General features: G+C 61.7%; 49 protein-coding genes, 1 tRNA gene and 4 pseudogenes (1 of these 54 running past the window's edge). 28 read left to right on the forward strand and 26 right to left on the reverse strand.

Annotated elements, in window-relative coordinates:
• From ACYU81_RS13780 to ACYU81_RS13795, 4 genes are all read right to left on the reverse strand, one after another.
• Positions 1–917: ISNCY family transposase (locus ACYU81_RS13780; protein WP_460988204.1), on the reverse strand; the 917-nt coding region annotated here is incomplete at its 3' end.
• Between the two features lie 262 nt (positions 918–1,179).
• The gene (locus ACYU81_RS13785) at positions 1,180–2,598 is read right to left on the reverse strand and encodes an ISNCY family transposase (RefSeq protein ID WP_460985809.1); all 1,419 of its coding nucleotides are present in this window, start codon (positions 2,596–2,598) and stop codon (positions 1,180–1,182) included.
• A gap of 200 nt (positions 2,599–2,798) precedes the next feature.
• Complete coding sequence (gene rhaI / locus ACYU81_RS13790) at positions 2,799–4,091, reverse strand: L-rhamnose catabolism isomerase (protein ID WP_460988205.1); 1,293 nt, start codon at positions 4,089–4,091, stop codon at positions 2,799–2,801.
• 23 nt (positions 4,092–4,114) lie between these two features.
• A complete protein-coding gene (locus ACYU81_RS13795) occupies positions 4,115–6,226 on the reverse strand; it encodes a bifunctional rhamnulose-1-phosphate aldolase/short-chain dehydrogenase (RefSeq protein WP_460988206.1) in 2,112 nt (703 codons plus the stop codon).
• An 89-nt stretch (positions 6,227–6,315) separates the two neighbouring features.
• On the opposite strand from ACYU81_RS13795, the gene ACYU81_RS13800 reads away from it, so the two are divergent.
• The 4 genes from ACYU81_RS13800 to ACYU81_RS13815 are packed head-to-tail and all read left to right on the forward strand — an operon-like array spanning position 6,316 to position 10,949.
• Positions 6,316–7,734, forward strand: coding sequence for an FGGY-family carbohydrate kinase (locus tag ACYU81_RS13800; protein ID WP_460988207.1), 1,419 nt, complete (start codon positions 6,316–6,318; stop codon positions 7,732–7,734).
• Between the two features lie 12 nt (positions 7,735–7,746).
• Positions 7,747–8,901, forward strand: coding sequence for an FMN-dependent L-lactate dehydrogenase LldD (gene lldD / locus ACYU81_RS13805; RefSeq protein WP_460988208.1), 1,155 nt, complete (start codon positions 7,747–7,749; stop codon positions 8,899–8,901).
• Positions 8,898–10,142 (forward strand): MFS transporter, encoded by a 1,245-nt coding sequence (locus ACYU81_RS13810; RefSeq protein WP_449469258.1) that lies wholly within the window; start codon positions 8,898–8,900, stop codon positions 10,140–10,142. The genes lldD and ACYU81_RS13810 overlap by 4 nt, the downstream gene beginning before the upstream one ends.
• Before the next feature lie 18 nt (positions 10,143–10,160).
• Positions 10,161–10,949, forward strand: coding sequence for a DeoR/GlpR family DNA-binding transcription regulator (locus ACYU81_RS13815; protein WP_460988209.1), 789 nt, complete (start codon positions 10,161–10,163; stop codon positions 10,947–10,949).
• Between the two features lie 115 nt (positions 10,950–11,064).
• Here the strand turns inward: ACYU81_RS13815 and ACYU81_RS13820 are convergent, their stop codons facing one another.
• Together ACYU81_RS13820 and ACYU81_RS13825 are read right to left on the reverse strand one after the other, a co-directional pair.
• The gene (locus ACYU81_RS13820; RefSeq protein ID WP_449469254.1) at positions 11,065–11,355 is read right to left on the reverse strand and encodes a hypothetical protein; all 291 of its coding nucleotides are present in this window, start codon (positions 11,353–11,355) and stop codon (positions 11,065–11,067) included.
• An 86-nt stretch (positions 11,356–11,441) separates the two neighbouring features.
• Positions 11,442–12,767: an MFS transporter gene (locus tag ACYU81_RS13825; protein WP_460988210.1), complete on the reverse strand. Its 1,326-nt coding sequence runs from the start codon at positions 12,765–12,767 to the stop codon at positions 11,442–11,444.
• Positions 12,768–13,010: 243 nt separating this feature from the next.
• On the opposite strand from ACYU81_RS13825, the gene ACYU81_RS13830 reads away from it, so the two are divergent.
• Genes ACYU81_RS13830 through ACYU81_RS13840 form a run of 3 tightly spaced genes read left to right on the forward strand, consistent with a single transcriptional unit; the run spans position 13,011 to position 18,833 of the window.
• A complete protein-coding gene (locus ACYU81_RS13830; RefSeq protein ID WP_460988212.1) occupies positions 13,011–16,109 on the forward strand; it encodes a response regulator in 3,099 nt (1,032 codons plus the stop codon).
• Entirely contained in the window at positions 16,106–16,969 is an 864-nt protein-coding gene (locus tag ACYU81_RS13835; protein WP_449469249.1) for a CheR family methyltransferase, read from the forward strand. The genes ACYU81_RS13830 and ACYU81_RS13835 overlap by 4 nt, the downstream gene beginning before the upstream one ends.
• A complete protein-coding gene (locus ACYU81_RS13840) occupies positions 16,959–18,833 on the forward strand; it encodes a response regulator (protein WP_460988213.1) in 1,875 nt (624 codons plus the stop codon). The genes ACYU81_RS13835 and ACYU81_RS13840 overlap by 11 nt, the downstream gene beginning before the upstream one ends.
• On the opposite strand, the gene ACYU81_RS13845 is transcribed toward ACYU81_RS13840, so the two are convergent.
• On the reverse strand, positions 18,768–19,031 hold the full coding sequence (locus tag ACYU81_RS13845) for a hypothetical protein (RefSeq protein ID WP_460988214.1): 264 nt from the start codon (positions 19,029–19,031) through the stop codon (positions 18,768–18,770). The genes ACYU81_RS13840 and ACYU81_RS13845 overlap by 66 nt on opposite strands.
• A gap of 126 nt (positions 19,032–19,157) precedes the next feature.
• On the opposite strand from ACYU81_RS13845, the gene ACYU81_RS13850 reads away from it, so the two are divergent.
• Complete coding sequence (locus tag ACYU81_RS13850) at positions 19,158–19,985, forward strand: transglutaminase family protein (protein ID WP_460988215.1); 828 nt, start codon at positions 19,158–19,160, stop codon at positions 19,983–19,985.
• Between the two features lie 45 nt (positions 19,986–20,030).
• Here the strand turns inward: ACYU81_RS13850 and ACYU81_RS13855 are convergent, their stop codons facing one another.
• Both ACYU81_RS13855 and ACYU81_RS13860 read right to left on the reverse strand, forming a co-directional pair.
• Entirely contained in the window at positions 20,031–20,345 is a 315-nt protein-coding gene (locus ACYU81_RS13855) for a hypothetical protein (protein ID WP_460988216.1), read from the reverse strand.
• A 66-nt stretch (positions 20,346–20,411) separates the two neighbouring features.
• Positions 20,412–20,933, reverse strand: a complete 522-nt coding sequence (locus ACYU81_RS13860) for a MarR family winged helix-turn-helix transcriptional regulator (protein ID WP_449469244.1) — start codon at positions 20,931–20,933, stop codon at positions 20,412–20,414.
• Positions 20,934–21,054: 121 nt separating this feature from the next.
• Here ACYU81_RS13860 and ACYU81_RS13865 point away from each other — a divergent pair.
• A tRNA-Gln gene (locus tag ACYU81_RS13865) sits at positions 21,055–21,129 on the forward strand.
• A 204-nt stretch (positions 21,130–21,333) separates the two neighbouring features.
• Here ACYU81_RS13865 and ACYU81_RS13870 read toward each other — a convergent pair.
• Positions 21,334–22,236: a hypothetical protein gene (locus ACYU81_RS13870; RefSeq protein ID WP_460988217.1), complete on the reverse strand. Its 903-nt coding sequence runs from the start codon at positions 22,234–22,236 to the stop codon at positions 21,334–21,336.
• A 613-nt stretch (positions 22,237–22,849) separates the two neighbouring features.
• On the opposite strand from ACYU81_RS13870, the gene ACYU81_RS13875 reads away from it, so the two are divergent.
• A complete protein-coding gene (locus tag ACYU81_RS13875; RefSeq protein ID WP_460988218.1) occupies positions 22,850–23,203 on the forward strand; it encodes a hypothetical protein in 354 nt (117 codons plus the stop codon).
• 52 nt (positions 23,204–23,255) lie between these two features.
• On the opposite strand, the gene ACYU81_RS13880 is transcribed toward ACYU81_RS13875, so the two are convergent.
• Positions 23,256–23,699 (reverse strand): hypothetical protein, encoded by a 444-nt coding sequence (locus ACYU81_RS13880; RefSeq protein WP_460988219.1) that lies wholly within the window; start codon positions 23,697–23,699, stop codon positions 23,256–23,258.
• A gap of 326 nt (positions 23,700–24,025) precedes the next feature.
• Here ACYU81_RS13880 and ACYU81_RS13885 point away from each other — a divergent pair.
• From ACYU81_RS13885 to ACYU81_RS13895, 3 pseudogenes are all read left to right on the forward strand, one after another.
• A pseudogene (locus ACYU81_RS13885) lies at positions 24,026–24,930 on the forward strand (transposase); the annotation flags it as partial.
• 64 nt (positions 24,931–24,994) lie between these two features.
• A pseudogene (locus ACYU81_RS13890) lies at positions 24,995–26,129 on the forward strand (IS3 family transposase).
• 38 nt (positions 26,130–26,167) lie between these two features.
• Positions 26,168–26,629 (forward strand): annotated as a pseudogene (locus tag ACYU81_RS13895) (integrase core domain-containing protein); the annotation flags it as partial.
• A 408-nt stretch (positions 26,630–27,037) separates the two neighbouring features.
• On the opposite strand, the gene ACYU81_RS13900 reads toward ACYU81_RS13895, so the two are convergent.
• Positions 27,038–28,147 (reverse strand): radical SAM protein, encoded by a 1,110-nt coding sequence (locus ACYU81_RS13900; RefSeq protein WP_460988220.1) that lies wholly within the window; start codon positions 28,145–28,147, stop codon positions 27,038–27,040.
• Between the two features lie 78 nt (positions 28,148–28,225).
• Here ACYU81_RS13900 and ACYU81_RS13905 point away from each other — a divergent pair, with 78 nt between their 5' ends.
• The 3 genes and pseudogenes from ACYU81_RS13905 to ACYU81_RS13915 all read left to right on the forward strand — a co-directional run bounded on the left by ACYU81_RS13905 (position 28,226) and on the right by ACYU81_RS13915 (position 30,419).
• A complete protein-coding gene (locus tag ACYU81_RS13905) occupies positions 28,226–28,612 on the forward strand; it encodes a hypothetical protein (protein WP_460988221.1) in 387 nt (128 codons plus the stop codon).
• A gap of 100 nt (positions 28,613–28,712) precedes the next feature.
• A pseudogene (locus ACYU81_RS13910) lies at positions 28,713–29,343 on the forward strand (tyrosine-type recombinase/integrase).
• Between the two features lie 488 nt (positions 29,344–29,831).
• On the forward strand, positions 29,832–30,419 hold the full coding sequence (locus ACYU81_RS13915) for a TetR/AcrR family transcriptional regulator (protein ID WP_460988222.1): 588 nt from the start codon (positions 29,832–29,834) through the stop codon (positions 30,417–30,419).
• 105 nt (positions 30,420–30,524) lie between these two features.
• Here the strand turns inward: ACYU81_RS13915 and ACYU81_RS13920 are convergent, their stop codons facing one another.
• The 7 genes from ACYU81_RS13920 to ACYU81_RS13950 form a co-directional block, all read right to left on the reverse strand.
• Entirely contained in the window at positions 30,525–30,881 is a 357-nt protein-coding gene (locus tag ACYU81_RS13920; protein WP_460988223.1) for a c-type cytochrome, read from the reverse strand.
• Between the two features lie 11 nt (positions 30,882–30,892).
• Positions 30,893–33,058, reverse strand: a complete 2,166-nt coding sequence (locus ACYU81_RS13925) for an outer membrane protein assembly factor BamB family protein (protein WP_460988224.1) — start codon at positions 33,056–33,058, stop codon at positions 30,893–30,895.
• Positions 33,055–34,140: a sugar phosphate isomerase/epimerase family protein gene (locus tag ACYU81_RS13930; protein ID WP_460988225.1), complete on the reverse strand. Its 1,086-nt coding sequence runs from the start codon at positions 34,138–34,140 to the stop codon at positions 33,055–33,057. The genes ACYU81_RS13925 and ACYU81_RS13930 overlap by 4 nt, the downstream gene beginning before the upstream one ends.
• A complete protein-coding gene (locus ACYU81_RS13935; RefSeq protein ID WP_460988226.1) occupies positions 34,140–35,282 on the reverse strand; it encodes a Gfo/Idh/MocA family protein in 1,143 nt (380 codons plus the stop codon). Before ACYU81_RS13935 ends, ACYU81_RS13930 begins: the two co-directional genes overlap by 1 nt.
• 3 nt (positions 35,283–35,285) lie before the next feature.
• Positions 35,286–36,569: an MFS transporter gene (locus tag ACYU81_RS13940; RefSeq protein WP_460988227.1), complete on the reverse strand. Its 1,284-nt coding sequence runs from the start codon at positions 36,567–36,569 to the stop codon at positions 35,286–35,288.
• 266 nt (positions 36,570–36,835) lie between these two features.
• A complete protein-coding gene (locus ACYU81_RS13945) occupies positions 36,836–37,177 on the reverse strand; it encodes a ThuA domain-containing protein (protein ID WP_460989103.1) in 342 nt (113 codons plus the stop codon).
• Positions 37,178–37,366: 189 nt separating this feature from the next.
• Positions 37,367–37,570 (reverse strand): helix-turn-helix domain-containing protein, encoded by a 204-nt coding sequence (locus ACYU81_RS13950; RefSeq protein WP_449469228.1) that lies wholly within the window; start codon positions 37,568–37,570, stop codon positions 37,367–37,369.
• Between the two features lie 220 nt (positions 37,571–37,790).
• On the opposite strand from ACYU81_RS13950, the gene ACYU81_RS13955 reads away from it, so the two are divergent.
• A complete protein-coding gene (locus ACYU81_RS13955; protein ID WP_460988228.1) occupies positions 37,791–38,375 on the forward strand; it encodes a hypothetical protein in 585 nt (194 codons plus the stop codon).
• Here ACYU81_RS13955 and ACYU81_RS13960 read toward each other — a convergent pair.
• The 4 genes from ACYU81_RS13960 to ACYU81_RS13975 form a co-directional block, all read right to left on the reverse strand.
• Complete coding sequence (locus ACYU81_RS13960) at positions 38,314–39,033, reverse strand: FadR/GntR family transcriptional regulator (protein WP_460988229.1); 720 nt, start codon at positions 39,031–39,033, stop codon at positions 38,314–38,316. The genes ACYU81_RS13955 and ACYU81_RS13960 overlap by 62 nt on opposite strands.
• A gap of 158 nt (positions 39,034–39,191) precedes the next feature.
• Positions 39,192–40,169, reverse strand: a complete 978-nt coding sequence (gene araD1 / locus ACYU81_RS13965) for an AraD1 family protein (RefSeq protein WP_449469225.1) — start codon at positions 40,167–40,169, stop codon at positions 39,192–39,194.
• On the reverse strand, positions 40,166–41,734 hold the full coding sequence (locus ACYU81_RS13970) for an aldehyde dehydrogenase (NADP(+)) (RefSeq protein ID WP_460989104.1): 1,569 nt from the start codon (positions 41,732–41,734) through the stop codon (positions 40,166–40,168). Before ACYU81_RS13970 ends, araD1 begins: the two co-directional genes overlap by 4 nt.
• A 14-nt stretch (positions 41,735–41,748) precedes the next feature.
• A complete protein-coding gene (locus ACYU81_RS13975) occupies positions 41,749–41,934 on the reverse strand; it encodes a hypothetical protein (RefSeq protein WP_460988230.1) in 186 nt (61 codons plus the stop codon).
• Between the two features lie 253 nt (positions 41,935–42,187).
• On the opposite strand from ACYU81_RS13975, the gene ACYU81_RS13980 reads away from it, so the two are divergent.
• Both ACYU81_RS13980 and ACYU81_RS13985 read left to right on the forward strand, forming a co-directional pair.
• Positions 42,188–43,303, forward strand: a complete 1,116-nt coding sequence (locus tag ACYU81_RS13980) for a ThuA domain-containing protein (RefSeq protein ID WP_460988231.1) — start codon at positions 42,188–42,190, stop codon at positions 43,301–43,303.
• A 125-nt stretch (positions 43,304–43,428) separates the two neighbouring features.
• Positions 43,429–46,080, forward strand: a complete 2,652-nt coding sequence (locus ACYU81_RS13985) for a glycoside hydrolase family 2 TIM barrel-domain containing protein (RefSeq protein ID WP_460988232.1) — start codon at positions 43,429–43,431, stop codon at positions 46,078–46,080.
• A 729-nt stretch (positions 46,081–46,809) separates the two neighbouring features.
• Here the strand turns inward: ACYU81_RS13985 and ACYU81_RS13990 are convergent.
• Both ACYU81_RS13990 and ACYU81_RS13995 read right to left on the reverse strand, forming a co-directional pair.
• Positions 46,810–47,560 (reverse strand): IS5 family transposase gene (locus tag ACYU81_RS13990; RefSeq protein WP_460989105.1). Its coding sequence is split into 2 segments (ribosomal slippage): positions 46,810–47,242 and positions 47,241–47,560, totalling 753 coding nucleotides; the frame shifts between segments, so codons are not numbered across the junction.
• 48 nt (positions 47,561–47,608) lie between these two features.
• On the reverse strand, positions 47,609–48,223 hold the full coding sequence (locus tag ACYU81_RS13995) for a hypothetical protein (RefSeq protein WP_460988233.1): 615 nt from the start codon (positions 48,221–48,223) through the stop codon (positions 47,609–47,611).
• A 238-nt stretch (positions 48,224–48,461) separates the two neighbouring features.
• Between ACYU81_RS13995 and ACYU81_RS14000 the strand changes: the two genes are divergently transcribed.
• Positions 48,462–48,839 (forward strand): sensory rhodopsin transducer, encoded by a 378-nt coding sequence (locus ACYU81_RS14000; protein ID WP_460988234.1) that lies wholly within the window; start codon positions 48,462–48,464, stop codon positions 48,837–48,839.
• Here ACYU81_RS14000 and ACYU81_RS14005 read toward each other — a convergent pair whose 3' ends face one another.
• A complete protein-coding gene (locus ACYU81_RS14005; protein ID WP_460988235.1) occupies positions 48,840–49,328 on the reverse strand; it encodes a MarR family winged helix-turn-helix transcriptional regulator in 489 nt (162 codons plus the stop codon).
• A 280-nt stretch (positions 49,329–49,608) separates the two neighbouring features.
• Between ACYU81_RS14005 and ectA the strand changes: the two genes are divergently transcribed.
• The 8 genes in view from ectA to ACYU81_RS14045 are tightly spaced (at most 24 nt apart) and all read left to right on the forward strand, a layout consistent with a single transcriptional unit that may run on beyond the window.
• Positions 49,609–50,121 (forward strand): diaminobutyrate acetyltransferase, encoded by a 513-nt coding sequence (gene ectA / locus ACYU81_RS14010; RefSeq protein ID WP_460989106.1) that lies wholly within the window; start codon positions 49,609–49,611, stop codon positions 50,119–50,121.
• On the forward strand, positions 50,118–51,425 hold the full coding sequence (ectB, locus tag ACYU81_RS14015; protein WP_460988236.1) for a diaminobutyrate--2-oxoglutarate transaminase: 1,308 nt from the start codon (positions 50,118–50,120) through the stop codon (positions 51,423–51,425). The genes ectA and ectB overlap by 4 nt, the downstream gene beginning before the upstream one ends.
• Before the next feature lie 10 nt (positions 51,426–51,435).
• Complete coding sequence (locus tag ACYU81_RS14020) at positions 51,436–51,849, forward strand: ectoine synthase (protein WP_449469213.1); 414 nt, start codon at positions 51,436–51,438, stop codon at positions 51,847–51,849.
• Positions 51,850–51,873: 24 nt separating this feature from the next.
• The gene (gene thpD, locus ACYU81_RS14025; protein WP_460988238.1) at positions 51,874–52,794 is read left to right on the forward strand and encodes an ectoine hydroxylase; all 921 of its coding nucleotides are present in this window, start codon (positions 51,874–51,876) and stop codon (positions 52,792–52,794) included.
• Positions 52,791–54,230 (forward strand): aspartate kinase, encoded by a 1,440-nt coding sequence (locus ACYU81_RS14030; protein ID WP_460988239.1) that lies wholly within the window; start codon positions 52,791–52,793, stop codon positions 54,228–54,230. Before thpD ends, ACYU81_RS14030 begins: the two co-directional genes overlap by 4 nt.
• Before the next feature lie 21 nt (positions 54,231–54,251).
• Positions 54,252–55,490: an MFS transporter gene (locus ACYU81_RS14035; RefSeq protein WP_460988240.1), complete on the forward strand. Its 1,239-nt coding sequence runs from the start codon at positions 54,252–54,254 to the stop codon at positions 55,488–55,490.
• Complete coding sequence (locus ACYU81_RS14040) at positions 55,487–56,824, forward strand: MFS transporter (protein ID WP_460988241.1); 1,338 nt, start codon at positions 55,487–55,489, stop codon at positions 56,822–56,824. Before ACYU81_RS14035 ends, ACYU81_RS14040 begins: the two co-directional genes overlap by 4 nt.
• A protein-coding gene (locus ACYU81_RS14045; RefSeq protein WP_460988242.1) for a mechanosensitive ion channel family protein crosses the window boundary here: on the forward strand, positions 56,821–57,671 show its 5' portion. The gene runs 397 nt beyond the window's last position; 851 of the gene's 1,248 nt are visible here — the first part of the coding sequence; its start codon is at positions 56,821–56,823; the stop codon falls past the right edge of the window. Before ACYU81_RS14040 ends, ACYU81_RS14045 begins: the two co-directional genes overlap by 4 nt.

Genomic DNA, 57,671 nt, shown 5'->3' on the forward strand with positions numbered 1-57,671 from the left:
GGGCGGTGCAGATCGCGGGCATCGAAGGCAGGGCGGGCGAACCGTTCATTGTGCCTGGTCCTATAGCTGTCCAGGAAAGCGTTGGCACCGTCGATCGACGAGATGCCTTCCAGGCGCATCGCTTTGACCAGGCGATCCTGCAAGGTGGCGTTGGCACGCTCCACCCGGCCCTTGGCCTGCGGCGAATTGGCGCAGATGATCTCGATATTCAACGCATCCAGCGCCCGCCCGAAATGCGTCATGCCATCGCCGCGCGCCGCGCTGGCCTTGGCGTTTCGAAAAACACTGTGCTTGTCGGAATAGAAGGCCACCGGCTTGCCGTGCCGTTCGATATACGCGCGCGTCGCCTCCATATAGGCGAACGTGCTCTCGCTCTCGACCATCCTGAGGTGCATCAGTTCGCTCGTCGCGTCGTCGATATAGACGAGCAGGGTGCATTGCGGCCCGCGATCCTCGAACCACCAATGCTTCGAACCATCGATCTGGATCAGTTCACCCCGGCAATCCCGGCGGTAACGTGGCTGATATGGGCGAGGGCGCCGAGCCTGGCGATCCTTCCAGATGCCAGCCTCAATCATGATCTGCCGCAGCTTCTCCCGCGAAATGCGGACATCATGGCGTTCAGCCAGGTACTCAGCGGCCAGCGTGGGACCAAAATCATTATAACACGACCGAACCAACGCGACAATCTGATCGCGAATAGCATCGTCCAAACGCCGGTTACTCGGTCGACCGCGCCGGCGCGAAACGACCCCGGATGAGCCGTCCTCGAGATAACGTGTCAGAAGTCGATGCGCGTGGCGGCGACTGATACCCATAAGCCGCGCTGCTTCAGTGACCGTCATGCGGCCCGAAACCACATGCATCAGCGTCTCAACTCGCGAAAGCTCCTCGGTACTCATCTGCAACACCGCCATGTTCAATACCTCCGAACAGCCGGAGGGCACGGTAGCCCAAGTGAGACATCTCTACTTTGCGCGACTGTGACATTTGAACGTTGCTGCTACACGAAATGTTCCTGCCATGTAGAGAAGTCCCTATTTCCGCCATATAGAGATGTCACAGGTTGGGTAACAGCAGGGGCTGCGTGGAGCCATCGACACAGCGCAGCGCAGACCCTGCTGATGCGCTGACCTGGGGTTAGTAAACCATGGACCCGCTGCCCTGCAGTGGGCCCGGTCATGTCCTTTGCACGAAAGCGAGCGTGCCGCGTTCACGCAACGCCTCGTCACTGAGCCTGGGACCGCGCTTGAGCTTCGAGCCACCCAGTTTGCGGCGGTCGATCTTGGGCGGCGGTGCCGGTTCGGGGAAGAGATGCATTGGCTGGTCACGGCGGGCAGGGGCATCGTTGTTGCGTTTACGATGATGCGGCATGATCGCCTGCATCTGTCTGGCCAGCAGCAGCGCTGCGTCCAGATGCTTGTTCTCTACAATCGCAGGCTGGTTCACCTGCCGCATCTTGTCGAACTGGCGATAAGGCAGGACATGGCCCTCATGCTCGATCTCCAGTCGGCCGTCGGGATATTCGCAAATCGTCACCCGCTTGCGCGCCAGCTTCCTGGCGAGATCGTTCGGCTCCAGAATGAACATCGCCTTGTTGTAATGCAGCGTCAGCGCCGCCGTCACCGTCCGCTGCTCACGCCAGACCATGATCGAGCGCAGATCATCATGCGGGGCGAGGGGGCGGTGCAGATCGCGGGCATCGAAGGCAGGGCGGGCGAACCGTTCATTGTGCCTGGTCCTATAGCTGTCCAGGAAAGCGTTGGCACCGTCGATCGACGAGATGCCTTCCAGGCGCATCGCTTTGACCAGGCGATCCTGCAAGGTGGCGTTGGCACGCTCCACCCGGCCCTTGGCCTGCGGCGAATTGGCGCAGATGATCTCGATATTCAACGCATCCAGCGCCCGCCCGAAATGCGTCATGCCATCGCCGCGCGCCGCGCTGGCCTTGGCGTTTCGAAAAACACTGTGCTTGTCGGAATAGAAGGCCACCGGCTTGCCGTGCCGTTCGATATACGCGCGCGTCGCCTCCATATAGGCGAACGTGCTCTCGCTCTCGACCATCCTGAGGTGCATCAGTTCGCTCGTCGCGTCGTCGATATAGACGAGCAGGGTGCATTGCGGCCCGCGATCCTCGAACCACCAATGCTTCGAACCATCGATCTGGATCAGTTCACCCCGGCAATCCCGGCGGTAACGTGGCTGATATGGGCGAGGGCGCCGAGCCTGGCGATCCTTCCAGATGCCAGCCTCAATCATGATCTGCCGCAGCTTCTCCCGCGAAATGCGGACATCATGGCGTTCAGCCAGGTACTCAGCGGCCAGCGTGGGACCAAAATCATTATAACACGACCGAACCAACGCGACAATCTGATCGCGAATAGCATCGTCCAAACGCCGGTTACTCGGTCGACCGCGCCGGCGCGAAACGACCCCGGATGAGCCGTCCTCGAGATAACGTGTCAGAAGTCGATGCGCGTGGCGGCGACTGATACCCATAAGCCGCGCTGCTTCAGTGACCGTCATGCGGCCCGAAACCACATGCATCAGCGTCTCAACTCGCGAAAGCTCCTCGGTACTCATCTGCAACACCGCCATGTTCAATACCTCCGAACAGCCGGAGGGCACGGTAGCCCAAGTGAGACATCTCTACTTTGCGCGACTGTGACATTTGAACGTTGCTGCTACACGAAATTTATTCGATAATATATCTTATGTTAAATATAATCTGAATGGGAAGGGGTAGATGATAGAAAGGACACAGTCATATTCTGACCGCGCCCTTTCAAATTTTCAGATCAGACGATCCCCGCGCCCAAGCCGACGGGCTTGCGCTCCTGCGCCTTGCGCTCGCGCCATAGGCTGGCGCGGTAGGTTGCGAGCACATCAATCGCGCCGCCAGCCTCCAACCGTGCCTTGGCGATGATCGGTGCCACGTCGACATTATAAGCACGGCGCAGCGCCTGGAACGCCATCATTGTGTCATTGCCTTCCTGCGCGGCGTGCAGCGCGTCGCGATCGACCAGCAGCGCCTTGGCGTAGCAAGCCGTGATCGTCTCGGCAGACGACAGCATGGATTCGATCGGGTCGGTCACATTGTGCGACTGGTCGATCATGTAGCTGGGGTTGAACCCGTCGCGCGGGTGCATTTCCGCCTCGACCAGCTCATTGAAGACCAGATACAATTGGTGGGGATTGATCGAGCCGCTGTCCAGATCGTCGTCGCCATATTTGCTGTCGTTGAAGTGGAAGCCGCCCAGCTTGCCGAAGCGGTGCAGGCGCGCCACGATCTGTTCGATATTGACGTTGGGCGCATGGTGGCCAAGGTCGACCAGGCACTTGGCCTTCGGACCTAGTTCCTGTGCCGCCAGGATGGACGAACCCCAATCCGAAATCACCGTCGAATAAAAGGCCGGCTCGAACATCTTATGTTCCAGCAGCATCCGCCAATCGCCGGGCAGTGCCGCATAGACCTGAGCAGCCGCTTCCAGATAGCGGTCCAAGCTGCGGGCGAAGTCCTGCTGGCCCGGGAAGTTGGTGCCATCGCCGACCCAGACGGTTAGGTCGGTCGAACCCAATTGGCGGCCAATCTCGATGCACTCGATATTATGCTCGACGGCCTGCTGGCGGGTCGCTTCCACGGTCGAGGACAGTGATCCCGTGGCGTAGGTCTGAGCCTGTCCGGGCTGATCCTGGAAAGTGTTGGAATTGACGGCATCAAAACCCAAACCAAGGCTCTGAGCTTCCTCGAGCAGGCCTTTGTAATCGCTTACCTTGTCCCAGGGAAAGTGCGGCGAGACGCGTGGCGTAACGCGGCTCAGCTGGTTGATGACGGCGCAATCTTCCAGCTTCTCATGGATGTTGGTTGGCTCGCCCGCGATCGGGAACTTGGCGAAGCGGGTGCCACCCCGTCCCGCGCCCCAGCTGGGCACGGCAACGGAAAAGCCCGCGACGCGGTCCTTGATCGCGTCGATGTCGATGCCGGTGCGCGACAGCTTGCGGCCGAGCGCGGCATAATCTTCTTCCAGTGCTTGCGCGTCGCGGGCATTGGATTCCGCGATCAGCTCAGCGGATATGGGCAGGTTGGTCATATTGATAGCCTCTCCGTTGCCGATCAGCGCGTGAACGCCTGGGCGTTGCCCGCATCGACATTGATCATGTTGCCGGTCGACTTGGCCGACATGTCGCCGGCAAGGAAGTAAACCGCTTCGGCGATGTCGGACGGCAGCACGTCGCGCTTCAGCATCGAACGCTGGCGGTAATGCTCCTCCAGCTCCTTGCCCGAGTCAATGCCGTGCGCACCGGCGCGTTCCTTGCGCCAGTCGCCGTCCCAGATCTTGCTGCCCTTGATGACAGCGTCCGGGTTCACCGTGTTGACGCGGATGCCGAAGGGCGCGCCCTCCAGCGCCAGACAGCGCGCCAGATGGTTGGCGGCTGCCTTGGCCGACGCATAGGCCGACGCGTTGGTCGCAGCGGCAACGCCATTCTTCGAACCGATGAACACGATCGATGCGCCGCCCTGCTCCTTCATCCGCTTCATCAGCGGGAAGGCTGCGCGGGCGGTGAGGAAATAGCCCTCGGCCAGCACGTCGTAATTCTTGCGCCACAGGGCAACGGTGGTTTCCTCGATCGGTGCCGACGACGCGATGCCCGCATTGGCGACCAGAATGTCAAGGCCGCCGAACTCACGGGCGCAATTATCGAACGCGGCCTGGACCTGCGCTTCGTCGGTCACGTCGCACACGGCGGCGCGGATCACATCCTTGCCGAACTGCTTGGCGAAACCAGCGCGCACTTCCTCGATCGCGTCGGCGGCACGGTCGGCCAGCATGACGCAGGCGCCGTCCGCCAGCAGACGCGCGGCGGTCGCGGCCCCGATGCCGCCCGCGCCACCCGTCACCAGGGCGATCTTGCCGACCAGCGGCTTGGGCTTGGGCATGCGCTGGAGCTTTGCTTCTTCCAGCAGCCAATATTCGATGTCGAACGCTTCCTGCTCGTCCAGCGCGATATATTCGCCGATCGCTTCGGCGCCGCGCATGACGTTGATCGCGTTGCCGTAGAACTCGCCAGCCAGGCGCGCGGTGGTCTTGTCACCGGCGAAGGTGATGCGGCCGACGCCCGGCACCAGCACGACGATCGGGTTGGCATCGCGCATCGCGGGCGAATTGGACCGCTTGCAACGCTCATAATAAGCCGCATACATGTCGCGATAGGCCGCGATCTGCTCCGCCAGATAGACGTCGTCCTGCAACTTCGCAGGATCGAGCGGCAGCGGCGCGATCTTGGTACGCAGGAAATGGTCGGGGCAGGATGTGCCCAGCCCTGCAAGGCGGAGAAACTCGGCCGAACCGACAAATTCCAGCGCTTCGGCGTCGTCCGAATAATGGCCGACCTTGGTGCGCGCGCCGGTCATCAGGCCGCGCAGGCGGGGCATGAGGTCGGCGGCGATCGCCGCACGATCGGCATTGGGAGCAACGACCTGACCACCAAAGGCAGGCTTTTGCGACAGCTTGGCGTTCAGATAATTCGCCGCATCCGCGATCAGCTCGACCGTATGTTCGTAGCAGGACTTGGCGCTGTCGGCCCAGCAGATGATGCCGTGACCCGCGAGCATTACGCCTTCGACGCCTGGGTTCGCCTTCACATAATCGCGCAGCTGCACGCCCAGCGTGTAGCCGGGACGCTTCCACGGCAGCCAGCCGATCTTGCCGCCCCAGATTTCCTTGGTCGCGGCTTCGCCACCGGAAGAAGCGGCCAGCGCGATGATCGCGTCGGGATGGACGTGATCGACATGTGCAAAAGGAAGTAGCGAATGCAGCGGGGTGTCGATGGAGGCGGCGCGGGGGTTCAGGTTGAACGTGCAATGGGGCAGGTAACCGACCATCTTGTCGTCGTCGTCGGGGCCGCCATAATGCTTCTCAAGGCCTAGCAGCTTTTCTTGATAGAGTGTTGAAAAGCCATCGAGCTTCATCGAGCCGATATCGCCGCCGGAACCCTTTACCCACAGCACTTCCGTCTGCGCGCCGGTCAGCGGATCGGTCTCCACAATCTTGGCGGAGGTGTTGCCGCCGCCGAAATTGGTCACCGTCAGGTCCGAACCGAGCAGGTTCGACCGATAGAGGAGCAATTCGGCAGGGCTGAGAGTCGCGGCAACGCCGTCATCCCAGCGGCTGGAGGGGACGGCAAAGGGGATGGCCGCCGACGAGACTGGATTTTGCATGTTCATGGCGCTCCTATTATCATTTGCGCTTTCCTCTATCAATCCTTTGCGTTACTAATCGATCATATTCGATCAAACAATATGAGAAAAGTTTCATGCGGGAGGACGAACTGAACCGCGGCTTCGCCATCATCGTCGATATCGGCAAAACGCTGAGCAAAGTGTCCCTTTGGTCACGTGACGGCCAGATTCTGGACCGCCAGGTCCGCCCGAACGAGGTGCGGATCGAGGACGGGATTCGCCGCCTCGACACTGCGGGCATTGCCGATTGGCTCACAGAATCACTGTCGCGCTACGCGTCGAGTCCCGTGGAAGTGATCGTCCCCGTCGCGCATGGCGCGGGCGTGGCCGCGCTTGTCGGCGATGAACTTGCCTTCGCACCGCTCGATTATGAGCAGTCTATTCCGGGCGAGATCATGGACGCCTATCGCAAAGAACGCGATGCCTTTGCGATCACCGGTTCGCCCGCCCTGCCCGACGGCCTTAATATCGGGTCGCAACTTTACTGGCTTGATCGCCTCTACCCTGCCGAGATGGCGGCGGCGATACTGCTGCCCTGGGCTCAATATTGGGGCTGGTTCCTGTCGGGCGCCGCAGCGACGGAAGTGACAAGCCTCGGCTGCCACAGCGACCTATGGACGCCCGATCAGGCCCGTTTCTCGCCGCTGGCCGAACGGCTCGGCTGGGCGGCGCGCTTTGCGCCGCTGGTCAAGGCGGCGGACAGCCTGGGCACTATCCGGCCCGAGCTGGCGGAGCGCACCGGCCTTTCTCCCAATATCCGCGTTCTTGCCGGGCTGCACGATTCCAACGCGGCGCTGCTTGCCGCGCGCGGATTTGACGAGATCGCACAAGGCGATTCAACGATCCTGTCCACCGGCACCTGGTTCATCGCGATGCGCTTGCCGAAAGAAGCTTTGGCGACCAGCAGCCTTGCCGAAGGACGCGATTGCCTGGTGAACGTCGATGCCTATGGATGCGCCGTGCCCTCGGCCCGCTTCATGGGTGGCCGTGAAATCGAGACGGTGATCGAATTTGACACGCGCCGCGTCGATATCAAACCCGATCAACCAGCCTTGCTGGCCGCTGTGTCCGAGGTCGTACAATCGGGTGCGATGTTGCTGCCGACGTTGGCGCAGGGCTTTGGCCCCTACCCCACCGGCAGCGGCAACTGGATCGCACGGCCGGAAGATTGGTATCAGCGGCGCGCTGCGGTCTGCCTATATGCCGCATTGGTGGCCGACACGATGCTGGACCTGATCGGCTCACGCGATCGACTGCTGGTCGAGGGACGCTTTGCCGATGCGGAGGTGTTCGTGCGGGCTCTGGCTTCGCTGCGGCCCGAAATGCAGGTCTATACCGCCAACGCCCATAATGATGTGTCCTTCGGTGCGCTGCGCCTGATCGATCCGAGCCTGAAGCCGCAGGGATCGCTCAGCCTTGTCAAACCGCTGGATCAGGATATTTCCTCTTACCGTTCCAGTTGGTTGGCTGGGATTGGTGAGATGGTTTCTTAAAGGTTTCCGCGAATGCCGATAGCCAGCGTTGCCGATTTCCGCGAGGCGGCCCGTCGCCGCCTGCCCCGGTTCCTGTTCGAATATATTGATGGCGGTTCGTACGCCGAAGTGACGCTACGCAAGAATGTGAGCGAGCTGAGCGATATCGCGCTTCGCCAGCGGGTGTTGCGCGATGTGTCTGAACTCGATCTTTCGACCCACCTGTTCGGGCAAAAGTTGGCGCTGCCGGTGGCGCTCGCGCCGATCGGGCTTGCCGGGCTGAATGCGCGGCGGGGCGAATGCCAGGCGCTTAAGGCGGCCGAAGGCGCTGGCGTCCCCTTCACCCTGTCAACCGTAGGCGCCTGTTCGCTCGACGAAGTCGCACGCGCGGCATCGCGTCCTTTCTGGTTCCAGCTGTACATGATCCGAGACCGGGCCTTTATGAAGGACCTGCTGGCCCAGGCGGCGGCAGCCAACTGTTCGGCGCTTGTCTTCACCGTGGATATGCCGGTGCCCGGTAGCCGCTATCGCGACTATCATAGCGGGCTTGCCGGAGCGGACGGCCTGAAGGGTGCGATCTGGCGTGCCGCTCAAGCCGCCATGAAGCCCGGTTGGGCATGGGATGTGGGCGTTCGCGGCCGTCCCCATACGTTGGGCAATGTCGCTCCCGTGCTCAAGGGCAAGACCGGGATCGAGGATTTCTTCGCCTGGATGCGCAATAATTTCGACCCGTCGATCAACTGGCGCGATCTGGATTTCATCCGATCGGAATGGAAGGGGCCGTTGATCATCAAGGGCCTGCTCGATCCCGAGGACGCGCGGGAGGCCGCTGCGCTGGGCGCGGACGGGATCATCGTGTCCAACCATGGCGGGCGACAATTGGACGGCGTGCTGTCCACGGCCCGCGCCCTGCCCCCGATTGCCGAGGCAGTTGGCGACAAGCTGACCGTGCTGGCCGATGGCGGTGTCCGATCGGGTCTGGACGTGGTGCGCATGCTGGCGCTGGGCGCCAAGGGCGTGCTGCTCGGGCGGGCCTGGGCCTATGCGCTGGCCGCGCAGGGGGAAGCGGGCGTTACGAAGATGCTGCAATTAATTGAAGCCGAAATGCGCGTGGCGATGGCGCTCACCGGCTGCTCCAATATCGCCGACATAGACCAGAGCATTTTGGCCGGGAGGGACGTGAAATGAGTGCGGGAGCACAGAAGGACAATTGGCGGGATACGATCCTTGCGGGTCTTGCCAACTATATCGACGCTGGTTCGATCGTTGCAGGCTCTGCCGCACTCGCGCTTTGGCAGGAACATTATAAGCTGTCGAACGACTTCATCGGCCTGATCGGTGCGTTCGGCCCGAACGCGATCGGCGCGGGCGTCGGCGCCTATGTCGGCGGGCGGCTGTGCGACAAGCTGGGCCGGAAAAAAATCTATCAGTGGGACATGCTCGTCTACGCGGTCGGCATGGCGCTGCTGGTCTTTGCCTTCGCGCCCTGGATGATCGTGGTCGGCTTCCTTATCGTTGGCGTCGCGGTTGGCGCCGACATCCCGGCATCCTGGTCGCTGATCGCGGAGCAGGCGCCCGATGACCGACGCGGCAAGCATTCAGGCGTCGCGCAGGTGCTGTGGTATCTGGGCCCGGTGGTCGTGCTGCTGCTGAGCCTGGCGCTGACCAGCCTTGGCGAATTGGGCGCGCGCATCGTCTTTGCTCATCTGTTGGTGATTGCCCTTGGCCTTACCTTCCTGCGGTCACGCATGAAGGAATCCGAACGCTGGGAAGCCGCGCAGAAGGAAGGCACACCCAAATTGCCGGTGTCCACGCTGTTCCAGCCTAAATATCTCGCCTCCATCCTGGGGCTGGTTGGCATGTATGGTTTCTGGAACCTGTGGGCGGGAACCAACGGCTTCTTCTTCCCCTATATCCTGCGCACGGTTGGCGCTGCCACACAGGCGCAGTCGGTTGCGATCCAGGCGCTGTCCTTTGCGATCGGCATGGTTTCCATCGGTCTCGTCTTCATGCGCTATGCCGACAAGGTGAACCAGCGCACGATGTTCGCGATTTCCGCGGTCATCCAGATCGTCGGCATGGCGTTGCTCGCCATCTTCCCGCTGACTATCCCGGTGGCGCTGCTCTACGTGTTCCTGCTCCAGTTCGGCGGCGGTTTCGGCGCGCAGAGCTTCTTCCAGCTGTGGAGTTCGGAGATGTTCCCGACGATGCTGCGGTCCACGGCGCAGGGGCTATGTTTCGCCATCGTCCGCATCAGCCTTGGCATATTCAGCTTCTTCGTGCCGATGCTGAGCGCTACCGGCTTCACAACACTGGCGTGGATTTTGACAGGCTTCCTCGTCATAAGCGGCGTCATCGGCACCCTTTGGGCGCCACGTAACCAAGGCAAGTCGCTGGAACAGCTTGAAGCTGAACGGGCGGCTGCCTGATCAAGGGGTTTGGGGACAATGCACGCGGAAGAACGCGAAAGGCTGATCATTGAAGCAATGGGCCTTACCGGCTTCGTCAGCTATCGCGCTCTTGAATCGCGGCTTGCAGCGTCCCCCGCCACCATCCGCCGCGACCTGACCCGCCTTGAGGAAGAGGGGGTAATCCACCGCGTTCGTGGTGGTGCAAGGTTGACGGAAAGCCATGGCGGCAAGCCTGAAGGCGCCGCCCGGCTCGCGGGCACCCCCTTTGCCCAGTCGATTACGGAGCATCTGTCGGAAAAGCAGGCGATCGGCCGCGCCGCCGCACAGCTATGCCAGCATGGCGAAGGCATCATGATCGATGGCGGCACGACCACATTGCAAATGTGCCCGCATATCGGTGGACTGGACCTGTCGGTGCTGACCAATTCGCTTCACATCGCCAATGCGCTGCTGCCTCAGTCGGGAACGCAGATATTGCTGCCTTCCGGGACATTGTTCAGGGAGCAGAACATCATTCTCGCGCCTGCGGGTGAAGAATCGATGCCGCGTTTCCATGCGCCAAAGCTTTTCATGGGCGCGGCGGCGGTGGGGCCACAGGGGGTGATGCAACAGGATGTCATTCTGGTTGCCGCCGAACGCCGCCTGATTGATCGGGCGGAACAGGTGATATTGCTGGTCGACAGTAGTAAATTCACCTCTTCATCGGGCGCGATCGTTTGCGGCTTGAATGAGGTGGATATCGTCGTGACGGACCCGGGCGTCGCACCGGCAGCGATGGCAATGCTGGATAAAGCCGGGGTGAGGGTGATCATCGCTGAAGTTTGATCACCAGTGCTGCATGCTATCATAGAACAGAGCGGGCGAGATATCCCGACAGCTTTTTCGGCCATCGCGGCATCTCGCCCGTTTATCTATTCAAAAATGCTTGATCGGGCGAGGATTACTCCTCGCCATTGTCCTTCACGCCAACGGTCGGGACGTCGATGGTTTCCTTTTTGGAGCCAACGACTACTGCCTTGGAATCGACGTCCACCTTGGGAAGCTCACCGCCCTTCACGCTGACTTCCGGAACATCGCCGCCAGATACGTCGGCCTTCCAGAATCCAGTGGCAAACAGGATGCCGACAATTGCCAGAATGACGACCAGCACGATCGCAACAGTGCGCCCGCCGCTGCTCTTGTGAACGACCACGCGGTCTCCGGTATAGGGGTCTTTATGTACTTCGGCCATCTTGTACCTCCTCCAGGTGGATATTGAACAGCTGGACCTTCAGCTTGTTCCGTCACCAGCCTAGAAGAAGAAGAGCGTCGCTCTCATCAGGTCACGCTGTTCAAATCCACTCCGCGCGTTTCGGGAGCGGCAGCCACGGCGATCAGGGTGAGGAGCAGACCACCTATCACATAGGCGGCGACCATGCCCGTTCCGCCGCTCACCTTGTATAATGACAGGGCGATGATGGGGGCGAGAGACCCTGCCACGATGGAGGTCGCCTGATAAGCGATGCTGGCGCCCGAATAGCGCAGGCGCGTCGGGAAAAGTTCGGTGATCATCGCGCCCTGGGGCGCATACATAGCGCCGTGCGCTACCATCGCGATGGTGATTGCCAGTCCGACGGTCCAGATCGTTCCGCTGTCCAGCAGGGAGAAGAAGATCGTGAACCAGGCTGCAACGCATATCGCGCCCGCGCCATATACGAGCCTGCGTCCGATCCTGTCCGACAGTGCGGCGAAGAAGGGCATGGTCAGGCATTCAAGGGCAGAGCCGATCAGCACGGCGTTAAGGACGAGCGACCGGTCACCGCCCCTTATTTCGGTCCAATAGGTTATCGAGAAGGTCGCGGCGACATAGTAGCAGATATTCTCACCAAAGCGGAGCCCGGCTCCGGTGAGCAGGGCGCGGCCCTTGCGCCGGATTGCCTCTACGGCCGGGAAGCGCTCGACGCCGCCTGCGGCCGCTTCGCGGGCGAAAACCATGCTTTCCGAAACGGCGCGGCGGAGCCACCAACCCACCAGTACCAGCACGATCGACAGCAGGAACGGGATGCGCCAGCCCCAAGCCATGAAGTCCGCTTCCGTCAGCAGTGCGGATGATGTGGCGAATACGGCAGCGGCCAGTAGATTGCCTGCGGGCGCGCCTACCTGCGGCCAGCTGGTCCAGAAACCGCGTTGCGAAGCGGGCGCGACCTCCGCCACAATCAGAACCGCCCCGCCCCACTCCCCACCGACGGCGAAGCCCTGGAGCAGCCGGAGCAGGACGAGCAATATCGGCGCCCAGGTTCCGATCTGCTGATAGGTCGGCAGCAAACCGATGGCCGTGGTCGACAGGCCCATGGTGAGCAGGCTGATCATGAGAAGCGTCTTGCGCCCGATCCGGTCGCCGAAGTGGCCGAAGACCACGCCGCCGAGCGGCCGGGCGAGGAAGCCGAGGGCATAGGTCGAGAAGGCGAGCAACGTGCCGGTCAATGGATCGAAAGACGGGAAGAACAGTCGATTGAACACCAGCGCCGAAGCCACGCCATAGATGAAGAAGTCGAACCATTCGATCATCGTGCCGATCAGACTGGCGCCCACGACCGTCCGTAGTTCGCGCTTGCTGACGCCAGATGTCGCCGCAACGGCCGGTTCGTTCGTCCCGGTCAGCATAGCCCCTCCTGCCCTTCCTGCTCCAAGACGCCTGCATAGAGGCGAACGGCCCGAGTGAACAAGGGCGTGAATTGGTAAAGCCTGATTATCGGGGAACCAATATTCGCTTGGGTCGTTGGAGACCGCCGGGATGGAATTAATAGCCCTGTATTGCAGGGTCTGGATGTTCGATCACGGAATGGGTCTAATGGGGGGAGCGAGCTTCCTGTGCGCTTGGAGCGTAACAGGGGCTCTTTTTTTAAAATGCAGCAAATCAAATCGTCGATCACGCAGGCCGGGCTTTATGCGGCGTTGGCCGTCCTGCTCGCGCTCCCCTTTCTCGCCGATATAATCTTTCCGTTGGGAACCGCCGTATGGGTGGCATATTTGCTGCCGCTCGTGCTGTCCTATGTTGCCCGGCGTCCACTAGTCCCGATCGTTGTTGCAACAGCCGCGACACTATTGATGATCGTCGGCTTCACCCTCGCCCCGGTCGGTGTCGATTCTCAAGTCGCCATCACCAACCGTTCGCTGGCGGGCGTGACCTGCTGGATTCTGGCGATTGTCGGCGTCCTGTTCATCCGCAACCGGCTCGCGATATCGCGGGAGGAATGGTTGCAAAATGGGCAAGTCGGCCTTGCCAAGGCAGTGGGCGGGGAGCAGCCGCTGGATACGCTGGCGTCAAGCGCTCTTACGTTCATGGCCGATTATCTTAAGGCGCAGGCAGGGGCGCTCTATATCGCCAATGGCGAAGGCTTCCGCCGCTACGCCACCTACGCCGTTCCCGCCGATGCGCCCCTGCCCGAACGCTTTTCGGTGGGAGACGGATTGCTCGGACAGGCGGTGAGTGATCGCCGCAGCTTTTTCCTGAAAGATGTGCCCGAGGGCTATCTGTCCTATGGATCGGCGCTGGGCCAATCGAAACCGGACAGCCTGCTGATCAGTACCACGCAGGCTGACGGCACGATCAATGCCGTCATAGAACTCGGACTTCCCAAGGACGCCGATGGCGATGCGCTGGCGTTGCTGGACAGGATCAGGGGGCAGTTGGGCGTCGCCATTCGTTCCGGCAAATATCGTGCGCGCCTGCGCGAATTGCTGGAGGAAACACAGCAGCAGGCGGAGGAATTGCAGGCGCAGAGCGAGGAGCTGCGCGCCAATAATGAGGAGTTGGAGCAGCAAAGCCGTCAGTTGCAGGAATCGGCCGCAAGGCTGGAAACACAACAGGCGGAGCTGGAACAGACCAATGCCCAGCTGGAAGAACAGGCGCGGCAGCTGGAAATCCAGCGCGACGACCTGACGCGCACACAGCGGTCGCTGGAGAACCAAGCTGGCGAACTGGAACAGGCGAGCCACTATAAATCCGAGTTTTTGGCGAACATGAGCCATGAACTGCGCACCCCATTGAATTCGCTGTTGATCATGGCGAGGTTGCTGGCCGAAAATCGCGGCGGCAATCTCTCCCCCGACCAGGTCCGCCACGCCGAGACGATCGAAACGTCGGGCAATGATCTGCTGACCTTGATCAACGACATTCTCGACATTTCTAAGATCGAGGCGGGCAAGCTGGAATTGCAGCCCCGCCGCATCAGCATCCGCGCGCTCACCGAGAAGATGGAAGCGATATTCGCGCCCTCCGCCCAGTCCAAGGGGCTGACCTTTGACGCAAGCCCCTCCCCCAACGCGCCAGCCGAGATGGAAAGCGATCCTCAGCGGATCGAGCAAGTACTGAAGAATTTCCTGTCGAACGCGATCAAGTTCACCGAGCGCGGATCGGTCAAGCTGAGCGTGAACAGCACGCCCGATGGGCGCATTGCGTTTACCGTGCGCGACACAGGCGTCGGCATCCCGGCCGAGCAGCAGCAGGTGATTTTCGAAGCGTTCCGCCAAGCGGACGGCACGGTCAGCCGGAAATATGGCGGGACTGGCCTTGGCCTCTCCATCTCGCGTGAACTCGCCCGGTTGCTGGGCGGCGAAGTGCAGGTGGAAAGCACCGCAGGCGAAGGCAGCGCCTTCACGCTGATCCTGCCCGAGCGATATGACGGCGTGGCGGCGGCGGCGGCGGACAGGATACGGCCTGCCGAGCAGTTCCGATCCGCGCCATCCAATCCCAAGCCCAGCCGCCCGCGCCGAGGCCCCGCTGCGCAGGATGATCGCGAAAGATTGTCTGGGGACGCCCGCGTCATCCTGATCGTTGAGGATGATCCTGTCTTCGCCAAAATCCTCTGCGATGTGGCGCACGAACTAAATTTTCAGTGCCTGATCGCCAGCACCGCGGATGAGGGCGCTCTGATGGCGCGGCAATATGTGCCCAATGCCGTCATTCTGGACATGAACCTGCCCGATCATACCGGCCTGTCCGTGCTGGACCGGATCAAGCGGGACGTGCGCACCCGCCATATCCCAGTTCATGTGGTGTCGGTGGATGATGACAGTCAGGCAGCCCTTTCAAGCGGCGCCATCGGTTATCTGTTCAAGCCGGTGAAGCGCGACGCGCTGGTCGAGATGCTCGAAGGGCTGGAAGCACGCATGGCGCAGCGCATGCGCCGCGTGCTGGTGGTGGAGGATGATGCCCAGCAGGCCGAAAGCGTCAAGCTGCTGCTGGCGTCGCGCGATGTCGAAACGGTGGAGGCGCATTCCGCCGCGCGATGTTTCGAACTGCTTGGCCGCGAAACATTCGACTGCATGGTGCTGGACCTCAACCTGCCCGACGCGTCCGGCCTCGACCTGCTGGAGCGTCTGAGCGCTGACGAAGCCGTCGGCTTCCCGCCCGTGATCGTCTACACCGGGCGCGATCTCGCTCCGGAAGAAGAGATGCGGCTGCGGCGCTACAGCAAGTCGATCATTGTCAAGGGCGCGAAGTCGCCTGAGCGATTGCTGGATGAGGTGACGCTGTTCCTGCATCAGGTCGTGTCGGACCTGCCCGAACCGCAACAGGCGCTGATCGCCAAGTCATTGAACCGCGACGCCGCGCTGGATGGGCGGGAAATCCTGGTGGTCGAGGACGATATTCGCAACGTCTATGCCCTCACCTCCATATTCGAGCCGCACGGGGCTAAGGTGCGGATCGCGCGCAACGGGCGCGAGGCGCTCCAGACGCTGGACGAGGCGGCGCGCGGGCTTTCCGATCCGGTCGATCTGGTGCTGATGGACGTGATGATGCCGGAGATGGACGGCCTGACCGCCACGCGCGAAATCCGCTCGCAGCCATGGGGTCGGCAGATGCCGATCATCGCGCTGACCGCCAAGGCGATGGCGCGCGACCAGCAGGATTGCCTGGACGCGGGCGCGAACGACTATCTCGCCAAGCCGCTCGATGTCGATAAGCTGCTGAGCCTCACGCGCGTGTGGATGCCGCGATGAGCGAGGAGGTTTTCGCACCCCACGAGGAGCTGGAACTCGATTTGCTGCTGGAGGCGCTGTGGCGGCATTATCATTATGATTTTCGCGGCTATTCGCGTGGTTCGTTGCATCGCCGCCTTGCTCGCGCGCAGCAACGGCATGAATGCGAAAGCCTGTCGCAACTCCAGCATCTGCTGCTGCGCGACCCGGCGGTTTTTGCCGACCTGATGGGTTTCCTGACCATTCAGGTGAGCGAGATGTTCCGTGATCCGGCCTATTTCCGGGCCTTGCGGGAAATGGTGGTGCCGCATCTTCGCACCTATCCATCGCTCAAGATCTGGATCGCAGGCTGCGCCAATGGCGAGGAATTTTATTCGCTGGCGATCCTGTTCCGGGAAGAAGGATTGGAGGATCGCACGATCTTCTATTGCACGGACATCAGCCCCGCCGCGCTCAAGAAGGCCGAGGCCGGGATATATGATCTCGACCGGATCGCGCAGTTCACGGAAAATCACCGGCTGGCTGGCGGCAAGCAATCGCTGTCCGACTATTATACCGCAGCCTATGGCGCGGCGGTGTTCGACAAGACGCTGCGCCGCCGCGCGGTGTTCGCCGAACATAATCTCGCCAGTGACGAAGTGTTTGCCGAAGTGCAGCTGGTGTCGAGCCGCAATGTGCTGATCTATTTCGATCGGGAATTGCAGGACCGTGCGCTTGGGCTGTTCGGCGGATCGCTGGTGCGCGGCGGGTTCCTGGGGCTTGGGTCGAAGGAAACGCTACGTTTTTCCCGATATTCCGAAGCGTTTGCCGACTTCCACGAGGCTGAAAAAATCTACCGCCGGAACGTCAAGGATATGGAGGATCTGCGCCATGCCGCCTGAAAAGCCCAAGATCCTGGCTGTCGATGATGTTGAGGAAAATCTGACGGCGTTGGATGCCCTATTTGCCGGGGAAGGCGTCGAACTGCTCAAGGCGCGTTCTGGCGTGCAGGCACTCGAGCTGCTGCTGGTGCATGATGTCGCGCTGGCCCTGCTGGACGTGCAGATGCCGGGCATGGACGGCTTTGAACTCGCCGAACTGATGCGCGGCACCGAACGGACACGCAGGGTCCCGATCATATTCCTGACGGCGGTCGCGACCGATGAACGGCGCCGCTTTCGCGGGTATGAGGCAGGCGCGGTCGATTATCTGCTGAAGCCGGTCGACGCGCATATCCTGCGTAACAAGACGGCGGTTTTCGTCGAGCTATTCGAGCAGCGTCAGGAACTGGCCCGGCAGCGCGACGAGATTGCCGCCGCGCTCGCCCGGCTGCATGCCCACAGTGACAATTCGCCGCTGGCGATCATCGAATTCGATGCCGGGCGGCACATCGTGGCCTGGTCCAACGGGGCAGAGCGGCTGTTTGGATGGCGGGCGCCCGAAGTCGCTGGCTTCAAGGCGGACGAGCTGAAATGGATCGACCCGGAAGACGAGGCTACCTTCGACGCCTTGATGAGTGACCTTATCGCCGGGCGATCCGTTCGCGCGGTCCAGCATCTGCGCATGCGGACGGCCGAAGGACCGACGCTGGAATGCGAATGCTATTGCTCTGCGCTGCTCAATGGAAAGGGGCGGCTCGTGTCGGTCAACGTCCAGGTGCTGGACGTGACGGAAAGGAAGCGGGCCGAGGATACGCAGCGCCTGCTGATCGGAGAACTCAACCATCGGGTTAAAAACACCCTCGCCTCGGTTCAGGCGATCGCGGTGCAGACATTGCGGCATTCGTCGGGTCCGTCGGATTTTGCTCCAACCTTCACCGGGCGCATCCATGCCCTCGCCCGCGCGCACTCATTGCTGAGCAGCACGACATGGCAAGGCGCGTCGCTGCGGGAACTGGTCAATGGGCAGATCGACATTGGCGCTATCGATCTTGGGCAGCTGACCATCGAGGGGCCGGAACTGGAACTGGCGCCTGAACTGGCTTTGCACGTCGCACTCATCCTGCATGAACTGGTGACCAACGCGCATAAATATGGCGCGCTTTGCATTCCGGCGGGCACGGTTTCGCTGTCGTGGAAGGTGGAGCGGGACCGGCTTTTGATACGCTGGGTGGAAAGCGGCGGGCCGCCCGTCACTCCACCATCACGCAGAGGGTTTGGCACGGCCCTCATCGAACGCAGCCTGAAGGCGGAAGGCGGCCAGGCCAGCGTGGAATATGAGGAAAGCGGGGTTTGCTGGACCATGATGCTGCCGTGCGGGCCACGGATCAGCCGCATCAACACTGCCAGTGCCGCCATAAATCTGAGCGAAGAGGCGTTGGCTGTGCATGGCGGGGCGATAGCGGGGCGCAGTTTCCTCATTATCGAGGATGAACCGCTGGTTGCGATGGAGATTGCCAGCATTTTGGAGGATGGTGCGGCCTCCGTCACCATAGCGGGATGTGCGCAAGAGGCTGTGGCGTTGATGCAGCATGCGGGCTTTGACGCGGCGCTGCTGGATGGCAATCTGCAAGGTATGCCGGTCGACGATGTTGCGGCTGCGCTGTCGGAAAGGGAGATACCTTTCGCCTTCGTCACAGGATATGGGCGCGAAAGCCTGCCTGAACAGTTTCAGGATCGGTTGTTGATCAGTAAACCGTTTGATCCCAAGGCATTACTGCACTGTAGTGGCAAGCTGTGTGAGGAAAATAGCGGGGCTGTTTCAGGCGGGCTCGACAGTCAATTCGGCGATCTCGAACAGGAAGCTGCGCCACCCGCGCATCCTTGAGGCCTCCTTTGCCGCAGTGCGTTTCCTCTTCGCTTCGGCGAGCGATTTGACATGACCCCAGAATATTTCGGTTTTGCCATTTTCCAGTTCGGCAACGATCCGCCAATAATGGGTGAAGGGGTCGGTCGTCGGCCCGATCCGCTTCACATATCCGTCCGGCATCGTTGCTGTCAGATATTGTCTTTTCCGCTTCGCCATGCCCTTTCCTACCATAGATGGTGCAAATTCGCGCAACAGCCACCATGTAGGGGGCATGGAAAAATTCACTGCCTCTTCACTGCAACGCCATCGGCTATCGCCTGCGGCTCACTGCCCGGTGCGCGCATGAACGAGAGCATCGCTTATATCGGCCTGCTGGCTGACGAAGAGATCGAGCTGGACAGCGCCGCCTTGATGCTGAGCGCTCTTGACCATGAAGGGATCGACGTCGAACCTTATCTGGCTCTGCTGCGCGAGATCGGCGACGCGATCCAGGCGGAACGGGCGGACATCGACGACGATGATCTGCAAACGGGAGCAGCACAGGGTGCCCTTCTCGCGCATATATTCAGCGGCCAGTTCGGCTTTGAAGGCGATAGCCTGACCTACGACGCACCTTTGAATGGCGACATGATCCGGGTGCTGGATCGTCGTAGGGGGCTGCCGGTCAGCCTTTCCATCCTCTATGTCGCCGCCGCCCGGCGCGCCGGATGGCAAGCGCATGCGCTGAACACGCCCGGCCATGTCCTGGTCAGCATCGGGCCTGATGAGGCTACGGCCATCATCGATCCTTTCCGCAGCGGCGCGCTGGTGCAGGCCGGGCAAGTGGCCGGGCTTCTCACGGTCGCCGCGTCGGCGGGCAGGCAAGACGTTTCGACCCTTGAGCCGATGTCGAACCGCATGACACTTGTGCGCCTGCTCCTCAATCAGGCCACTCGGGCGGAACAGGCGAGCGACACATGGCGGGCCTGCTCGATTTATGAGCGCATGACGGTGGTTGCACCCGAACATGATGCAGGCTGGTGGGCGCTTGCCCGACTGCAGTTGGAACATGGCGAGGTGGAAGGCGCCCGCGGGAGCCTGTGCGCCCTGCTGGAGATCAGTCGGGACCCTGAGCGCCGCCGCTATGTTGCCGCAGCGCTCAGCCGGTTATCGGGCCAATCTCCGGCGTGAGTGATCGGGCGAGAGGATCTTGGCCATGAGACTCACGCCACTTGTTCAATCCGTCTTCAAGTCATTCCCCGCGCGTTCCATAGCGGCGCCCGCATCTTCCTTCGCTTCCCGGGCTTCGCGCCTTGCATCCTGTGTGGCGTTAGTCGTCGCCGCACCGATCTCGTTCGTGCCCCTGTCGATCGCCCGCTCGGCATGATCGAGACCATTGTCGATCTTCGCTCCTGCCTGATCGACCGCCCGGCTGACGTCATTGCCAATCGTCGATCCCGCATTCTCGAGGCTGTCAGCTGCCTTTTCCGAGCAGGCGGACAGGCCCATCCCCGCGACAATCACCAAAGCGGCCACAATTGATGCTTTCATGCTTCCCTCATCTTGCTGTCAAACGCATGAGCCAAACCGTTAGCCAGCCTTATGGTTGCCTTTGGATCAGCGGCTGCGCAGGCCGGAAACCATGGATCGATCCGCGTCGGGGATCAGCCCCTCCAGCACCCGCCAGAAGCCCGTCACCGACCCCTGCCCCGCCTGCGCATAAGCCGCCGCCATCTTTTCACGCAGCGCGCGGAACAACTCGGCCTCCAGCATCTTGCCCGACGCGCTGAGCCGCAACAGCTTCTGCCGCCGGTCGCTCGCCCCCTGCCGCGTTTCAATATAGCCACGCTCTATAAGGTCATTGAGCACCCGGCCCAGCGACTGCTTGGTGATGGACAGCAGGCGCAGCAACTCCTTCACCGTCAGGTCCGGCTGACGCGAAATAAAATACAGCGCGCGATGATGCGCACGCCCTAGCCCCTGTGCCGCAAGCCCGTCATCGATCGACCGGGTAAGTGCGGAATAGCCGAAATACAGCATCTCGATCCCCCGCCGAATCTCATCCTCCCGCAGGAAGAGAGGCGACGCAGGCGTGATCTGCGAAACCGGTGCGTTGGCAGGCGAACTGTTTGCATTCATGCGAGGCGTCCAGGAAGATTTCGAAGCCCGCATATTGGCGAAGCCATAGTGACATGACTAGGCTTTCCTTTCGCGCAACAGACGCTATATGCCGTCCCGCGCGGCATCGCCGCACACATGCTGGGGCGTCGCCAAGCGGTAAGGCAGCGGCTTTTGATGCCGCCATGCGCAGGTTCGAATCCTGCCGCCCCAGCCAGTTTGAGATTCACGTTACTTTTCAGTATGTTAGAGCGATTTTTCGCTGCTCCGTGTGACAGTTTCGTGTGACAGGATCGAGTGACAATCTTCCGTTTTTACCGGCCCTTCGTTCGAACGGCTGGAGGCGACCAAACCTGTGACTGACTCGGAACATCGCCAGCAGAACGGCGGCCAGTCCACGCCGTGGAGTATAGCACCGAGATTAATCAAGCAGACGCGGTTGCTTAGGTGCAGGGATATGCGCCAAGACCTCCTCTACCGCATGCTCAGTCTTGAGGCCGCTGGTGCCGAGCCACTGATCCATGCGCACCCTGCAAACTAGAAAGTCGTTAGCGGAGAAGACCTCTTCCGAGTTGGCAATCCGCTCCCAAAATGCCCGATCCTCAATCTCCGCCATTATCGCTTGCGCGCCGCTCGACAGCCGCCATTTCTTCCCTTGCTCGAAGTAGAGCCGCTTGATCTGGTAGGTCGCCTCGAACCGGCTTGTGGACGTCGGATCGGAACTACCAGTTGCCTTGAACGCCGCCGCTTCGGTAGCCTTGATCTGCTCGGTCGTCTTTCCTGGCTGTTCCTCGAAGCGGATAACATCGATGCCGTCGTCGCGTAGGGGTTCAGTGAACCGCTCAAGAGGCTGCCGCACCTGTGGTTCGTCAGCAATGCGCCCCACAGCAGGAGGAACGATTAGCGCGTCGCCATCAGCGGTTTCCAGCCGCGTGTTGCCGTCCTCTAGGACGATCTTGCCAGCGACCTTGCGACCCTTCAGCCAGCGAACGGTCTGGATTAGGCCTTTCACTCCGTCCCTGAGATTGAAACCAAGGGTGGAAAGGATGAAGCTGGTAGTCGCTCCCTCTGGCGTCATGACCCACGCCTTGGCTGCGTCCCATGCACTGCTGAAGTCAATGACGATCCCAACGTCGAAGCTGCCGCGTCGCACGTCTGACTGGACGCGCACCTTGATCCGCCCCGGCTCGCCAGTGATGATCGCGTCCGAGGCTTCGATCAACTTGCCAAGGGCCAGCAGCGACGATGCCAATTGGGAGACGTCCATCTCGCCATCCTCGACAGATGGCCCATCATAGATGACCCGCATGTGTGACTTCGCCATCAATCAATCCCCCTGCGCACCCTGATGCCCTAACTCACTCTAGGTGAACACGGAAAAAGTAGGGGAACGCCCGAGAATGGTCTGAACCATCCCGAACGCTCCCCCGCAGCCACCTAAGCCCAACCCTCAGGAAAACTTCATCCATTATCCGTCCCCGCTCGGCGCGATCCAGCGCCTTGCGATCCCCGCACCTAATGCAGCAATAGTGCCGCCCGTCTCTCTTGCTGCGGTCGATCCAGAAGGACTGCACAGGCTTCGCCTGCTGGCACCCATGGCACCATTTAGCCCCCCTGCGGGACCGCGACGGGTATCTTCTTGCGGGGCATCGGCCCTCCTATGCTGACGGTGGTAAGAAAAACCCGCCAAACTCAGCCGTAAGACAGAATGAGGGCGGGTTAAGGGGTGTGAGGCCCTCAAGGCCGCCAACGCGCTTTCACTCATCGGTTCACCGCAATTTCGACTCAGCTGGACGCGGGGAAAGAGGGAAAACTCGCAGAAATACGTGACGACCTTCCCGGTAGTCAGATAGTCAGGCTAAGCGAACTTTTATTATTGATGACCAGTGACTTACGGCGATCTAGATGGAGTCCCCTCAACAACAGAGGGGGCAAGCATGCTTACATGGTACATCACACGCGGCGACGTCGACGGAACCCAGGCCGAGATTGGTTGGCGCGGCCGAAAGCTCAGATGGGCATCGCTTGACCGCGACGAGGCGGAGCAAGCGAACTACCTTGCTCATGGCGATTGGCTGGAGGTTGACGGTCGATGGCTGGCCTATCATCGGGAGCGGCAAGCCAACCCAGCTTATCATCATTGGGCAAGATTTGGGATCGCGTTCGGCAAGCGGTTCTGGCTGTGGGCGGCCGAATGGCCGAACGCGGCTTATGATATGCCAGAGGCAGAGGCGGCGCGGGAGCGAGACGCCGTAGAGCGTAGGACCCGATTGGCCCGTGCGACCCGATAGGCTAACTCTACGGGTGTGAGGGTCGCCCGTGGACCGGCCCTCTTATGAACTGTCAGTCAGCAACGAGGGGGAAGCTCTGCTGAAAAGTGCCGAAATGGATGAGTATCCGCTGCGCCCAGTGGATTTTGTGCTGACGGCCAGCGATCCCCATTGCTCTAGCCGTTGCATCTTCGCAATCGAACGTGAGCGCGCGTAACTCCCCCACACATTCGGTCTCAATGGCGTCCTTCTCGCGCGTCCATCGTTCGACTTGCTCAAGTGTGGGAAGGCTGGTCAATACGATCTCGGACTGGAGGGATTGCCACCGCTTCAACCATTGCGCGTGGGCAGCGCCCTGCGGAGCCAGCTTCAGCACGACCTGCGCGAGTGAGATGAAAGCCACCAGCGCCGCTTCTATTTTTGAAATCCAACTAGGACTGTCCGCCACCAATGCACCGAAGGCTGACGCACCCGCCGCCAGGGTGATGAGCGTGAGAATGGTGTCAAAGTTGGTCAAAAAGTTCGCGCGGCGTCGGTGGTATGTCCGGCGAGCTACTACAACGACGCTGGCCACAACGCAGCGCTTCGTGACGACGAGATTAGTCGCATCTTCTCCATCCCGACGTACCGGGAGCGCCTAGACGGCGTGACGCATACTATCATTCAGGGGCATCGTCTCGATTTTCACGACGATGACATCGTTCTTCCTGTCGAGGTGCCGGATTACTTCCTCTTTAGTCTGTGCGATCACATCTACTTGTCCGTCGTCAGAACATTTGGCGCAGATTTGAGGTTGTAAATTAAGGAGGGTTTGGGCTTCGTCGTAGTGACGAAGGAACCAAGATGAAGCCCAAATCCTCCTATTCAAAATCGTCGGCGAAGGCCCCTGCGGAGCAGGTGGTGAAGGACATCCGGCGTCAGACCCGGCGCCACTTCTCGGCCGAGGACAAGATCCGCATCGTGCTCGAAGGTCTGCGCGGTGACGACAGCATTGCCGAACTGTGCCGTAAGGAAGGCATCGCCCAGAGCCTGTATTACACCTGGCCGAAGGAGTTCATGGAAGCGGGCAAGCGTCGCCTGGCCGGCGACACCGCTCGTGCCGCGACCACCGGTGAGGTGCAGGATTTACGCCGCGAAGCCCGCGCATTGAAAGAATGGTGGTCGATCTGACCCTGGAAAACCGCCTGCTGAAAAAAAAGCATGATTGCGGATGGGGGCGAGGACGAATGAGGTATCCCGCATCCGAAAAGCTCGAGATCATCCGTATCGTCGAGCAGTCGTACCTGCCCGCCAAACGGACGCTGGACCAATTCGGCATCTCCCGCCGGACGTTCTACCGCTGGTACGACCGCTACCTCGAGGGCGGGTCGGAAGCACTGGAAGATCGGCCATCGGCCCCGAGCCGGGTGTGGAACCGCATCGCTCCTGAGGTGCAGGACCAGATCGTCGAGATGGCGCTGGAACAGTCCGAGCTATCTCCCCGCGAACTGGCCGTGCGCTTCACCGATGAAAAGCGCTACTTCGTGTCGGAAGCCACGGTTTACCGGCTGCTCAAAGCCCATGATCTGATCACAAGCCCGGTCTTCGTCGTGATCAAGGCCGCCGACCAGTTCCACGCCAAGACCACCCGGCCGAACGAGATGTGGCAGACCGACTTCACCTACTTCAAGATCATCGGCTGGGGCTGGATGTATCTGTCGACCGTGCTCGACGACTTCTCGCGCTACATCATCGCCTGGAAGCTGTGTGGACATGTAACGGTTTTGTGCCGGTCACTTGAGAGTTTAAAGCTTGTTCAAGGAGACCGACGAGATGATCAAACATAGCGAGGAGTTCAAGCAGGAGGCGGTGCGGATTGCGCTGACCAGTGGGTTGCCGCGGGAGCGGGTCGCGTTGGATTTGGGGGTTGGCAAATCGACGCTGAACAAGTGGGTGTCGCAGTATCGGCCCAGTGATCTGGTTTCAGCGCCGCAAGCAGATCTGGCGCGCGAGAATGAACGGCTTCGCCTTGAGAACCGCGTGCTGCGGGAGGAGAGGGAAATCCTAAAAAAGGCCACGCAGTTCTTCGCGAGCCAAAGGCCGTGAAGTTCGCTTTCGTGCATAGCTGGCGGCATCGCTGGCCCGTTGCACTGCTCTGCCGTGTCATGCTTGTCAGTGAACGCGGCTATCGTTCCTGGCGCTCGCGCCCGATCAGTTGCCGGGGCCGGACGGACATGAAGGTGTTGGCTCATATCCGCGAACAATACAGGCTGAGCCTTGGCAGCTACGGCCGTCCTCGCATGACGATGGAGTTAAAAGAGGTGGGGCTCGATGTGGGTGAGCGCCTTATGACCCGAAGGGCGGCGTAGCCAACATCAACGGGATCAGGCCGGTCCGCACGCGCAAACACAAGGTTACGACAGACAGCCACCATCGCCTGGGTGTCGCGGCAAACTGGCTGGACGGCGATTTCGCCGCCGATGCGCCCAACCGTAAATGGGCCGGCGACATCACCTATATCTGGACGTCGGAGGGATGGCTCTACCTCGCTGTCATCCTCGATCTGCATAGCCGCCGCGTCGTGGGCTGGGCTGTCAGCGACAGGATGAAGAAGGATTTGGCGATCAGGGCACTGGATATGGCGGTACGCCTGCGCCAGCCACCAGAGGGCTGCCTTTTCCATTCGGATCGCGGCAGCCAATATTGTTCTTACGATTATCAGAAAAAGCTGCAGGCCTATGGCCTGCGTCCATCAATGAGCGGCAAGGGTAATTGTTACGACAATGCCTCCGTCGAGACGTTCTTCAAATCCCTGAAGGCGGAACTCATCTGGCGGCAGCGCTGGCCAACGCGACGGCAGGCAGAAGCTGCCATCTTCCAATACATCAACGGCTTCTACAACGCCCGTCGTCGCCATTCATATCTGGGCGGCATTAGCCCGCTCGCCTTCGAAGCCAAGGTGGCATAATGAGATAAGTGACCGGCACAAAACCGTTACATGTCCAGTGCACCAACATGCGCGCCGAGGACGTCACCGACACGCTGGACCTCGCCCTGGCGGCTTCCGGCTGCGACAGCGCCACGGTGCTGCACAAGCCGCGGCTGCTCAGCGACAACGGGCCGAACTACATCGCAAGTGAACTGGCCGAATACATCGAGGCCAACAAGATGAGCCATGTGCGCGGCGCCCCGATGCATCCGCAGACCCAGGGCAAGATCGAGCGCTGGCACCAGACCCCGAAGAACCGCATCCTGCTGGAAAACTACTTCCTGCCCGGCGACCTCGAGGCCCAGATCGAAGCCTTCGTCGAGCACTACAACCACCAGCGCTACCACGAAAGCCTGGCCAACGTGACACCCGCCGATGCCTACTTCGGCAGAGCGCCGGCCATCATCAAACAGCGTGACAGGATCAAGCAGCAGACCATCGAACATCGGCGCTTGCAGCACCGCAAGCTCGCCGCGTAACATCCAACCCCAGACGAAGCCCGCACTCCGCTAATCTACGCCGCGAGCTGCGCCAAATGTTCTGACGACGGACAATGAAGCCTATAGTCAGATAGCTTCTGCACCGAAGATGTCCACGCTGGGGTCTTGCCCGTATCACGGCGGAGACTCGCCACTTCGGAAGCGCGCCAGGCCACAGCATAGCCGACCCGTTCTGGAACCTACCCCCGATCCAGCGTACGGCTGATACTGACGGCCCATGCTTTAAAACGATAACCCCGCTCATTAGGGGGCGGGGCGGCGGTGATCAGTTGAGGTCGCTGATTGCGAAACCGAGCTCCACAGCTGTAGAACTCACTGTCGTCCAGCGGTCATGACATTGAACTCGGTCCAAGCAAACCCCCTGACATTGCAAAAAATTACAGCTCGTTATAAAGGTCTTTCGGGAGCTATATGAGGACCCCGTAACAGGAAGGGCAATATGTCTACGTCCGCCTGGTCGTCAAATCCTGCCACCCAGGTAACCATCGAAAGAATGCCGTGGCGGCGGAGCAGTCGGATCGCTTCGCGGTCGCTGGCCGTCGCGCCCCCCTTTCTGATCAGCTTCAACGTCGCCTCGTCCGTATTCTCCATTCCCATCAGGAACCGCTCGAACCCGGCCTTCTTGTAAAGGTGAAGAATGTCCGCATCGCGGACGATGTCGTCAGCCCGGGTTGATCCAACCAGCGTCACCGATATGTCCTCGGCGATCAGTGCTTCCAGAAAGGCCTTCCATGGCTTCCTGCCAGCGCTGGGATTCTCGTCCGCGAAATTGAACACCTCCACGTCATGATCACGATGGAGCCGTGCAATTTCTCGAGCGAGCAGAACCGGATCGCGGTGGCGCCAGCGCGTCCAGAAGCCACGTTGACCGCAATAGTTGCACAGATGAGGGCATCCTCGGGAAAACTGGACCACGACCGCGCGCTTGCCACCCCAATAGCTGTAGCGCGCATGATCGATGAGTTCCCAACCTACGCGATAGGCGTCCAGATCGGTGATCACGGGCGCTGCCTCGGTAGCGACAGGCACCCCATCCTGGCGATAGGCGATACCGGGAACCTCCTTCAGAGGTTCGTTTCGCGAAATTGCCTGCATCAGGCGGCGGCCCGTTTCTTCGCCTTCTCCCCGCACAATCGCGTGGACATGCGGTTCCTGCGCGAGAATTTCGCGCCAGAAATAGGTCGGGTGAACGCCGCCATAAATTATGGCGGCCTTGGGCAGTGCCAACGAAACGGCGGCCGACACCCTTGAAATGATCGGGTGTCCCGATGATGAACCGGAATGACCGAACAGGACCGCGTCCGGCGAACGCCGAACGACCTCCGCAATGAGATCGTCCAGCGGCATCGGACCAAACTCAGCGTCGATCAGTTCCACGCGGTGGCCATCATCGATGAGGGGGCCACCCACACAGAGCAAGCCGAAGGGAGGCAGTTGCTCCTTGGGGATGCGGCTTCCGATTGCCGGATGGGGGACGTTCACCAGAAGGATATACAAATTAGCGACTCTCGGCCTCTATTAATCTTCGTCTGTCATGGGGTGGTCAAGGGATGATGAACATCCGAAGGAGAAACGATGGATAAACTGGGGGCCAGATTGGTCCAATATCGGGTGCTGGCAGATCATCGCCTCCATTTCGGCAGGCTCTATTTCCTAGTGATCGCGACCAACCTCGCGATCGTGGCCGGCGCCGCAACGGCGATTGCGATCAGTCGGCCTTCATGGTGGATCGCCGTGCGATTCATAGCGGGCATTGTGTTGGTGGGCACCAGCTTTATTGCGCACCGTCTCCATCATCAAGAGGAGAGCTATGCCGCCGCACTCCGGACAATCGAGCAGGAAGAAGACAGCATGCTCATATTTTCCAGCGCAGGCAGCTTCGGCGCTCGTCGGCTGGTGGCGATTGCCCTCGGCGCGGCTGGCCTGCTGATATCGTGCGAGGCGGGCCTCCATCTGATTTGAGTTGCCAACCGGATTCAGGCCTATGCGATCGTTCCAACGTGCATATAGGAATCGTAGCCACCGTTTCTCCTGCGGCCACATTGGCCGATGGAGATGTGTCATGGGACATTCAGTATATGACCCCGCTTTTGGAGAACGCCCCGCCTGGAACGCCGGCAGGAAGGTTGGTTCGAAGCGCGCCTTGAAGCCAAAGCAGATTTGGGAGATTCGCTTCTGGCTCGATAGAGAGAGGCGGCTCCGCGATCGCGCCCTTTTCGATCTTGCGATCGACAGCAAGCTGCGCGGCTGCGACATTGTCAAGATCAGGATTGGAGACCTGTGAGCGGTGGCGCGGTGCGCTCGCGCGCAATCGTTATTCAGCAAAAGACGGGTCGCCCGGTGCAGTTTGAGTTGACGGACACGACCCGGGCCAGCCTTTTGGCATGGCTCGAACGCCGAGGAGGATCGGTCGATGATTTTGCTTCCCAAGCCGAACAGATCACGCGAACCACCTCAGCACCCGGCAATATGCCCGGTTGGTGGATGAGTGGGTCACCAGGGTCGGTCTGCGGGCAGAGGAGTATGGCACGCACTCTCTGCGTAGAACAAAGACGTCCATCATTTATAAGGCGACGGGCAATCTTCGCGCAGTCCAAATCTTGCTCGGGCATACCAAGATCGAGAACACGGTTCGATATCTCGGCGTCGATGTAGAGGATGCCCTTACGTTGGCAGAAGGCATCGAAATTTAATTGTAGGAGCTCGGCCCGTCCGGTCGCGCGAGCCGAGTCCCAATTGTTACACCCTATGGGAATGACCGGTTTCAGGATGCAGCTGGCCCCGCCTAAGCGACCGACTTTGGCGCGTAGCTGCCGGTCTGCTCAATGAACCGGGGATGGCGGGTTTCGGCAAAAGCAGCCGTTCTGGCTTTGGTGGGGGAACGGCCCGACTTGGTCGCTTCTTGCCGAAAGCTCGTGGGACATTGCCGCCGTTCCAGGTTCCTAGATTGAATGACGGCTTACGGCGAGAGCAGACGCTCCCGCCAAGCGCAGCGTCCGCCAGCGCTTTGCTGCTTCTGCAGTAATGAGGTTGGCCTGGACGAACTTGACCCCGCCGATCGGCCCAGAACCTTGGCGCCACCGCTGATGGCCACGCGCTTGCCTGCAAACTCGGTCGGATCAGCCTTGATCGTCATATCGTGACCTTGTGTTTTCAGTGACGCTGCTGTTACGAGCACAGAATGAAAAGGCGCGGACCATACGCGAAAGGACAGGAACGGCGGGACGAAATCCTGCGTGCCGCCGTCGAGGTCATCAGCCGTGATGGCTATCGTGGGGCGTCGCTAAGCCAGATCGGACGCAGTATCGGGATCGATGGCGCGCACATCATCTACTATTTCTCGTCGCGCGAAGTTCTGCTGCAGGAAGTGCTGCGCATGTGGGACGAGGGCAATGTCGCCAGCCTGACAGCTGACAAGGATATCTTCGCCTCGCTGGTGGAAACGGCCCGACGCAACACGGCAACGCCAGGCCTGGTCCAACTCTACACCGCCTTCGCGGCCGAAGCTGCCGATCCGTCACATCCGGCGCACGACTTCTTCGGCGCTCGTTTCACCGCGCTGCAGGGATACATCGCAGATGAAATCCGCAAGCGGCAGGCAGCGGGCACCGTCACGCCGACGCTCCACGCCGATCATGCCGCAATGATGCTGATCGCGCAGTCAGATGGCTTGCAGGTGCGCTGGCTGGTTGATCGGTCGATCGATATGGCGGCAGCGCTGGCAACCGAGATCGATCTGCTCCTTGGAAATGCGGACGGACGGCGATGAGCGACCCGTCCCACCCATTGTCCGACGTCAACACGCTCGTCGGACGGCTGGCAACCACAATTCATTCGAAGCGATAATCTTTCTCAGTGCAATGCGGTCCGACGCTTATTTTATCGTTCTGAGATAAGCGATCAATGCAGCCCTATTCGCCGCGTTGGCCACATTCATCGGCATACGTGTGCCCGGCGCAAATTTGACGGGAGCCGCAAGGAAGGCGTCCAGGTTCTGCGCCGTCCACTTGTCCCCTTGCTTCGCCTTTAGAGCACTGGAATACGTAAAATCGGGCCGGCTCGCAATCTTGCGTCCTACCACGTCTTTCAGCGCGGGTGCCAGCGGTGTGCTGACCGCAGGCTTGTGGCACATCGCGCACTGGGACTGAAACAGCTTGGCGCCATCGGCCGCAAGCGCGGGCGAGGCTCCAGCAACCAGGGACAGGCTGACCAACAGGGTGTAAGGTGACATGCGGCCCTCTCTCATTTCGTGGGCAACGCAAAGGCGACATAGGCGGAGCCTTGCCGCGCCTTCGGATTGCGCTGGTTACTAGTGGCGATCACGATGAACTGGCGACCGCCGGACATGAATGTCGTAGGCGTGGCCACACCGGCGTAAGGCAGCACGGTCTGCCAGAGCAGGCGTCCGGTGCGGCTATCGAAGGCGTGGAATTTGCGATCATAGATCGTCGCCCCGATGAACAAGACGCCGGAACTGGTAATGAGTGGGCCGCCATAATTTTCGCTTCCGGTCGGCGGCTCGCCTTTGGCGACGAGTTCGGGATATTCGCCAAACGGTATCTTCCAGAGATATTTGCCGCTGTTGAGATCAATGGCGTTCAGCGTACCCCAAGGCGGGGCGACGGCGGGGTAGCCGTCAATGTCCACGAACTTGCGGTAACCGGTGAGATAATAGGGCGAACGCGCGGGCTTCGCATCGGCGGGAGCGGCAACCTCTTGCTTGTCCGAGGCGCCGGCCTGTTCCTGTTCACCGAGCAAATAGGAAGTGATCGCGCTGCGATCGGCAGCGGATATCTGCGGGAAACCGGGCATACGTCCCCGCCCCTGCTGGATGATCTCGTTGATTTTGGCCGCCGAAAGCTGCTTGCCCACATCAACGAGGCCGGGGAAAGCGGGCGGCGAACCCTTGAGATCCTGACCATGGCAAGCCGCGCACTGCTCCTGATAGAGTCCGGCTCCGCCCGCTGGTGTGGCCGTGGCGACGGCAGGCGTCGCCTTTCGGGCCGCAAGCTGGCCAGTCCAGGCGACATCATTGCTGTTGATGAACAGTATACCCCGCTTACGATCGATCGCGGGACCACCCCATTCGGCCCCTCCGTCAAAACCGGGGAACATCACGGTCGGCGCCTTCGTCGTGAACGGGATGAACGGTCCCTCGCTCCGCATCTTCGCAAAGGCTTTCACAGCTGCCTCGTGCGCCTCCGGCGTACGTTTGGTCAGCATATCGGCTGTCAGGCGCTGCCGCGCGAACGGGGCAGGCGTGGTGACGAACGGCTGGGTGGGAGAGGCGAACTCGCCCGGCATGTCGCTGGCCGGAACGGGGCGCTCTTCAATCGGAAAGACCGGCTTTCCGGTGACGCGGTCGAGGATATACAGAAAGCCCTGCTTGGACGGCTGCACAACGGCGTCGATGCGCCGTCCGTTGCGCGTAACGGTGACCAGTGCAGGCGGGCTGGACAGGTCGCGGTCCCACAAATCGTGATGAACGGCCTGGAAGTGCCAAAGCCGCTTGCCGGTGCGCGCGTCGAGCGCCAGCAGCGAGTTGGCGAAGAGATTGTCGCCCTTTCGGTCCGCGCCGTAAAAGTCGTCCACCGCCGATCCAGTCGGCACATAGACGATCCCGCGCTTTTCATCGAGCGCCATCCCGGCCCACGCATTGGCGCCGCCTGCATCTTTCCACGCGTCCTCGGGCCAGCTGTCATGCCCCACCTCCCCGGGGTGGGGAATGGTATTGAAGGACCAGCGCAGCTGCCCGGTCCGCACGTCATAGGCGCGTATGGTCCCCGGCGCGGCAGGGCGCGTTTCCGATGTGCGGAAACCGACGATGATGAGGTCGCCGAACACCATCCCAGGCGACGTCAGGAAAGTCGCCATCGTCGCAGGATCGCGCCCCAGATTCTCGCGCAGGTCGATGGCGCCATCCTTGCCGAAACCCGCAATCGGCTTGCCACTATCCGGGTCGAGCGCGATCAGCGTGCTGCCGAGGGAAGAAAAAAGCCGGCGTTCCGCGCCGTCCTGCCAATAGGAAAGGCCGCGGACCGGCTGCTGGCCCCTCACCGCCGCGCTGGACTTCCAGATTTCGTCGCCGGTTTCCGGGTCCAGCGCGGCAACCTGCTGGGTTGGCGTGACGATATAGAGGCGGCCGTCGCGAAACAGCGGGGTGGTCTGCAATCCACCCGCGCCGGTTTCATAGGTCCATGCCACTTGCAGCTGGGCGACGTTGGCGGGTTTAATCTGATCGAGCGCATAAAAGTGGTCGCCCGCTTGATCCTGCCCCAGCGATACCCCGGACCCTTGCGTGGAACCTGTGAGGGTGGCGACGCCTCCGGTGGTGCAGGCGGCGAGACCAAGGGCGCCAAGGATCGCCATTTTTGGCGACAGGCGCTTTGCAGTAGCGAAAAGGGTCACGCCCTCCCCCCATTCTCCGCGGAGGCGCGTGCCAGGCCGAGCAATTGTCGATTGCGGTCCGCGTCAACGCCGCTTGCGGCAAAGTCGTCGAACGCACGATCGGTCACGCGGATGATATGGTCGCGAATGAACGGCGCGCCCTGCCTTGCCCCTTCCTCCGGGTGAAGGAGCGCGCATTCCCATTCCAACACCGCCCAGCCGGGATAATCATTCGCTGCCATCTTGGAGAAGATGGCGCCGAAATCGACCTGCCCATGGCCGGGTGAGCGGAAACGCCCGGGCCGATCAACCCAGCCTTGATAGCCGCCATAGACGCCCGACCGGCCATCGGCACGAAACTCGGCGTCCTTCACATGGAATGCGCGGATGTGCTCATGGTAAAGGTCGATGAACGCCAGATAGTCCAGTTGTTGCAGGACGAAATGGCTGGGATCGTAAAGGATATTGGCGCGGCGATGACCGCCTACCGCGTCCAGGAACCGCTCGAACGTCGCGCCGTCATGCAAATCCTCCCCCGGGTGGATTTCGTAGCAGAGATCGACCCCGGCATCCTCGAACGCGTCAAGGATCGGATGCCAGCGCTTCGCCAGTTCCGCGAACGCCTCCTCGATCAGTCCAGCGGGGCGTTGAGGCCAAGGATAGACATAGGGCCAGGCCAGCGCGCCTGAGAAACTAGCGTGCGCGTCAAGGCCCAGCCGCCGGCTGGCGACAGCAGCGGCGCGCATCTGCGACATAGCCCATTCTTGCCGTGCGGCCGGATTGCCCCTCACTTCCGGCGGCGCGAACCCGTCGAACAGCGCGTCATAGGCCGGATGAACAGCCACCAACTGACCTTGCAGATGGGTGGAAAGTTCGGTGATCGTCAGCCCGCGATCCGCCAGCATGCCCTTCACATCGTCGCAATAGGTCTGGCTTTCGGCACCCAATGCGACGTCGAACAGCCCGCCCACGCCGGTGGGAATTTGCAGACCCGCATAGCCAAGATCGGCGGCCCAATCGGCGAGATTTTCGAGCGTATCGAACGGCGGCTTGTCACCTACGAACTGCGCCAGGAAGATGCCCGGTCCCTTGATGGTCTTCATTACGCCATGTCTCCGATGGAAACCCAAGTCGAACCGCTGCTGCTTGAACGCACCGCCGCTGTTACGAAGGCGAGGCTCCGTACGCCATTGTCGATGTCCGGCAACGGCGCGCTGAGGGGACGGCCTTGGATGAGGTCGGCGAAATCGCGATAGAGTGTAGCGAACGCCTCGATAAAGCCTTCAGGATGGCCAGTCGGCAGGCGGGACGCCGCCAGGCTAGACCCGCCAAGATAGGGCGCGCCGCTGTGCAAAATCTGCGTGGGGCCGTCCGCCGGGTTGACGATCAACCGATCGGGCTGTTCATGGCTCCAGTCCAGCCCCGCCTTTTCGCCATAGACGCGCAGGCGCAGCCCGTTGCGGTCACCGGTCGCGACCTGTGACGTCACCAGCACGCCTGGCGCGCCGCCCTCCAGCTTCATCAGAGCGTTGCAGTCATCGTCCAGCACCCGCCCCTCCACCAGAGCCGACAGGCTGACGCACAGGCTCTCGACCCGCATCCCGGTGACGAACTCCACCAGATCAAAGGCATGGACGCCGATGTCGCCACTGCATCCACCCGCACCTGCGAGATGGGGGTCGACGCGCCACGCGGCCTGCTTGTTGCTCGCGTCGTCGCCCGTGGCGAGCCAGCCTTGGCTATATTCCACGACCACCTTGCGCACCCGGCCGATGTCGCCCCGCTCCACCATCTCCCGCGCCTGACGGATCATGGCATAGCCGGTATAGGTGTATGTCAGCGCATAATGCGCGCGCGCCGACCCGACGATGTCCCGCAACTCCAGCGCCTCAGCCAGGGTCGCCGTGGCGGGCTTGTCGCTGATGACATGCAGTCCCGCCGCCAGAGCCGCCCGCGCGACGGGCAGATGAAGGTGATTAGGGGTGACGATCGCCACAGCCTCCACCCCGTCCTCGCGGCCTGCCTCCTGAGCGATCATGGTCTGAAAGTCGGGATATCCCCGCGCCTCGTCCAGCGCCCAGCCTCGCGCAGCGCTCCGCGATTTTTCTGCGTCACGGCTAAACGCGCCCGCGACAAGGCGGAAGCGGCCATCCAGTTCGGCAGCCATCTTGTGAATCGGGCCGATGAAGGCATCGGGGCCACCTCCGACCATGGCGAGGCGGATCGGGCGGGTTGCACCGGTCATGAGTCAGTTATCCTCCGATTTCGCTACCGGCGCGGGGCCTCGCTGAGCGGGGCGAAAGGCTACCGCCAGCAGTAGCGCACCAAACAAAGCAAGCCCCGTCGGCACCATGAACAGGGTCGAATAATCGACCTCGGGCGGGACCAGCGCGGTTCCCGGACGGATGGTCAGCCGCGCGACCAGCATCGGGAACAGGAAGCTGGCGACCACATTGCCGACGCCCAGGATCAACAGGTTGAAAAGCCCCTGCGCGCTCACCCGCACATCCTTTGGAAAGGCGTCATCGACGAAGATGTATACGGTTGCAAAGAAGAAGGCGTAGCAGACGCCATGCAGCAACTGAACCGCGACCACCGCCGTCACGCTGTCAGGGAACAGCGCAAAGACACCGAACCGCGCGGCATGGCCCAGAATGCCGACAATCATCGTTGTGCGCCAGCCTAGTCGGGCAAGCACGACCCCCAACACGCCCATCGTCACCACCTCGGCCACCTGGCCGAGGCTCAGCACGACCATCGACAGATTGCCCGCAATGCCCACCCGGTTAGTCAAAAAGGCGTCGGACACGACAAAATAGCCGTTGTGGACCACGGAATCGATGAAGGTGACGATGAACAGCACCAGGATCGCGGGCTGCCGGAGCAGGCCGAATGTTTCACGCCATGCGAGCGAATCCGAATTACGGTCCCGACACGGCGGCGTATGAGGCAGCGTCAGGGAATACAGCGCCATTGCAAAGGACGCGATGGCCGATACGACCAAAATCCACCGCACCTGCGTCACGTCCGCATGGGCGCTCAACAGGAAGATGAACGGCCAGCTGGCGATGACCCAACCGACGGTGCCGCCCATGCGTACCTTGCCAAAGTCGCGAGCCGGATCGCGCAGGTTGGCAAAGCTGATCGTGTTGGCGACCGACAGCGTCGGCACATAGAGCAGGCTGTACCCCAGGAAGAACAGGAAGAAGGGAAGGAACGCAGTCGAGAAGGCCGCGCCCAACAGACAAGCGCCGCCAATCGCATGGCTGAACGCCAGCATCCGTTCTGCCGCGAAATTGCGGTCGGCGAACTGGTTGGAAAAGAAGATGCCGAGGATCGACGCGATGCCCCAGCAACTGCCGACCAGCGCCTGCTGGCTCGAGGTGAAGCCGAGCATGGTCATATAGGGGAACAGCTTCGGCGCCCAGGCGCCCCACACCGCCATTTGCAGCGCCATCATGATGAACAGGCGCACGCGTAGTCCTCGCGCCCCGGCCACGGAGACATTGGTTACGGGCAGTACCGCGTTCATATGTGCCATCCGCACGATACCTCGCTGCCGCAGCAAACGCTCTTCACTACACTATCCACGGCCACCCCCGCCCCCATCGATGAAAAGGCGCAAATCTATAGACGGGTGAATTTTTAAGGCAACTAAATTTCATACTGATCGATGATGCCGATCTCGCATCAAAGGTCGGCCGCTACGGCGCACATTGTGTGCGGTCACAGCGTGCGCCGTTTTCTGAGAGATATTGTAGCAGGTTCACGGCGACCAGGCCGAGCGGCATTCCGGCATCACCGCTGTCCAGCCGCGCTGCAGCCATGTTTCCGCCCCTTAGCCGTCCAGCCGACCGCATTTTGGAGCAGCGTTACATAGCGCGGGTCCGAATAGGTTTGGGGAAGATGACCGATGGCAGAATAGAAAACGCGTCCCCGTCCGACACAGCGTGTCCATGCGATCGGATGATCGCCCATGCGTAGATCCCGCCCGGGCATCCCGACCGGATCGTAGCTTTTTTCATCAAGCGTCGCGAGGATGGTTGAGCCGGTGGCGCGAGGGTTGCTGGTGAAGGAATACCATTCATCGGCTATCTGCCAGCGCTTAGCGCGATCGCACCGCCTGCGCCCGGGGCTGATTGCGCACGACCGGTTCTAGGTACCACAGCTCTGGTTCCGAACGACGGAGAATGGTGCTTGGCTGGCGGGCTGCTGTTAAATGTTTGAACAGCTGGTTCCGGCATGAGCCGACATCCCCACTCATATCGGAACGTCTTACATTGGTCGAGAGCCGCCTGGATAGCTGCCGGTCCGCGTGCCGACCGCTCCTCAGTTCAGCAGATCCCCCGGCGCGATCCCGAATGGCACCGCCAGCTTCTCAACCACGGTGATGGTGGGATTGCGCCGCCCGCGCTCGATGTCGCTCACATAGGTGCGGTGGATTTCGGCGCGGTCGGCATAATCCTCTTGGCTCCAGCCCTTCTCCTCCCGGAGGCGGCGAACATTAGATCCAAGGCGCGCGCGAATATCCACCGCAATCTTAAAGCGCCCATGTCACTGATTGATCTACAGACGATCAGTGACATTTGCCTTGACTTCCCTTGGGCTGAGAGCGTGTGTGTCCGTTACTGATTGTCGACAGGAGACGCACTGTGAGGCTGGAATTAACGAGTGAAATCAATCTCACATCGGGAGGGAGCAGAGGATGTCCACTGCCGGAGCGGGCCGCTTCCCTCAGTAGGGCCCTGGTCCTGTGACTCAGATGATCCCCCTGCCCGCCCGCAAGGCACTTGGCGCGCCCTTCCTGCTCGGGACGGATGGAACGAGCCACAAGCTGGAGCCGGTCGAACTCGGATCGGCGGGTGAGTTCAAGGAGGCGTGGCTGCAGCAGCTGATCCACGACCATCCTGAAATCCTCCCCATCGCGCAGATTGAACCGGGCTTTGGCGCACCCATCGCGGTGGGACGGGAGATGGCCTGCGGGCACGGCTTCATCGACAATCTCTTTATCACCCCCCGGGGCGACATCGTGCTGGCGGAAACCAAGCTATGGCGTAATCCGCAGGCGCGCCGCGAGGTGATCGCGCAGGCGCTTGATTATGTCGCGGCGCTGATGACGATGGATTATGCCAGCTTCGAAGCCGCAGCCGCGAAGGCTGGGCTGACGACGACATCGCTCCATGCCTTGGTTGCTGACCAAGCCGATGCGCTCGAAGAGAGCGCCTTCTTCGAGGTACTGACTTTTGCATCCATGCCTCCATCCGAGAGGCAGACATTCAACTACGAATTGACGACAAGCCCATATCATCGAGCGCGAGACGAAGTAGCTCTGTCATAGCCGATCGCGCCCCGTCCGCGTCTCTCGCCGCAATAGCTGCAAATACTGCTTCATGTTCACCGATCGGATCGCGCGGATGCGCAAACTTCATCTGCTTGAAACGCGTCGTCCAGGTGAGCGCGGCGCCCACCGAACTAGACAAAGATGCAAGCGGCTCATTGTCGCTCGCTTCCAGGATGGCGCCATGGAAACGCTGATCCGCTTCTCGGCCGCTCTCCGTCGATAAGCCGTACCGCGCCATTGCTTCAAGCGCCGCACGCATTTTTTCCAATTGCTCAGGCGAGCGCCGTGTAGCCGCCCAGGCCGCCGCCGCAGGCTCGATAAGGCCGCGCAGTTCAAACAAGTCCCGAACGAAGCGCTCATCAGGGTGATCTGATGAGAACATCCAGGCAAGGATGTCCGGATCCAACACATTCCATCGGGAACGAAGCGTCACACGCGTTCCGGCTTTGGGCCTGCTTTCGAGAAGGCCCTTTGCCGTTAAAATGCGCATCGCCTCCCGATAAGCGGTCCGAGACACGCCGAGAGCTTGCGCCTCTTCTATCTCCCCCCCGAAACCATAGCCTGGAGGGTGCTCACACGAAACGATAGCTATGCCGATCTGCCGCGCGAGTGCCTGATGGATTCGCAACCTCTTGGCTTCTTCGTGAGGCTGCATCCCGAGCCATTCTCCGTATTAAATTATCCGGTGGTTTTGTAGAGCCATTTTTGCGGTAAAGATATGCATTGCGACGACGAGACGGTCAGCTCCGCGCCTGGTATGTCGCGGCGTTGGCAGCATGCCGACCCCGAACAGGCAGGCCTAGCGCGTGCTGGTCATAGCACCCTCACTTTAGCCAATCCTTCTTCGGCTGCTTCCATCAGAGGATTGCGAAGTGGCATGGTGAAGGCATCCGCCTCAATCTCGAATATATCGCCCGCGCGCGTTTCCACCTGGTCGGTAAAGGAGAGGGTCGCCGTGCCGAAGAAATGCACATGCACGTCGCCGGCACGTCTGAACAAGTCATATTTGAAATGATGATGCTCAAGATTCTCGATGCTGTGAGACATGTTCGTCTCGCCAGAAAAGAAACTACTTTCCCACAAGATCGCACCGTCGCGGATAATCCTGCTGGCGCCGCGAACATCGGCGGGCAGGTCGCCCAGCAGCAATTCCGCGCCCAGCGACGCCTGACGTAGCTTGGAATGGGCGAGCCAGAGATAATTGACCCGTTCGGTCACATGGTCCGAAAACTCATTCCCGATTGAAAAGCCCAGGCGAACCGGCGTACCATCCGGCGCATTGAAGTAGATGCCGGCGATTTCCGGCTCCTCGCCCCCATCTCCCGCGAAAGCAGGTTTGCGGAAAGGTGCGCCCGGCGGCACCAGGATCGACCCGTCGCCCTTGTAGAACCATTCGGGCTGCACACCCTCAGTTCCGGCGGCTGGCTTTCCACCCTCCTCGCCCATCAGGAACATGCGCATGGAATCGGTGGCCTGACCGGCGGCGGCGGCCTTGTGCATCTTGTCGCGGCCTTCGGCGGAGCCCAGATGCGTGAGGCCGGTGCCGCTGACCAGCAGATGGGCGGGATCTTCATGATCGATCGGTGGCAGCAAGGTAACAGCGGCCAAATCGATCGAAGCCCCTGCGCGTTCCTCGGCAAGAGCGGCAAGCGTGGTGGACGACGCCAACGCATCGCCAGCCAGCATCCGCACGGAAGCCGTGTCACGCACGATCAGGGCTGCTCCGCTCTCGTCCAGAGCGGCTACGCCGCGCCGGCCATCCTGTTCATATTGGACGAGGGAACGGATCATCGGGTGATCTCCATCTTGCCATCAAGGCGGCGCGGCAAGCGCCAGGGGTTAGCGTCCTGCAATGGCGGCGGGATCAGCTTTGCGCCGATATCCTGAAAGCAGACCGGCCGCAGGAAGCGAGACATGGCGAGGGTGCCGACCGAGGTGGACCTTCCGTCTATGGTGGCGGGGAATGGCCCGCCATGAACCATCGCCCAGGTCACTTCGACACCCGTCGGCCAGCCGTTCGCCAGGACCCTGCCCGCCTTTTGCGCGAGAAGAGGAAGTATGGCGGCCGCGTCGGCAGCATCAGAATCATCCATGTGGATCGTTGCGGTCAACTGCCCCTCCAGTCCGGAGATGACCTGCGCCAGCGCATCGGCATCCTTGCAACGGATCACCACGGACGATGCACCGAACACCTCTTCGGCAAGGGCCGGTTCAAGAGCGATCTGCTCAGCGTAGCTTTCGAACAACGCCGCACCGGCACGCCCTTCCGGGGCTTGGGCCTGTGCGATCAACCTGGCGCCCGGCATGGTCTCCAGCTTGGCTACGCCATTGGTGAAAGCGGCTCGAATGGCGGGCGTCAGCATTACCAGCGGCGACGCCTCGCTAACGGCCGAAGTGGCCGAAGCGAGGAAGCGGTCGAGGTCCGGTCCGTCGATCGCGATGATCAGTCCGGGATTCGTGCAAAACTGTCCTGCCCCCTGCGTCAGAGAGCCCACAAATGCCGTCCCAAGCGTCTCGGCGCGGGTTTTGAGAGCGCCCGGCATCAATATGACGGGATTGACCGCGCTCATTTCGGCATAAACGGGGATAGGTTCAAGACGCCGGGCCGCTATCTCGGCGAGCGCAAGTCCGCCCGCCCGCGATCCTGTAAAGCCGACCGCGCGGATGCGAGGATCGGCCACAACGGCAGCGCCAAGCGCATTGCCAGTGCCGGGCAGATAGGAAAAAACGCCCGGATGAAGACCGCAGTCCGTCACAGCTTGGGTCACGGCGCGAGCGATGAGCTCTCCGGTTCCGGGGTGACCCGGATGCCCCTTGGCCACCACCGGACATCCCGCCGCGAGCGCCGACGCGGTATCGCCGCCAGCCACGGAAAAAGCGAGCGGGAAATTGGACGCGCCGAACACCGCTACCGGGCCGAGCGGCACATTCATGCGGCGAAGGTCGGGACGCGGCGGGGCGCGATCCGGCAAGGCGCGATCGATCGTCACGTCGAGCCAGTAGCCGGCCCGCAATTCGGAGGCGAACAGCCGGAGCTGCCCGGTAGTGCGTCCGCGCTCACCTTCCAGACGCATGCGGGGCAAGCCCGTTTCCGCCATAGCCGTTTCGATAAGCGAATCGCCGATGGCGTCGATCCGCTCGGCAACGGCTTCGAGAAAGCGCGCTCTTGCGTCCGGCGTCAGGGCGGCAAAGGATGGCGCCGCATCAGCCGCCAGAGCGCATGCGTCCGCGACGTCCTCTGGCGAGGCTTGTGAATAGCTCTGGGCAAGTGGCAGATCCGTTGTCGGATCGATACCCTTGAACCGCTCTTCCTGCTGGCGTGCGTCGCCGCCCACCAGAACGCTGCCGTCGATCACTTGTGCATTCTCCATCAATGATTGTCGCGGGGCAGGCCCAAGGTCTGCGAGGTCGGATAGGGATAGCCGCCCTCGCCAAGCCGACACTCCGCCAAGCTGGGGTCAAAGTTCAGGCGGCGCTCAAGCGGGACAGTCGCCTCCATATTCTCGGAGTTGTCGAACCAGGCGGTTGATCGGCCTCCGTGGGTGCTGGCGGTCATTGCAGTCTTTCTTGATCGGCGTCGGGCGATTGACGCCGTCAAGGATCATATATACTCATACTAATTAAATATCAACGAGCGGACGTGCCTTGGCCAATCCATTGAACTTGAATGTTCGGCATCTCACGCGAGGGGGCAGCGCCCTGTTGCGAAACAGTTTTTTCTTGATGGCGGCATGTGAGCTATATGTGCCGTTCTGCGTGCTTGGGGGCAGTAGGTCGGCCAATGCGCTCGCAATGGAGACCGCAATCGCATGACCAAGCGTCTTCTCATCGCGCTGCTGGCGCTGATCAGCACCGTAGCCCCGGCATCGGCCGCGACACTGGATTGCCCGCTGCGCGACGCGCCATTCTCGCTCGCGTCACCGTTCATGGACATATTGCTGAACCCCGCGGCGCGCGCCGCTGTCGAAACGGAAGCGCCGGGCATCCTCGCGAAGCTGCCGCCGATGTTCACGAGCACCACCGCGCCCAGTTTTTCGGCGATTCTTTCAGTGCGCGAAGCCGGGGCGATGCTGCGGATCAGCGCGGACAAGATGGCCAGCATAGCGGATCGACTGAAGGCCATCAGCGTGACGGATGCGGATCGCGTAGCGCGCTGCGCCCGCTATGACGACGACCGGCCGACCTTCATCCTGCCCAAGGGCAAGCCGCGCATCCTGTTGTTCGAAAAGATGACCGGATTTCGCGACGGCCCCTCGGTGGAGGCCGCCCATGCGGCGTTCCTCGACATGGCGAAGCGTCACGGCTGGGCGATGGTGGCCACGGATCGCGGCGGCGCGATCTCTCCGGCGATCCTCAGCCGGTTCGATGCCGTGATATGGAACAACGTCAGCGGCGATGTGCTGACCCTGACCCAGCGCGAGGCGCTCAAGTCTTATATCGAGCGCGGCGGCGGCTTCGTCGCGGTCCATGGTTCAGCCGGGGACCCCGCCTATTTCTGGGACTGGTATGCGGACACACTGATCGGCGCGCGGTTCATCGGTCATCCGATGGGGCCGCAATTTCAGGATGCGCAAATCCGGCTGGATGATCCGAAACATCCGGTCGCAGCCGGGCTGCCGACGGCATGGACGATGAAAGACGAATGGTATTCCTTCAAGGCAAGCCCCCGCCTGTCGGGAGCCCATGTCCTCGCCACGTTGGATGAAGGCAGCTATTCGCCGATCGGCATGATGAAGCAGGACCTGCGCATGGGGGATCATCCCATCGCATGGACCCGCTGCGTCGGCCGGGGGCGATCCTTTTATTCGGCGATCGGCCATCGGCCGCAGACCTATTCCGACCCAACCTACCGGACGATGCTGGAAAGCGCGATCTCCTGGGCCGCGGCCAGGAAACCCTGCGCGCGTCCTGCCCCAAGCCGATAGGGATGCATGGCCCGGCGATCGCCAACTCGTCGGCCCGGACAGGACGGCACTGGATTGACGCCTTCTGGTGCCGGATATACTCATACTAATAAACAAGCGGTGGAGAGCTTTCAGCGACTGGCTTTGTGACGTCCCAACTGGGCTCGGGCATCATTGCGAGCAGCCGCCGCCGCGACACCGACAATGAATTGCAGGAGTATAGAGCGATGAACGTGCGATTTGGCGCTGGTCTTTCCCGGCGGACGCTCCTGCGCCTGTCGGTGAGCGCCGCAGTGCTGATCCCTGCTTCCCGCGCGTTTTCCCTTGTCCCTCGCCTACCGCCCGCCCCGTTGACGCTCGACCGTCGGGGCCAAGTTTTCGACGATGGATGGAGCTTCCTGCTCGGCGACGGCGCGGACGTTGCGAAGCCCGCCTATGACGATTCGGCATGGCGCCGGGTCGAGTTGCCGCATGACTGGAGCATTGAGGACCGTCCGGGAAGCGATCCAGCCCTCAATGCGGTGCTTCGCTCGGTCGATAGCGCCCCCTTGTGGCAGAAGGTGCCGTCGAAGGACGTGCCCCGCCTCATCGGCCCGTTCGATGCCGGATTGAACGACAATCTGGGCTATGCCCGCAGCGCCAGCGGCGCGCCCACCGGCTTCACCGTCGGTGGCGTCGGCTGGTATCGCAAGCGCTTCAAATTGCCGCCGCTTAGCCCTGACGCCCGCGTCCAGATCGTCTTCGACGGCGTTCACATGAATGCCCAGGTCTGGTTGAACGGCGTCCTGCTCGGCCAGCGGCCCAACGGATATGTCCCCTTCGCATACGATCTGACCCCGCACCTTTCACCATCAGGCGACAATGTGCTGGCGGTGCGCGCGGCCAATATCGGCCGCAACAGCCGCTGGTATGCGGGCTCGGGCATTTACCGGCATGTGTGGCTCGACATCACGCGCGCGTTCCGTTTCGAACAATGGGGCGTTACGGTCACCACACCCAGCGTGTCGCAAGAAAAGGCCACTGTGGAGGTCGTGACCCGGATCGAGGGATCGCAGACCGGCGGCATGGTGACGACCCGCATCCTCGACGATGCAGGAAAAGCCGTCGCCGAAAAGACCGTGGCGGCCTGTGACCGTGTGACAACGTCGCTGGAAATGGCACGTCCCCGGCTGTGGTCGCCGGACGCGCCCCATCTCTATCAGGTGGAATGCACGTTGCAGGCGGGCGGCGAAGTCATCGATCGGATGACGGCTCCCCTCGGCATCCGCCGGGTCGAGATCGACGCCCAGAATGGCCTGCGCATCAACGGCAAGCCATATAAGTTGCGTGGCGGCTGTGTTCACCACGACAACGGCATCCTTGGCGCCGTGGCGATCGACCGCGCGGAATATCGCAAGGTCGAAATGCTCAAGGCGCGAGGTTTCAACGCGCTCCGGACATCGCACAATCCACCCTCTCCCGCCTTTCTCGACGCCTGCGACCGGCTCGGCATACTGGTGATGGAGGAATCCTTCGACATGTGGCGGGTGGCCAAGAATCCGGACGACTACAGCCTTTATTTCGATGGCTGGTGGCAGCGGGATCTGGAGGCGATGGTCCGGCGCGACGGCAATCATCCTAGCGTAATCATGTGGAGCTTCGGCAACGAGATCCCCGAGCGCGGCCAGCCTGAAGGCGTTGCGATAGCGAAAATGTTGAGCGACGAGTTGCACCGGCTTGACCCGACCCGTCCGGTGACGCAGGCGATCAACGGCAGCCCCGGCCCCGATGTGACCGGTCCGGATGGACGACCGGATCAGGCCGCCGCCCAGTTCCTCGACGTTGCCGGCTATAATTATAAGTTCAGCAACTACGAACGAGACCATGCAAAATTCCCCGACAGGGTCATGGTGGGAACGGAAAGCTTCCCGGCCGACGTGGACAAGGTGTGGCGCCTCACCGATCGCTCGCCATACCTGATCGGCGACTTCGTATGGACGGCAATGGATTATCTGGGCGAGGCGGCGATCGGCCGCACGCTCCTGTCCGGAGAGACGTTCGGCCCGGATGAATATCCGTGGTTCGGGGCGTCCTGCGGCGATCTCGACCTGATCGGCCAACAGCGGCCGCAGTCGCTCGCCCGCGACGTTATTTGGGGCCTCAGCCCACTTGAGGTTGCGGTCCAGCGGCCGATCCCGGAAGGCAAGCAGGAGCGGCCTTTCCTGTGGGGCTGGCGCGATGAGCTTGAAAGCTGGACCTGGCCGGGTGCCGAGGGCAAGCCGCTCGACGTCAGCATCTTCACTCCTGCTGACCGCGTCACGATCGAACTGAATGGCAAGATGATCGAGGACCGGGCGATGACACCCGAAAATACATCCTCAGCGCGGATCCCAGTGGTCTATGAGCCCGGACGGCTGGTCGTGACCGCCTATTTGGCGGGGCGGAAGATCGGAAGCCGCAAATTGGAGACTGCGGGCGCTGCAGCAGCCCTGCGGCTTAAGCTCGATCGTCCCAAGATAGCCGCCGACCGGAACGATCTCGCCCATGTCACCGTGGAGGTCGTCGACGCCAATGGCCGGCTGGTGCCTGACGCCGCGCATGTTCTGCGGCTTTCGCTGAGCGGAAGCGCCGAACTTGCCGCATTCGGCAACGCCAACCCGCGCGGCTTGGCGAGCTTCCGGCAACCGGTGGCGAAAAGCTGGCACGGCCGCGCACTGGCGATCATCCGGCCCACGGGTTCGGGCACGACGACCATCAGTGTCGGATCGGAAGGATTGCGGAGCGCTCAGGTCAGGCTGTCAGTCGTCGGCAAGAGCTGAACGGCCAGAAGCCTGCGGAGCATGCTGACCACCTATTTTCATGGCGCCGCAATTTCCGTGGATATAGTCCGCGAAAATCTCCGCCAACTTGACGGCTCGCCCGCTCTTGGCGTGATCTATCGGCATTGCCCGCCGGCCCGGGATTAAACGATGGCTCATGACAGCCGCAACTGCCAGCTCCAGTTCGTCGTTTGCCGGACCGATGCCGGTGGAACTTAAACCCACCTATCCATGTGCTGACCCACCGCCTCCTTCGCTCGCCTACCCTGAGCTTACCGCGATTCGCAGCTGCGGATGTTGGCCCCAAGGGCTGAATTCTGGTCAAGATTGTACCGGTAACCCGAAGCGTCCCCGTTGCGGCGACATTAGCTGGAACTGACAAGAAAGTTTCAACCCAGGCCGCAATCGAATGTCTGCTTTCAAGCGCAAGGAATCGCGATTGGACGACGAGAAGTGGCGCAAAGCCGCCGTCGGTGCTGGTCGGCCCGCTTGTGCGTTGCGATGCCGACAAGATGGTTGTCCTCAAAACGTCTTTAGGGCTAGATTGAGGCCTGATCAGACCCTGTTCCCCTTTGACTCTTATGGACGAGCACCCAGCAACGATCATCTTAAAGCGGCACGCTGCGGGTGCAGATGTACGCTGGAGTACGATGTCAGACGAAGGCTCGCGAGCTTCCAGGCCAGCTGAATGATAGGGTAGCGGAGCCAACTACTAGGACCGATCGACATTCAGCGTAGCCAGATCATGGCAGCGGCGAGATGTACTAAGCCGGCAAAGTGGGCGGTGCGCCGATCGTAGCGGGTAGCGAAGCGTCTGAAATGCTTGAGGCGACCAAAGCATCGCTCGATCCGGTTGCGGTGCTTGTAGATAGCGGTGTCATGCGGGATGAAGACCTTGCGATTTCGCTTCGACGGGATCACCGCCTGCGTCTTCATGTCGGCGATATGTTCGCGTAAATCATTGCAGTCATAGGCTTTATCAGCGAGTACGGCCCCGGCCTTCTGGCCTTCCAGAAGATCGGGAGCGGCGGTGACGTCGCTGGCCTGCCCGGGCGTGATACGAAGGCGCAATGGCCGACCGAACGTGTCCGCCAGCATGTGGATCTTGGTCGTCAGTCCACCTCGGGAACGCCCCAGCGCCTGGTCCTTGCCCCCCTTTTCCGGTCGCTGCCTGTTGGTGGGCGCGGACGATGGTGCTGTCGATCATCAGATATTGGTTGTCCCGGTCGGCGGTCAGCGTGTTGAGCACCCGTTCCCAGACACCCGCATGGCACCAACTGCTGAAACGCCGATGGACCGTCTTCCACCGACCGTAGCGCTCCGGCAGGTCGCACCAGTGCGCGCCCGAGCGCAGCACCCACAAACATCCGTTCACGAACAAGCGGTTATCCGATCCCGTCCGCCCCGGATCGCTCGCCTTGCCAGGCAGAAGTGGCAAAACCCTCGCCCATTGCGCCTCATTCAATTCGTACCGTTTGATCCCCATCATCCGCTCCGCGCCTCAACACGGAGCCCCATGAATCAGACATCACGCCTTTTGTGAATCCTGAATCTCGATCCGGCCTAGGGCAATGGCAGCCCGTCGGGATAGGTCCGCGCGTAGCCGCGCGGACTGGCCGGCCCGCCGAAGCCCATGGCGCTCCAGGCGGAGGGATGCGCCCAATGCGCCGAGACGATGTCGGGCAGCACGCGCCACGCCCACAGCAGGGCTGGATTGACGCCCGCCCAGCCGGCGGTGAGCGCCCGTCCCTCGCGCATGTCGGTCAGCAGCATGTCGATCTGCCCGCCCGTCAGCTGCGCGAAAAGGAGCGCTCCACCGCGCGCGCGCCTCCGCCTCCAGCCCTGCGAGCGCGAGACGCCATGCTGCCTGGGTCTGCGGCATTCTTGCGGGGCGATAGCCGTCGCTGCCATTGTCCGCGATCTTCTGGAGGAGAAGGGCGACGGTATTCGTGGGCGGCCGCCCTTCCGGTTCGAGCGCGACATGCGCGACCAGCACATGCAAGGTTTCCAGTTCGGCGACCCCAAGCGCTTCAACGGCTTCGCGCATCGCCAGACGCTCGTCGATCACGGCCCGGGTCTGCCTGTTCCAGCTTAGGCTGCCGCGCTTGGAGAACACGTCATAATCCGGGAAAGGATCAGCCACGCCTTGCCCTCTCCATCATTTTCAGCGCTCCAAGCCCTGTGAGGGCCAGCCCCGTGAATGAGGGCGGCGCAGGCAGCGGTAACCGAATATTCGGCGCACGCCCCATTGCCGCAGTCGTTCCCAAAAGAAATCGCTCACGGTCTGCGTCATGGCAGCTCTCCAGGTCAGATGTCGGGGCGGTTAAGGGGTAACGGATCGCCGACCCGTGCGTTCCCCAGTCTGATCAGGAGAAAACGGGATGGGCGAAGCGATAGGTTCACGCCTCTGGGTCATTCCGGAGGGCTATATCCCCGGAGGCGAGGGGGCCCGCGCAGACCGAGCGCTCACCAGCCATGAAGCGGCCTGCATGCTTAATACATCGGACGCGCGGGCGAATGTGGAGATCATGCTCTACTTCACGGACCGCGAGCCCGTCGGCCCCTATCACGTCAGCCTGGAAGCGCGGCGGACGCTGCATCTGCGGTTCAACGACCTTGATGATCCGGAGCCGATTCCGCTGGACACGGATTATGCCAGCGTCATCCGGTCCGATGTGCCGATCGTGGTGCAGCATACGCGGCTCGACGCCCGGCCCGAAACGATAGCGCTGCTGTCGACCATCGCCTTCCCCAGCTGATCAGGCGGGTCCGGATCGGTCGATAAGGCCACTGTCGAGCAAGGGCGCGGCATCGATGTCCTGTGCGTCCATCAGCATGGCCAGCCGCTCCACTGCCGCCAGCACCATCGCCTGTTCCCAAGAAGGCAGGCAGTCAAACCGCTCCGTGAATGTGGTTTGCAGCAGGTCGGGAGCATCGGCCAGCGCCGCGATGCCGGGCGGAAGCGTGGTCAGGATGAACTGCCGCTTGTCCCGTTCATTGCGTTGGCGCTGGACAAAGCCCAGTTCCTGAAGCCGATCGACGACCGTGGTGATGGTCGCCTGGCTGAATTGCAGCGCCTGCGCGATCTCACTGGGCGTGGCCGAATCGCGGGAGGCGATTTCGCGCAGGACGAGCCATTGCGAAGGGGTCAGGCCGGTTGCGTTGGCGAGGCGGCGGCTGCCGATTTCAGTGGCGCGCAGGACGCGGCGGAGAGCGCGGAGTGTGAGAGAGGCGATGTCGGAACTCATGCAGGAAACATAGAAAAGACGGGGGTTTGAAGCCATGCAAATTCCTTCGGTAGACAAAGTATTTTTATGGATTCTTTATGCGCCAAAGAATCCTAAAGCGGCCTTCTGGTTGAAAAATGCGAGGAATTGCTCTAAATGCCTGTCTCGCATCAGGGGGTGGATCAAGCATACCGCAAAATTATAATTCGGGAGATAAAGCATCTTTAGGTCAGATTCCGATGCGGCGACGAGACCGCCACGGGCATTTGCGCGCCTTTCACCCGCGCGTTCATCCAAGTTGCTGTTCCGCAAGCCTACGGCAACGGACGGCGCCGCGGTCAGCGCGCTGATCGCGCAATGCCCGCCGCTCGATCCCAATTCGGCCTATTGCAACCTTCTGCAATGCACGCATTTCGCCGACAGCTGCGTGATTGCCGAGCAGAACGGGGCCTTGGCCGGATGGGTTTCGGGATACCGGCCGCCGTCCGAGCCGGACAGCTTCTTCGTCTGGCAGGTCGCCGTCGCGCCCGCCGCCCGAGGACAACGGCTGGGCGGCCGCATGATCGAGGCGCTGCTGAGCCGCCCGTCTGCGGACGGCGTGACCCATCTCATCACCACGGTGACCGACGACAATCTGCCGTCCTGGGCCTTGTTCGGAGGCCTGGCGAAACAGTGGAGCACCGCACTTTCGAAAAGCGCGCTGTTCCATCGCGACACCCATTTTGCCGGTGCCCATGCAACCGAATGGCTTGCCCGCATCGGCCCGCTGCCGCGCATGAGCGGTGGCACAGCACAAGGAGAAATGGCGATATGATCACCACCCTTCCCCGACCCACAAGTCGAAAACCCGACATCACGTTGTACGAGCGGCGCGAGTCCGCCGTGCGCAGCTACGCCCGTTCCATGCCGCGCCAGTTCAACGTGGCGCAAGACGTCTGGATGCATGATAATCAAGGGGGCCGCTATCTCGACTTCCTCTCGGGTTGTTCGACCCTCAATTACGGTCACAACCACCCGGTCCTGAAGCAGGCGCTGCTCGACTATATTACGGCGGACGGCATCGCTCACGGTCTCGATCTGCACACCGATGCCAAGGCTGAGTTTCTGAATACGCTGGAGAGCGTGATCCTGAAGCCGCGCGGGCTGGATTATCGGGCGATGTTCACCGGCCCGACCGGCACCAACGCGGTAGAGGCGGCGATCAAGCTTGCCCGCAAGGTGACGGGGCGTGAACTGGTGATCGCCTTCACCAATGGTTTCCACGGCATGACGCTGGGCGCGCTTGCCTGCACGGGCAATGCCGCCAAGCGGGGCGGCGCGGGCGTGCCGCTGTCCCACGTCGCGCATGAACCCTATGACGGCTATCACGGTTCTGAGGTAGACACCGCCGATATGCTGGAGCGGCGCTTGTCCGATCCGTCGAGCGGACTGGACGCCCCGGCCGCGATCCTGGTCGAAACCGTCCAGGGCGAAGGCGGCCTCAACGCCGCGTGTCCGGAATGGCTGCGCAAGATCAGCGTCATCGCCAAGCGCCACGGCGCATTGATGATCGTGGACGACATACAGACGGGCTGCGGCCGCACCGGCAGCTTCTTCAGCTTCGAAGGCATGGGCTTCACGCCCGACATCGTGACGCTGGCAAAATCGCTTTCGGGCATGGGGTTGCCGTTCGCGCTTACGCTGCTCAAGCCGGAATTCGACCAGTGGGCGCCGGGCGAACATAATGGCACGTTCCGGGGCAACAACCACGCCTTCGTGACCGCCACCGCCGCGCTGCGCCATTTCTGGAGCGATGGCCAGTTCCAGCAGGACATCGCCCGCCGTGGAACGCTGATCGCGTGCCGGTTGGAAGCGATGGCGGCGGAACATGGCCTGTCCACGCGCGGGCGGGGCATGATGCGCGGCATCGACGTCGGGTCGGGCGAAATTGCCGCCGCCGTCACCGCCGCCTGCTTCGATCGCGGCCTCATCATCGAAACCAGCGGCGCGCATGACGAGATCGTCAAGATCCTCGCCCCGCTCGTCATAGACGATGCCCAGCTTTCGGCAGGGATCGACATATTGGAAACTTGCGTCCGTGAAGCGCTGGCCGTCCCGTACGGCGTCGCCGCGGAATAATGGAGATATCATGATTGTTCGCAAACTTCAGGACATCCGTAAGTCCGACAGGAACGTGAAGTCGGAACAGTGGGAAAGCGCACGCTTGCTGCTGAAGGACGATGATATGGGATTCTCGTTCCACATCACGACCATGTATGCTGGCGAAGAAATCCACATGCACTACCAGAACCATCTGGAAGCGGTACTGGTGCTGAAAGGCAATGGCACGATCGAGGATCTGGGCACCGGCATCACGCATCAGCTGGCGTCGGGCGTCATGTATGCGCTCAATGCCCATGACAAGCATATCGTGCGGCCCGACACCGATATCCTTTGCGCCTGCGTCTTTAATCCGCCGGTGACGGGTAAGGAAGTGCATGACGAAAACGGCGCCTATCCAGCCGAGGCGGAGATGGTCCGCGAGGCCGCTCTTAGCAATTGAACCTGACAAATAGGGGGAAGTCCCTTGCAAGACATCTACCCATCCCGCCATGCGAAGACGGCGGAGTTTTTGCCGCGCCTAGACCCGGTCGTTCACAGCGACTGGAACGAGGACGCGCCCATCAGCAAAGCCCAAGCCGCGCAGTTCGATCGCGACGGCTATCTGGTGTTGGAAGACCTATTTTCCGAAGGCGAGGTCGCCTTCCTCCAGCGCGAAGCTGGCAAGCTGTTGTCAGACCCTGACGCGCTGGAAGAAGAGACAGTCATCAGCGAACCGGGCAGCCGGGAAATTCGTTCTATCTTTCGCATTCACGCGCAGAGTCCAGTTGTCGCGCGGCTCGCGGCCGACCAACGGCTGGCCGATGTCGCGCGCTTCCTATTGGGCGACCAGGTCTATATTCACCAGTCGCGCCTCAACTATAAGCCCGGATTTCAGGGCAAGGAATTCTACTGGCACAGCGATTTCGAGACCTGGCATGTCGAGGATGGGATGCCGCGCATGCGGGCGCTGTCCATGTCGGTGCTGCTGGCGGAAAATACCGCTCACAATGGGCCGCTGATGCTGATCCCCGGATCGCATCGCCGCTTCCTGACCTGTGTCGGGCAAACGCCCGAGGATCATTACCGCATGTCGTTGAGGCGTCAGGAATATGGCGTGCCGGACGAGGATAGCCTGGCCGAGCTGGCGCATAAGCATGGCATTGTCGCACCGACGGGCAAACCGGGGTCGGTCGTGATATTCGATTGCAACATCATGCATGGGTCGAACGGCAACATCACGCCCTTCCCCCGCGCCAACGCCTTTCTGGTCTATAATGCCGTCAGCAACCGGCTAGGCACGCCCTTTGGCGTCGACAAGCCGCGCCCGGAGTTCATCGCGACGCGCGGCGAGCCACAGCCAATCGTGCCCGAAACAGGTCCGCTGGCCGAGGAGACCCTGATATGAACCGCCATAGCGTCGAGAAGATCGGCGGCACGTCAATGGCCGAGACGGCCACGCTGTTCGACAATGTCCTGATCGGAGGCCGAAAGGGCGCGGATCTTTATAATCGCATCTTCGTCGTGTCCGCCTATGCCGGGATGACCGACCTGCTGCTGGAGCATAAGAAAAGCGGCCAGCCGGGCGTCTATGGCCGCTTCGTCGCGGACGAAGGCGTCGACGGATGGCGCGAGGCGATGGAAGCGGTGCGAACCGCTATGCAATCGCGTAATGCGCAGATGTTCGCGCGGGCGGACAGCCGACGCGAAGCCGATGCCTTCGTCGATATGCGGATCGATGCCGCGGCGGCCTGTCTGAACGATCTAGCGCGGCTGCGCAGCCATGGGCGCTTCTGTGTCAAGGAGCAGCTGGCGACCGTGCGCGAAATGCTAGCGGGGCTGGGCGAGGCGCATAGCGCCCACAGCACCGCCCTGTTGCTGCGCGACCGCGGCGTCGATGCCGCCTTCGTGGACCTGACGCCGTGGCACCAGCAGAACATGCAGAAGCTGGACGAGCGGATCGTGGAGGCGTTGGAGCCCATCGACCTGTCTTCAACCATGCCGATCGTCACTGGCTATGCGGGATGCAGCGAAGGCATGGTGCGCCGTTACGCTCGAGGCTATTCGGAAATGACCTTCTCGCGGATCGCGGTGCTGACCAGGGCGCGCGAGGCGATCATCCACAAGGAATTTCACCTGTCGAGCGCCGATCCGAAGCTGGTCGGAACAGACAAGGCGCGCAAGATCGGGCGCACCAATTATGACGTCGCCGATCAGCTCGCCAATCTGGGCATGGAGGCCATCCATCCGGGCGCCGGGCGCGGGCTACGCCAGACCAATATTCCGTTGCGCGTGCGCAATACGTTCGACCGGGAAGATGGCGGGACGCTGATCTGCGGCGATTATGTGTCCGAAAGTCCAAGGGTCGAGATCGTGACCGGCGTTCGTCATGCGCAGGCCCTCCAGTTCTTCGAACAGGACATGGTGGGCGTGAAGGGCTATGACGCCGCCATATTGGAGGCGCTGACACGGCATCACGCATGGATCGTCAGCAAATCGTCCAACGCCAATACCATCACCCATTATCTGTCGGCTGCTGCGGCGACGGTGAAGCGGGTGATCGACGATCTCCAGATACGCTATCCGGATGCGTCAATCTCCGCCCATCCGGTGGCGATGGTGTCGGTGATCGGGAGCGACATATCCCGGCCTGCGCTGGTCGCCGATGCGTTGCGCGCGCTGGCCGATGAAGGCGTTGGGGTCATCGCGATGCAGCACCAGATCCGAAATGTCGATGTGCAGTTCATCGTCGATGTCGGGCATTATGATGCTGCCGTCCGGGCGCTGCACAGCGCTTTGGTCGAACGCGAAGAGATGGCGGCGACGGGGAAGCGCGCCGCCTGATCGGCGGCTGATCGACCTGTCATGCTATTGGCCATTCAACCCGTACGCAGCCTGTTGCTGTCCATCTTCATGCTGATGGCGGGCAGCGGATTTCTGGCGACCCTGATCAGCCTGCGGCTCAATCGGGCGGGCAGTGGCACGATGACCATAGGCATCGTCGCCACTGCCTATTTCGGCGGGCTGATCATCGGGTCGCTGCGCGCGGGCGGTATCGTGCGGCGCGTGGGGCATATCCGCGCCTTTGCCGCTTTCGTCGCGCTGCTGTCGGCCAGCACATTATCCTATGCGCTGTGGACGCAGCCGCTGTTCTGGATGCTGCTGCGGCTGATCGATGGCATTTGCGTCGCGGGTGTGTTCGTGTGCCTGGAAAGCTGGCTCAACGACCGGGCCGAGCCGGAGATGCGTGGCAGCGTGCTGGCGGCTTACATGGTCGCCCTCTATTCAGGGCAGGCGATCGGGCAATTGCTGTTGGGGGCGAGCGGGTCGCTGCCCGCCATTCCTTTCCAGATCGCGTCGATCCTGATTTCGCTGGCCATCATCCCGCTATGCCTGACGCGCAGTTCCGCGCCTGCGCCTGTGGAGGCAAGCGCCTTTTCACTCCGATCCTTGCTGGCGGCATCGCCGCTGGGCGCTTGGGGCGCAGTGGCGACGGGGCTGATGCTGGGCGCATTTTATGGGATGGCGGCGGTGCATGTGCGGCGGCTGGGGCTGGACCTTGCTGAAACCGCGCATTTCATGATGATCGTCATTCTGGGCGGCGTGGCGCTGCAATGGCCGCTGGGGCGCTTGTCCGACCGGCACGACCGGCGTCGGGTGATCGTCGGCAGCTTTGCGGTCGCGGCGTTGGTCAGTATCGCGCTGTCGCTGATCAGCGGCGGCGGCGTGCTGCTGATAAGCCTGGGCGCATTGTTCGGGGGCTTGAGCTTCGCGCTCTATCCGCTGTGTGTCGCGCATTGCAACGATCGGCTGCTGGAAACGGAGCGGGTGGCGGCGAGCGGGCGGCTGGTGCTGCTCTATTCGATCGGCGCGGCGCTGGGGCCAGTGCTGGCGGCGGGATTCATGACGGCGGCGGGCACCGGCGGGCTGTTCCTGTTCATCGCCTGCTGCGCGGGGGTCGCCATGATGGTCGGGCTATGGCGGCAGCGCGCGTCCGAACCGGTGCCGGACATGTATCAGCAGGAGTTCCAGATCGTACCGCGCACTACACCCATGGCCGCGCTGCTGGACCCCAACAGCGTCGATGAAGGACAAACCACATGACCGCCATTTCCGCCACCGCCGCAGCCGATCCCGCGCCAAGCCAGGACGCCACGCTGCGCCGCGCGATTGCCGCGTCCGCCATGGGCAACGCGACCGAGTGGTTCGATTATGGTATCTATGCCTACGGCGTGGCCTATATCTCGGCCGCGTTATTTCCCGGCAGCACGGAGGAAGCGGTGCTGTTCGCGCTGGCGACGTTCGCCATTTCCTTTCTCGTGCGCCCATTGGGCGGGCTGTTCTGGGGGCCGCTGGGCGATCGGCTGGGGCGCAAGTCGGTGCTGGCGCTGACCATCTTGCTGATGTCGGGAGCGACGCTCTGTGTGGGGCTGATCCCGGATCATGCGACGATCGGCTTCTGGGCGCCCCTGCTGCTGATCCTGTTGCGCATGGTGCAGGGATTTTCGACCGGCGGCGAATATGGCGGGGCGGCGACCTTCATGGCGGAATATGCGCCCGATGATCGGCGCGGATTCTATGGCAGCTTTCTGGAGTTCGGGACGCTGGCGGGGTTCTCGCTGGGCGCGGCTTTGATGCTGGGTTTCTCGCTGATGCTGGGGGATGCGGCGATGCATGCGTGGGGATGGCGCGTGCCTTTCCTTGTGGCGGCGCCGATGGGGCTGGTCGGCATGTACCTGCGCTCGAAGATGGAGGACACGCCCGTTTTCCGCGCGGCGGCGGCGCTGCATGACAGCGGGCCGCCCTCCCCCGGCCTGTCGCTGCTGATGCGGCGGCACTGGCGGCCGATGCTGGTGGTCGGCGGGCTGGTGGTCGCGCTCAACGTCGTCAACTACACGCTGCTCAGCTACATGCCGACCTATTTGCAGCGGCGCATCGGACTGTCGAATGACGAAGCGTTGATCGTGCCGATCATCGGCATGCTGCTGATGATGCTGTTCCTGCCCTTTGCCGGCGCGCTGTCGGACAGGGTTGGGCGGCGGGTGATGTGGCGGGTGTCGCTGGTCGGGCTGCTGATCGCGGTGGTGCCGCTCTACATGCTGATGGCAACGGGGCTGGCGGGAGCGATCGCGGGCTTCGTCCTCTTGGGGCTCCTTTACGTGCCGCAGCTGGCGACGATTTCGGCGACCTTTCCGGCGCTGTTCCCGACACAGGTGCGCTTTGCGGGCTTCGCCATCGCCTATAATCTCGCGACCAGCATCTTTGGCGGGACGGCGCCCGCGATCGGCAGCGGTCTGATCAGCTACACCGGCAATGAGCTGATGCCGGCCTTCTACATGATCGCAGCCTGCATCGTCGGGCTGATCGCGCTGCGCTTCATGCCCGAGACGGCTGGCAGATCCCTTTATGACGATCCCTTCGCGGAGAAGCAGGCTTGATTACCCACCTTCCGGTTTCCAACGACAGCATCTCGACCTTGACGCGCGGCTATGTGAACGAGCCGTGGATGCAGAGCGGGCTGGCGCTGCTGCTGCTCGGCATAGTCGCATGGGCGGCCAACTGGGTGGCCAAGCGCATCGTGCTGCGGCTACTGCTCCGCCTGCTCCATCACCTGCCCTTCCGTATTGAGGGGAAACATATCGGCGCGATCGTCGCGCGGCTGTCGAACATCGTCCCCGCGCTGGTGATACAGGTCGGCATTGGCACTGTTCCGCATCTGCCTGCGCAAGCCGTCACATTCGTCCGCAGCCTGTCCACCGCCTTCATCATCCTGACCATCGCGATCGCGCTCAGCGGCTTCCTGACGCTGCTCAATGACCTGTATCAGCGCCGCCCGAACGCCGCCAACCGGCCGATCAAGGGCTATGTGCAGTTGGGCAAGCTGCTGCTCTACGGCGCGGCGGCGATCCTGATCATCGCCGCATTGATGGACCAGTCTCCGCTGCTGCTGCTGTCGGGCCTGGGCGCGATGGCCGCGGTGCTGATGCTGGTGTTCAAGGACACGATCCTGTCGCTGGTGGCGTCGGTCCAGATCGGTTCCAACGACATGGTGCGCGTCGGCGACTGGATAGAGATGCCGCAGTTCAACGCGGATGGCGACGTGATCGACATCGCGCTGCACACGGTAAAGATCCAGAATTTCGACAAGACGATCACGACGATCCCGACCCATCGACTGATTTCCGACAGCTTCCGTAACTGGCGCGGCATGTCGCAATCGGGCGGGCGACGCATCATGCGCTCGCTGATGATCGACCAGCGCAGCGTCCGTTTTCTGGATGACAG

This window comes from Sphingobium sp. TomTYG75 (assembly GCF_054771635.1).

Coding starts and splice junctions, on each gene's coding strand:
- ACYU81_RS13785 (WP_460985809.1), bottom strand. CDS start 2,598: ATGGCGGTGTTGCAGATGAGTACCGAGGAGCTTTCGCGAGTTGAGACG.
- rhaI (WP_460988205.1), bottom strand. CDS start 4,091: ATGACCAACCTGCCCATATCCGCTGAGCTGATCGCGGAATCCAATGCC.
- ACYU81_RS13795 (WP_460988206.1), bottom strand. CDS start 6,226: ATGAACATGCAAAATCCAGTCTCGTCGGCGGCCATCCCCTTTGCCGTC.
- ACYU81_RS13800 (WP_460988207.1), top strand. CDS start 6,316: ATGCGGGAGGACGAACTGAACCGCGGCTTCGCCATCATCGTCGATATC.
- lldD (WP_460988208.1), top strand. CDS start 7,747: ATGCCGATAGCCAGCGTTGCCGATTTCCGCGAGGCGGCCCGTCGCCGC.
- ACYU81_RS13810 (WP_449469258.1), top strand. CDS start 8,898: ATGAGTGCGGGAGCACAGAAGGACAATTGGCGGGATACGATCCTTGCG.
- ACYU81_RS13815 (WP_460988209.1), top strand. CDS start 10,161: ATGCACGCGGAAGAACGCGAAAGGCTGATCATTGAAGCAATGGGCCTT.
- ACYU81_RS13820 (WP_449469254.1), bottom strand. CDS start 11,355: ATGGCCGAAGTACATAAAGACCCCTATACCGGAGACCGCGTGGTCGTT.
- ACYU81_RS13825 (WP_460988210.1), bottom strand. CDS start 12,767: ATGCTGACCGGGACGAACGAACCGGCCGTTGCGGCGACATCTGGCGTC.
- ACYU81_RS13830 (WP_460988212.1), top strand. CDS start 13,011: ATGCAGCAAATCAAATCGTCGATCACGCAGGCCGGGCTTTATGCGGCG.
- ACYU81_RS13835 (WP_449469249.1), top strand. CDS start 16,106: ATGAGCGAGGAGGTTTTCGCACCCCACGAGGAGCTGGAACTCGATTTG.
- ACYU81_RS13840 (WP_460988213.1), top strand. CDS start 16,959: ATGCCGCCTGAAAAGCCCAAGATCCTGGCTGTCGATGATGTTGAGGAA.
- ACYU81_RS13845 (WP_460988214.1), bottom strand. CDS start 19,031: ATGGCGAAGCGGAAAAGACAATATCTGACAGCAACGATGCCGGACGGA.
- ACYU81_RS13850 (WP_460988215.1), top strand. CDS start 19,158: ATGAACGAGAGCATCGCTTATATCGGCCTGCTGGCTGACGAAGAGATC.
- ACYU81_RS13855 (WP_460988216.1), bottom strand. CDS start 20,345: ATGAAAGCATCAATTGTGGCCGCTTTGGTGATTGTCGCGGGGATGGGC.
- ACYU81_RS13860 (WP_449469244.1), bottom strand. CDS start 20,933: ATGAATGCAAACAGTTCGCCTGCCAACGCACCGGTTTCGCAGATCACG.
- ACYU81_RS13870 (WP_460988217.1), bottom strand. CDS start 22,236: ATGGCGAAGTCACACATGCGGGTCATCTATGATGGGCCATCTGTCGAG.
- ACYU81_RS13875 (WP_460988218.1), top strand. CDS start 22,850: ATGCTTACATGGTACATCACACGCGGCGACGTCGACGGAACCCAGGCC.
- ACYU81_RS13905 (WP_460988221.1), top strand. CDS start 28,226: ATGGATAAACTGGGGGCCAGATTGGTCCAATATCGGGTGCTGGCAGAT.
- ACYU81_RS13915 (WP_460988222.1), top strand. CDS start 29,832: ATGAAAAGGCGCGGACCATACGCGAAAGGACAGGAACGGCGGGACGAA.
- ACYU81_RS13920 (WP_460988223.1), bottom strand. CDS start 30,881: ATGTCACCTTACACCCTGTTGGTCAGCCTGTCCCTGGTTGCTGGAGCC.
- ACYU81_RS13930 (WP_460988225.1), bottom strand. CDS start 34,140: ATGAAGACCATCAAGGGACCGGGCATCTTCCTGGCGCAGTTCGTAGGT.
- ACYU81_RS13935 (WP_460988226.1), bottom strand. CDS start 35,282: ATGACCGGTGCAACCCGCCCGATCCGCCTCGCCATGGTCGGAGGTGGC.
- ACYU81_RS13940 (WP_460988227.1), bottom strand. CDS start 36,569: ATGAACGCGGTACTGCCCGTAACCAATGTCTCCGTGGCCGGGGCGCGA.
- ACYU81_RS13960 (WP_460988229.1), bottom strand. CDS start 39,033: ATGCAGCCTCACGAAGAAGCCAAGAGGTTGCGAATCCATCAGGCACTC.
- araD1 (WP_449469225.1), bottom strand. CDS start 40,169: ATGATCCGTTCCCTCGTCCAATATGAACAGGATGGCCGGCGCGGCGTA.
- ACYU81_RS13975 (WP_460988230.1), bottom strand. CDS start 41,934: ATGACCGCCAGCACCCACGGAGGCCGATCAACCGCCTGGTTCGACAAC.
- ACYU81_RS13980 (WP_460988231.1), top strand. CDS start 42,188: ATGACCAAGCGTCTTCTCATCGCGCTGCTGGCGCTGATCAGCACCGTA.
- ACYU81_RS14000 (WP_460988234.1), top strand. CDS start 48,462: ATGGGCGAAGCGATAGGTTCACGCCTCTGGGTCATTCCGGAGGGCTAT.
- ACYU81_RS14005 (WP_460988235.1), bottom strand. CDS start 49,328: ATGAGTTCCGACATCGCCTCTCTCACACTCCGCGCTCTCCGCCGCGTC.
- ectB (WP_460988236.1), top strand. CDS start 50,118: ATGATCACCACCCTTCCCCGACCCACAAGTCGAAAACCCGACATCACG.
- ACYU81_RS14020 (WP_449469213.1), top strand. CDS start 51,436: ATGATTGTTCGCAAACTTCAGGACATCCGTAAGTCCGACAGGAACGTG.
- ACYU81_RS14030 (WP_460988239.1), top strand. CDS start 52,791: ATGAACCGCCATAGCGTCGAGAAGATCGGCGGCACGTCAATGGCCGAG.
- ACYU81_RS14035 (WP_460988240.1), top strand. CDS start 54,252: ATGCTATTGGCCATTCAACCCGTACGCAGCCTGTTGCTGTCCATCTTC.
- ACYU81_RS14040 (WP_460988241.1), top strand. CDS start 55,487: ATGACCGCCATTTCCGCCACCGCCGCAGCCGATCCCGCGCCAAGCCAG.